Here is a 56,608-nt window from a genome sequence, read left to right as displayed (position 1 = left end):
CGTGAAGAACTACGTTTCTAGCCTGTTGGGGAAGCTTGACCTGAAGCGCCGCACCCAGGCTGCGGTGCTGGTCGCGCAGTTGCGCGCGAAGAACCAGATCTGACGTTCCTCGGGAGGATTGAACGCTCAGGAGGAAGGCGCATGAACGTGAATGGGCGTGGTACGGCCGTTACCGACAGGGCCGGCCTGGAAGTGCTTGCCCGGGAGGAGTGTCTCCAGTTGCTGGCGGAGGCTCCGATCGGCCGTATCGTCTTCACTGATCATGCGCTTCCAGCGGTTCAGCCCGTCAACTTCGCCATGTTGGGGACGGACATCATCATCCGCACGTCCCCGGAGTCGAAGCTCGCGCAGGCCATCCGGGACACGGTGGTCGCGTTCGAGGTGGACGACTACGACGTGGAGACTCGCACTGGCTGGTCGGTGGCGGTGGTCGGGATCGGCCGTGCGGTTGACGACCCCGAGGAGTTGGCGCTTCTTGAGTCGCTGCCGTTGCAGCCGTGGGCGCCGGGCCCTAAGCCGCATTTCATCCGCATCATGACGGACATTGTGAGCGGGCGCCGAATTCCGAAGAAGTCGTGACTTCCGCCGCGCTGGTTTCGCGTGTGGCCTTCCCCCGTGGGTTCCAGAAGCCAGCGCGGCGGTGTGACCTTCATCTCTTCCCTTTCGTGCTGTGAGCGGCGGGTGCCATGGTGGGCCGGCGGCCGGGGTGCCGTTGGCGAATTCGACGCCGGGGGCGAAGAGGTGTGTTTTCCGGCGAGTTGCGGAACGGGAAACGGGGGACGTGCCTTCCGTGGTCCTGGGGTACAACTATCGTGCCCGTTCATTACTTTCGCGCGACCTCTGCGCCCTTTTGACAGCCCGCTGACCACTGGCGTTCCAGGGGTGAATTCCAGGTGCAGTCAGGCATCGCCGCGGCTTTGCCGCCGGAGCCTTCACACAGCGGAAGGGAAGTCTATGGACCTGGTGTGCCGGATTGGCATGTCTCATACCTATGCCCGTGATTTGCGGTCGACCGTGCGCCACAAGTCTCCGCTGGCCCGGAAGATCGCGGGAGCGGTCATGGAGTCCTGCAAGATCTGCCGCTGGGACGGGGCTAGGCTCGCGGCTCGCGATATCGCCCCGGGCGGGTTGGCTGCCGAGCTGTATTCCGCGTGGGCGGAGCATGAGGCGTTGGCTGCCTTGGCCGAGGGGAAGCCGTTGGACAGGGTGGTGACGTTGGCGACGTTGATGGGGCGCCGCAAGGGCATGCTCTTTCCTCCCACGCCGGACACGTTCGAGCTGTGCACGATCACGGTGGACGGGGTTGACGTGTCCGTGGATGTGTCCCGGGTGTTGGAGCATTTGCGGGGGTTGACCTACCAGGAGCGGGTGTGGGTGATGGACGACGTGTTGAGCGGCATCGTGGGTGCCGAGTTCTATCCTCCGGCCCCTATCGAGAAGCTGTTGACGGGGGCGCGGTCGTGGGGGAAGGCCCGAGCAGTGCTTTGAGCGGGGAGGCGCGACAGGGCTGGTGCCCGGGGCCCGGCCATGGTTCTTGGACGGGGCGCCGGGCAGGCGGACAGCGTATTCCGTTTTCATTCCCCTGCTGTTCCGCGAACAGCGGTGAGACCACTCCTTTCCTTGTGGATTATCATGGTTTTTCCGTCTCGTTCAACAGAGACGGAATTTTTCTTTTCTGGGATTGAGCTAAGAAAATGCCGCATACCAGGACAATTCCGCCACTGTCCTCTTTTCTCGATTCATGATCGGGAATTTTCCCCCATCACACCGGAGAGGAATGTTTGAAAACTGCCTTGACCAGGCATGACACGGCTTCTCTGTGCCGTTGTCGCACGAGCAGAACCTGTGCGACCAGCGGGATTGCCGGGCTTCTCCCTGGCGGCAGCATTCCGTGGCCGGGGTGGACGCGCCGCGGAAGATAGGGCAAAGTAGACACACGGGAAACTTCTTCCCGAGACGGGAATCCGGGTTTCCCACCCCCGCTATTTCCTAGGGATTCCTAGGAATTCCGCTGAAATACTCCACTCCCCCACCCTGTACTCAACGATCCGGATATGCGAGCGGAGGAATCGTGGGCGTACTTCCTGTCACCGACGGCGAGACAGGTTTCACTGCCGAGCTGGGACGGCGGCACGCTGACCTTTTCGAAGCCTTCTACCAGCATCCGTTCCTCAAAGGCTTGCGGGAAGGCAGTCTCAGCCGGGAGCAGGTGCTGCACTATGTCGCGCAGGACTACCAGTACTTGACCGCGTACACCCGCTGCTACGGGCTGGGGATGGCGCTCTCCCCCGACCGGCGGTGGATGCGGTTCTTCCACGACAACGCTGCCGTGATCCTCTGCGCGGAAACCCACGCGCACGAGTCGCTGTGCGCGTACGTGGGGGTGTCCTACGAGGAGGCGCAGGCGGACCATCTGGCGCCCACTGCTCAGGCGTACATCAACCACATGATGGAGGCGGGCCGGGACACTCTCGGCGTGCTGCTGTCCGCTCTGCTGCCGTGCCCGTGGACCTACCTGTGGGCGGCGGCCCGGTTCACCAGCGAAACCCCGCTGGACCCCAGCCACCCCTTCTACGGCTGGTGGGACTTTTACGCGGGCCTGTACGAGTCCCAGAAGCTCACCCAAACCCGGGCCATGCTGGACGAGTTGGCTGCCGCGGCGGGTCCCGCTGAGCGGGAGCGCATGGAGCGGGCATTCGTCGCGAGCTGCCACTACGAGATCCGGTTCTGGGAGATGGCCTGGTCTTTGGAGGACTGGACTCCGCCGAACGGCTCCTGACCTTGGGGAGGGCGACCGTCCGCCACCGGTCGCCCTCCGCTGCCCGGTTACAGGGTCAAGCCCTCGCCCAGCAGGCCTTTGCCGAGGAGTCCTTCCGTGGATAGGCCCAGCGACTCGGCAGGGTCAGTGACGTCAGCGTTCTGTCCGGCGCGGGCCCTCTTGCTGCCGGAGGGGCGGGCGGACGTGGCGTAGTCAGCGGCAGGGCTCTGCCCGGCGCGGGCCTGGCCGCTGGCGCTGTGCTGTGCGCCCTCAGCGGCTCCGGCTCCGGGGCCGGAGAGGGCCGCGTTCTCCTGCTGGGGGACGAGGTGGTGGCTGCCTGCCTGGTGGAGCAGCGCGATGACCGTGTTCTCGTCGGGCAGGGCAGCCGTCCCCAGCGGGCGGGAGAGGGTCTCCTCATGGATCGTTGGCGCGGACAGGTCCGGGGTGTGCGCCCCGGCAAGGTCGATTTCCAACGCGTCCGTCGACACTGCGGGCAGGGCGACGCCGAGTCCGTCGAGTCCCGTGCTGCTGGGAAGGCCGGAGATGAGGCTGCTGCCGAGGGCGATGAGACCGGTTGCCCCTACGGAAAGCGCAGCGGTGCGGACGACGGCGCGGATGTTCGCGAGCATGCTTCTCCTTGCTGATTGTTGGGTCGGGAATGGGTTGTGTAGCGGGCCGGTCGGCGGGCAAGTGGTCGCGCCGCCACCGGCCGGTCAGCCGAGGGGTTGTGCGGGCCGCCCGGCTGGCCTGAACTCCACAGCAGGCGGGGTGCGCAGCTCAGGTCAGCTCCCAGAGCACGCTGGGATCACGAAACCGGTGGGGGAGAGAGCAGCGCCGGAAGCGGAGACGTCTTCAGGCGCGGGTCCGGTCGCAGGCCCGGTGAGGACTGCTCCTAGTCGGGTGAGAAGAAGGGGTCGGCAACGTAGTGCCGGGGCGGGAGCGCGACGGACAGATCGGTGAGCGCGGTGACGCTGTCGCGGCGGGCCACGGCAGGCGGGTCGGTGAGGTCGCCGACGATTCCCCCGGTCAGGGACGGCCCCTGCTGGGGGGCGTGCGAGTGTGCTGCGGGAGCGGGCGCGGCGGGTTCTGCGGGTTGTGGTCCGCTCTCGTCCTCGACGGTGTCGTCCGCGGCAGCTGGAACGTGGTTCGGGGCGGTGGCGTGGCCGCTGGCCTCGGCAGGCGCGGTGGGCTGGGGTTGCGGCGCCTCGGGGGCGGTGCCGGCTGCGGTTGCCGGACTGTCACCGGTTCCGGTGGGGGCGGGACGGGACTCCACCGGTGGGGGAAGGGGCGTGTCGGTGCGCTCTAGCTGGTCGACGTCCACGGCCAGGGCAGTGTCGACCGGAAGCTCGGTTTGCGGGAGGGGCAGCGGCGCGAGGCGGTCGGTGGTGAGCGCGGTGTCGACGAGTTCGGTGAGCTCTGCAGTGGTCTGCGCTACCGCGGTTTCCGGGTGCCGGATGGCGCCGGTGAGCGTGTCGAGGGTGTCGGCGAACGCCGGGGCGGCCGCACCGAGCACCCAGGCGACGAAGGTGAATCCGCTGAGGAGGAGAACACGGCGGATCCCGGGGAGCCGAGCGGCGTGGCTGGGCTCGGGGCAACGCGGTGCGTGTGCCATTCGCCTCCTCCACGCCTTGGGTCCTCTGCGAGTACCACCAAGCTGTGACGACGAGTTCCGCCTATGACACGTAAAGTGATCGCCTGGTGTCGCCAGTGACCGTAGCATGCCTCGGGCCTTGACGTCGGGAGTTACGCAAAACCCGTCGGAGCCGCAGACGTCTTAGGACTAAAGCCCCAGGTATGTGCGGTCTTTGTGCCGATGCTCTCTCCCCGCGCTGTGGGATTGACTAATGGTGGCGGTCGGGAGTGCGGTCCTCGACCGCCACCACAGGAAGCCCCGACGGGGCGGGCGCGAAGAACTCCTCTCACGGCTGTGCCGGGCAGACTCGCAGCCGTTGAGCGCCCTCGCGGGAGCGGCCGGGAGCGCGGACTCGGCCGCTCCCGCCGTCTTTTTCTGCCCTCCCCTGGTCCGGGTTTTCCTTAGCGCGGGGTGACCATGTCCTCCGTGCCCAGGCCCAGACCGTTGACGCAGGGGTCCGCGGTCGCGTCGCGGCCTTCGATCGCGTCCGGAGGCGCCGCGGACGGGGTCGGTTCCGGGTTCGTGGGCTTCGGGGACGGCTCCGCAGGATAGGACGGGGTGAGGCTGGTCGACGGGCTGGGCTCGGCCGTTGGCCGCCCGGTTTCCACGATCACGTCCTCGACCGGGGTGTCCTCTTTGATCGCGCGGAACAGCCGTTCTGCTTTCTCCTCGTTCCAGATCACCCGGTTCGGGTCCCAGGGGGCGGGCCAGGACGGCACCGTGTAGAAGGTGATGTTCCGCGGTTCGACGTCGGCCAGGGTGAACGCGATCGACAGCATCGTGTCCAAGGTGAGGTCCGCGTCGGTCGCCGTGTACTGGGTCACCGACTCCAGCAGGGCGTGCATGGTCGTGGGGTTGGCGAGCACCTTGCTGTCGAGCATCTGCGAAGCGAGCGCGCCCAGGAACATCTGCTGGCGGTCGATACGGCCCAGGTCGCCCCCGTCGCCGATCTCGTAGCGGGCGCGGACGAAAGCCAGCGCCTGCTCCCCGTCGAGCACCTGGGTGCCCGCTTCTATGTCGAGTTTGGACCGCTCGTCGTGGAGGGGGACGGGGATGCACATTTCGACGCCGCCGAGGGCGTCCACCATCTCCCGGAACCCTACGAAGCTCAGGTGCACGAAGTGGTCGATGCGGATCTGGGTGAGCGATTCGATCGTCTTCACCACGCAGGGCGGTCCACCGTGGAACAGGGCGGCGTTGATCATGCCGTAGTAGCCGTAGGTGCCTTCGGTCTCCCCGTACGGGTCGCAGGCCGGCAGGTCCACGAGCGAGTCGCGGGGAAAGCTCACCACGATGACCCTGTTCTCCGGGGAGATGTGCGCCAGCAGCAGGGAGTCGGAGCGTTCCCCGACGAAGTCCCGTCCGCCGTAGGCGGCGTTGCCTCCCTCGCGCCCGTCGGAGCCGATGAAGAGGATGTTGACGGCGTCGCCGATTTTAGGGGGCCGCTCTTCTTCGGGGAGCAGGGCGACGAGATCGTGCTGGACCATGTTGGCGCGCAGGGACCGGTAGTAGGCGTATGCCGTGCCGAGGCAGGCGATCAGGGCCGCGCTCAGAAGGATCGACGTCCACACCAGGACCCGGCGGAGGCTACGGCGGCGTGGTGGCGGGTCCTCGGGAGAGGGGGTGGACGGACGGGCGTCGTCGGACATGGAGACTTCCACTGGTGTGTGGGACTCGGCGGAGTCACGTGCCCGGGGGCGAGGCACAAAAGACACAAGGGGTGATAAGGGATGACCGAAAGCTGATCCTATGAGATTCCCCACCCGGAGTGCACGGGGCGGGTAGGCAGAGGTTGCTGATACCTCAGGTTACAGATCGGTACCGCACGAAAAACCCTGTTCCTCATGTGGTTTAGGGTGGTGGAGAATATTGGTGATCAGCTTTGTTTACCACTGGTCGCCCCGTGGACCCAGTGGGCCGACAACAACGGCGACTCAGCATGTGAAACCGGATTCTGGATGCCTGTCTCCCTCTTCTCTGCCCATGGTGAGCCCTTCAGGTTGCCGGCCGTCTCCCCAGACGAGCGGCAGCCCGACCTGGTCGAACGGATCGTTGACGGACTGCGGCACCATCCGCGCGTCATCTTGGATGCAGCCACCGAGCGGGACCAGCAGCGCACCATTGCCGCAGGCAAAGTCGCGGGCAAGTATCTGAAGCGCGCAACGAAGGCCGCGGTGACCAGCAGAGGCGTACTGATCGAGTTCGACGACGTCGACTTCGACGACTCTTACGCTCCGCTCTCCGATGAGCAGGAGCAGTGGGTGCCAGAACCCTCGGTGGAGTCCTCGGTGGAACGGAACGTCCAGGCCACGGCCCCTCTGGAACTGCCCGTGCACGACGACCTTCCGGACGGGCAGTTGCCTCGCCGGATTCCCGGGGCGGGTCCGCGGCCGGGCCCGCGCATTCCCCGGGGCATTGAGTGATGGAGGAACGGTCGCCTACGGCGCAGGACGTGCTGCCTGGACCGGTCCGCTGGGCCAGGATCCTGGTGTTCCTCCTGGCTGGGCTCAGCTTCGCCCACGGCCTGGTGCAGTTGCTGGGCATCGGCTCCGCTGCGGAAGCCACCGGCCCGCTGCTCGCTGCCGGCACCTCCGGCGGGGCACAGCTGATGCTGGGCCTGATGATGCGGCACCGTGGCCTGCCGGTCCTGGTGACGGTCCTGGCCGTCCAGGCGTTCACCATCGTTACCGTGCTGCTCACGGCCCACCAGGGGGCCATGCTCACCCACTTCGTGCTGCCGCTCGCAGTGGTAGTTCTGGCGCTGTCCCGCACCTCGCGCGAGTACTACCGGGGGTCCTGACTGCTGCCCGCGGGCAGGGAAACAACGGAGACGGGCGGCAGCTCCTCCCCCGGGAAAGCCACCGCCCGCTTGCCATCCCCCCAGCGTCCTCTCTGACCGGGGAGGGACGGCCCAAACCTGGGGTGGCGGATCTTCCGCGGTGCCGGCAGGTAAGGAAGGTGTGCCGCGGCCGTCCCGCTAGCGGTTCAACGATTTCACGAGGGCGACCGCTTCAAGCTGGGACCGCACGTTGAGTTTGGCCAGGATCGACCGAATCTGGGAGCGGACCGTGGCGATCGAGACGTACGACTCTTCAGCGATCACCTTGGCACGCTTCCCTGCCACGAGCGCGTCGAGGACCTGCCGTTCCCGTTTGGTCAACTGGGCGAGCTTCTGGTTGGTGGCGCGCTGCTGCGCTTGCAGGGCGCGGTATTCGGCGATCAGCTCCTGTCGTTCCTTGGCGTCCATCATCGGACGGCCCGCGAAACCGTCGAGAATGGTGTAGATCAGCTCGTCGAACGGCACCGATTTCGACAGCCAGGCGGCAGCGCCCGCGGCGAGCGCTTCAGCGATCCGCTCTCGTTCCGTGCTTCCCGTGACCAGCAGCACCTGCCAGCCGGACCGGGTCAAGTCCCGGGCGAGCGGAACCCCGTCTCTGGGGCGGCCCTCCGCGTCGCGTCCCAGGTCCAGGTCGAGGAGGATCAGCGACGGCTGGAGCTGGGTGGCCTGGTCGAGGACCGCTGAGGGTTCCAGGGAGTGAGCGCGCACCGCATGGATTCCTCGATTGCAGAGCGTCATCTCGACCGACGCGCTGAAAAGCTCGTGGTCGTCAACGATGAGTACCGACGGGGAAACCGCGCGGTCAGGATTCGACATTGCCGCTCCCGATACTTCGTGGCCCTGGTGGACGTAGTGGACGGGTCAGCGGTGCGACCCGTGCTTTCTGACGAGGGGACTGTGGGGTCTCACACTCCTGGGGTGGACGACTGCTGTGCCCGTGATCTGAGGGGCAGGTCGATGAGGACGGTGAATCCGGGCCGTTCCGGATCGGCGGGGGCGATCTGCAGGCGGCCTCCGTGGCGGGTCACGAGTTCCTGGCAGACGGCCAGGCCGATCCCTTCTCCCACCGAGCCGCTGCCTTTGACTCCGCGCCGTATCACCTCCTGCTCCTGGCCGGGCGGGATTCCGGGCCCGTCGTCGTGGATCCGCACCCGCACCATGGTGTCGCTGATCCGGTACGTTTCCACCCACACGTGCGCTCCGGGGGCGTGCCGTTCGCAGTTCGCGAGGATGTTGGTGATGACTTGGGCGACAGCGTCCTGGGGCATGGCGACGACGGGGTCGCCGTCCACGGTGAGGTCGATCGCGGTGCCGTTGCTGCGCCGGATCAGCACCAGCTGCTTCAACAGGGACCGCAGCCGGGTGGTGTCGTTGCGGGTGTGCTCTGACTGCGGGGACAGCATGGCCCGCATCCGGTTCAGCTCTGCGGACAGTGCGGCGCGCAGAGCGGCACGGTCCACTTTTCCTTCCGGGTCGTCCATGGCGAGCACTTGGGCCGCGCCGTCCAGTCCGGCCAGGGCGTTGCGGAGTTCGTGCGCTTGGGTGGAGAGCCGTTGGCGTGCCTCCACTGCTTCGGCTTCTGCTTTGGCGAGCCGCTCCTGGTCGAGGTGGAACCGCTGGTAGGTACGGTAGGCGACTTGGAGGACCGCGAGCAGGACCAGGGTGGTGCCTAGGACGCGCATGCCGGGGGCGAGCAGCGGCGAGTACAAGGGGGGTGCGTAGAACAGGGAGTCGCCGCTCCAGAATCGGGGGGCGTGCGCCAGGACGATGGCGAGCTGCCCGAAGCTGAGCCACACCAGCATGCGGTTGCGCCGCAGCACGCCGATGACCAGGCAGGTCAATGCGACGTTCAGCCACAGCAGGGCGGTGCAGGAGAACAGGATGGGCGAGCGGACCACCAGGTAGGCGGCTTCCGGGAAGGCCGCGGCGAGTCCTCCTGAGGCCAGGGAGCACACGGCTGCCACGAGCAGGCCGCGCAGGCCGGTTGCCGGGTTCCGGAACGGGCGGATCGGCCACGGGTGGGGCCGGTCGAAGGGGACTACGGCGAGCAGCAGCAGGGTGATGGTGAGCAGGGTGGCGGTGTGGCGGATCGCTATGACCACGATGGTGTCGAGGGTGGTTGCGGCGAGCCCTGAAGCGGTGGTGGGGACCACCACCATGCCGTAGAGCATCATCGCGGCCGCGATCCGGCGCAGAGAGGACTGTTCAGAGAGCCGGGCGACCATTTCCGCGGCGAACCCGGCAGCAACCGAGGTGGCTGCGGCGAGCATCGCCATGGTCGCGACTGCCCCGGACGCCAGCGAGAGCTGGGATTCGAGGGCGGAGAGGGTGAACGCGCTGGCGATGACGAGCGCCAGCAGCACGGCTGATTCCACAACGAGTCTGCGCACAGTGGACCGTCCTTCACCCCGCGGCAGTGGTCGTGACCCGGCTCATCAGTTCCCGTCCCCTCCTTCTCCGACGGGTTGGGGTGACTGCTGGGTGTTCTCCGCGGGAGGCTCGTCGTCGCTGAGCGCCACGCTGAGCAGCCAGATACCGAAGACGAAGAGCAGGCCCGCCAGCACGTAGAGGGCGGTGGGGCCTTGCACCATGGCCTGCTGGGCGTAGCCGAAGTAGGGGATGTGGTACCACACTTTTCCGCGGACGTCGGCGGCGGGAACCGGGGGTTCGTCGGGGACCGTGTTGGCGTCCCCCTGGGTGTGGAAGACGATGCCTTCCTCGGTGGTTTCGATGTCGATCACGCGGTGGGTGACCAGGGGAAGGGTGGTGGTGTTGGCGACTTCCGTCTGGGCCGGGTCAGCGTGGGTGAACGTGATGATGTCGCCTACGTCGATCTCGTGGGGCTCGACGGGTCCGGCGATCACCACCGAGCCCACGGGGAGGGCGGGCTCCATGCTGCCGCTGAGCACGATCAGGGCTTGGGCGCCGGTGATGCGGGGCAGGACTGAGACCGAGAAGACGATGACCAGCGAGCCGAGGACGAGGACCACCACGGTGATCCGAAAAAGTGCTGAGAGGATGCGCAGGAGCACGGAGCGTTTTCTATGTCGCGGTTCCGGTTGTTCTTCTTCTTGGATGTTTTGTGAGGATTCACCGAGTGGCGGGGTGTCGTCGTTGAGCGGGCCGAGACGGTTGTCCATCACCATTTCCCCTTCACGTTCGCGTGCCCCGCGGGCCTGGTCATCGCCGGAGACCGGATTTTCTTTGCGAGGTCGGAAAGCCCTTCCCGCGTGACGCGTCGAACGCATGGAAGGAGCGACACCGGTTCGTGCCGCACTCCAGCGATTTTACGAAAATTAGATATAGAGCGGGATTAGGTGTCATAAATTCCGAATTTCCCGGGGCGCTGATGTTGTGCCGGGGATTCACTGCTCGACGGGACGGTCTGCCGACCGCCGTCCCGCCTCGCTTCCCACCGTGACCACAAGCAGAGCGCCTCCCGCGAGCAGGACCACCGCGGCCCCGGCCAGCAGCATGACGTGGGCTCCGGTGAGCGCCAGCGCAGCAGGACCGGGGGTGCCTGCCGCAGCCGTCTGGAGCGGCACCTCGTCCTCGGATTCCCACTGCGACGTGCTCGGGATCGCTTCGGCCCGCCAGACGAGGACGAAGCTCACCGAATCGGTTTGCACTTCGTTGCCGGTAGTGGCCGGAAGTTTGAGGCCGATCACGACCTCGGCTGTGCCCCGGGCGGGAACGGTGACGATCTGGCCGCTTCCGGAGACCGCCTCGTTCAGCGGGGCACTGAACATGCGGAGGTTGCCCGGTGTCCCCAGCCGCAACTGCACGTGCTCCCCTAGTTCTCCCGGGCTGTCGCAGGTGTCGTCCACCCGGGTCTCAGGGACGCTGCACCCGTTGTCGGCGTTGTGGAGCTCGTCCACCCGCACCCCGAGGGTCACCGGCTCGTTGCGCTGGTTGATCACGGTGACCAGCCAGGCCTCCTCATAGCCGGGAGCGATGTCGGCGACGTCGAGCACCCGCAGTTCGCTCACGTCTAACTGCTGGTCGATGTGGATCACTCCCCCGGGCTGGGGGGTGGCTGCTGCGAAGGCGGGAGCGCGGCAGACCAGCAGGGTGGAACACAGCACCAGCGCGGCCGTCCCCACGGTGATCGACCGGAGGATGGAGCGCTCACTCCTACTCAAGGCCGACACCTCTCGGTTCGTGTGCATGCCTTTCCACCTGGGATGAGGACGGGTCGCTGTACGGGCTGTACGGGGCGTGGGGGGAACGGCCCCCTTCGTGGGAATGGTCCGAGGATCCGGGAGGCCCGGGGTGCAGGAAGTCCGGATCGGTGCCTTCCTCTCGCTGCGAGACGGGCGGGGATGAAGGAGTAGCGGAAGGCGTGGGCTCCGCGGCGGGCGTGGCCGGGCTTGGCGACGCCGACGGGGTCGGGGAAGCTGTGGGCGTGGGCGCGATCACTTCGATGGGGGGAGTGGTGGCGCGCACCGTGAACGAGGCACTCGCCTTTCCCAACTGCAGGAGCGACAGCGCGACCGCAGCCACCGCGGCAGCACCGATCACGGCCCAGGCCGCACGCTGGCCTGGAAGCGGCAGGCTGAGACGCCACGTCACCGCGTTGGTGCCGCGATCGGCGTGGTTCATGTTCATGCTGTCGTTCCTCGAACCGGGGCATCGTGGATGTTCACAACTTTCGTCCACGAGCACGGATAGTGCCACCCAGACTGCCCCGGAAGTGGTGCGGGCTCATCGCCAAAAAGTGGGAAACATACTTCGTTCACTTTGGGGATGACCAGAAACCGGAGAATCGGCAGAGTACTGGATGACAGAACCGGAAGAGTCGGTGGCGGAATGCGACCTCGCCGATGACGGCACTGTCGACCACCGGCGGGGAAGCAGCGGGAAGCTACGCCACATCCCCCTGACGGCCCCGCTGCGCTACCGCGGGAGGCCGCGGAGGCGGCAACGGGACTGTTCGGCGCGCACGCTTCCCTTTCCCGATGCACCCTCGGGACCACCATCTTCCGGTTCTGTCTGCGGTCTCCCCAACTCCCGCCGGCACGGCGTGAAAGGAAGGGCCTTTGTGGCCACCAGAATGAACAAAAGAAAAAGGCTTGTCGCAGGTTTAGGTGCCGCTGCGGTGATCGGCGCCGCAGTGGCGATCACCGGAGGCACCTACGCCTATTTCACGGACAGCGCGCAGACCACCGAGCAGGCAATCCAGGCAGGCGACCTGGAGGTCCGTATCGACCAGTCCGGCCAGGGAGTGTCGAACAAGCCGGTAAAGATCGCCAACGCCGCCCCCGGGCACGTCTACGTCGAAGACCTGGCTTTCCCGCACGCAGGGCACCGCTGGTACAGGATGCGGGTCACCAACACGGGAAGCATCGACGGGGAGATCAACTCCCTGGAAATCGTGGACCTGACCGGAAGCACCCCCAACCTGGCCGACCGGCTGCAGATCCGCGCCGTAGTCAAGCAGTTCGGTTTTGAGCCGGGCTCGTTCGGCAACCCCGGGTTCGAACCGCTGGACAACGGCAAGCTGGACAATCTTCCCGGAATCAAGCTTGTTCCGGCGGGCCAGTCCGTCTACATCTACTTCCAGATCGAGTGGCCCAACGGCAGCCCAGAAGAAGACAACCCGTACATGAACGCGACGACCTCCTTCAAGTTCCGGGTGAACCTGGACCAGGTCAACCAGGGGAACTAGGCGTGCCATCCCCGCACCGGCGCTGTGTCGGTGCGGGATTGGTCCATGGCCGTGGGCAGCCGGGGAGATTGAGACGCGAGCATGAGGAAAAAGACAGCACTGGTCCTGGGAGTGGCCACGGCCTGTGCCGCATTGCTGTTGACTCTCGGCGGTACGTACGCCTACTTCTCTGCGAGCGCAGTCTCCAAGCCCGGGCAGATCACCGCTGGAAACCTCTCGGTGGAAGTAGACGAACGTGATCCGAGCGGGGCCAGCGGTTTTGTCGGTCTTCGCGGCGCCGCTCCGGGAGGGCAGTGGCCGGCTTCCGACTCCGAGTCCTACACCCTGGTCATCACCAACACCGGTTCGCTTTCCGCGCTCATCGACTCCATCGACGTCGTCATCACTTCTAGCCGTCAGCCGGATCTCAGCGAAGCCCTGGAGATCCGGTACAGCTTTGCTGGGGGGCGTCACGGTCCGGACTGGTCCCAGGGCAGCGGCTGGGTGGATTTAGTTCCCGGACCTATCCTCGACCTCCTGCCCCGGCGTCCCGCCCCGATCCAGCCCGGCGAGTCCTGTGCGCTCCATTTCCAACTCCGCTGGCCTAACCGTGCTTCCGAGTACGACAATCTCTTCCAGGGTGCTGAGACCGAGTTCATGTTCGATGTCAGTCTCGGTCAGGCGTAGCGAGGGCTGGATGAAGAAGATGAGGCTGCGCAAGCCGGTGCTGGTGGCCGCTGCTGCCGCGGCCACGACGGCGGCGGTGTGGGGAGTCCTGATGACCACCCATGCCGCGTTCACTGCGCGGACTGCTACGGGACCCCTCGCAGTCGCCGCGGGCCGGCTCGACGTGGAGTTGACGACGTCGCGGACCGGTCAGAATCCGATCCGGGTGGACTTGTCGGAGGTGGGCCCGGACCGGATGTGGCCGCCGGACGGCGCGTTGACGGTGTCGCTGCGAAACACGGGGACCTTGGACGGGGTGATCAGCGCCCTGGAGACGGTGGAGGTTGTCGACGACAGCCCTGCCGGTTCCGCGGAGTTGAGCCAGGCATTGGAGATAGCGGTCAGCACCAACCCTGCGCAGAACTGGCATGATCCGGCGTTGACCTGGGAGCGTGTGGCAGGGGATGCCGCTCCTTCTGGTCGGGTTGTCGCTTCGGAGCTGGGGAGCCTTCCGGTCGGCGAGATGCGTGCCTTCCACGTCAAGCTGCGGTTCGTGGGTGAGGACGACGCAGCTTCCTATGCGGGAGCGACCACTTCGTTCCGTCTGGCGGCCACGGTGTCCCAGGCTTTGTGACTGGGGGACCCTGGGCGGGCAGGTCCCCCAGTGCTGGAGCGGCGGGCGGAGCGGCAGAGCACCGGTCACGGGCTGGCAGCCATTTGCAGTTCCGGGCGGAGCGCGAATTCCGCCCAGGTGATCATGGACCCGTGTCGGTGGTGGAAGGTGGGGGCGGCCGGGTGGACTTCCCCGTTGCTGGCTGGAAGACGCCCCCACGCGTAGGAGAGCGCTGAAGCGATGAACAAGCCCCGTCCGCTCTGTGCGTCCTCCGGCGGCAGCATGGCGCGTGCTACCTGTGCGGGCATGGGTTCGCGTCGGCCTTCGTCGGTGATTTCCAACCGCAGCAGGACGGGTGGGTCGCCTTCGGTCCGTACCGTGACCCGGACCGCTCCGCCTGGCTCCCCGGACGCCGTGTGTCTGATCGCGTTGGTGAAGAGCTCGCTGACCACCAGTTCCACCGAGTCGCGGATGCTCGGATATGCAAGGAGCAGAGAGCGGACCCAAGAACGCGCCCGGCCGCAGTTCTCGGCCGTTCCCGGAAAGGTCCGCGTCGCCTGGATTAGGCCTCGGGCGTCATCGCTCATGGGCATCACCATTCCTGGGCGTCGCACCGGATCATGGGGTGCGGCTACCCCGTAATCAGTTCACGACGCTCAGAAACGGCATTCCCGTCCTACTTTTTGTCTTTTGTCTACTGTGGGCTCACCCATGCCCCAAAAGAGCAACACAGGCCTGCCGGGTGGCAGCGGATCCGCGGGGCTGGTGCTTGCGTGGGACAGGGGTGCCCGCGCTGCGGTTCCTGATGGGGCGTCGCGGGGCAGCACGGCTGCCTCCTTGCGGCAATGGGCGCCTGCCCGGCCTGGGGATGCCCCCGCATGCGCCGCGGCTGCGGCGGACGCTGCCAGGACTGGGCGCTGTGGGAGGCCACGGCCCCGCTAGCTCCAGGTGTGGTGTCCGGTGCGAGCAGCAGCGGGGTCTTCCCACAGCAGCGGAGCCCGCAACCGGATGTGCGGGCTCGTGGAACGGTCGGGGGCAGGGTCCGGTTGTCAGGCGGGACTGTGCCCGCGGCGTCCGCCGCGTATCGCGGAGATGAGGTAGACGCCGATCGCTGCCAGCACCACCTGCACGATCAGGGTGAGCCAGAAGGACGTGGTGAAGCTCGCCATGATTGCGGTGCCGAGCAGTGCGGCGATGATGCCGATCACGATCGTCAACCAGATCGGCATGTCCTGTTTGCCGGGGACGATGAGGCGTCCCAGTGCCCCGATGATTAAACCGACCACTAAGGCACTGATGATCGTGCCGAAGAAACCGCCGCCGATTTCCATACTGACCTCCTGGATTTTCCGGATACCCCCTGACTGCCCGGCACGGGCAGAAAGATGCACGAGGAGGTCGACGAAGGAGGCGGGATGGGGCCATGCCGCGCCGGATAGCGCTGTGACGTGCCCTTATCCTGGCCGCCGTAGCCGAGGGAACGGGAAAAATCGTGCGGTTCGGGGGTGCTGCTCTGCCGCCCGCCACGTCGAGGCGGAGCCTTGTCGGCGGCCGAGGCCGTGCCCCTTCACCGCGGCGTTCTGTACGGCTTGCGGCGGAGCCGGGTCAGTCCAGGGGGTCGGCCTCGGCTGCCCGCCGGGTCGTGCGCGGTTTGGTGCGCACCTTACGCGAAGTGATCTTGGGGGCGGTTTCTGCCGGGGGTTCGTCGGCTCCGGACTCCGCACTCTCGGCGGAAGCCTCGGAGACACCGCCGGCGCGGATCTTCAACGCTTCCTCCTCGACACGGCGGATGTTGCGCACGGTCTCGGGCGGTTGCGGCAGCCGGTCGCCGCGGAGGTGTGCGCCTAGCACAGCCAGCCCGTAGTCGCACAGCAGCTGCCGGGCCTGCTGGGCGGGGACTCCGCTGAGCTGTTCCAGCTCCGGCATGGTGCATTCGCGGAGCAGCCGGATCACTTCCTGGACGGCTTCGCGGGGGCGGCGGGCCGTGATGGTCGCGGCGAGCAGTTCCGCCTCGGCCAGGGCGGCGGTGGACGGAGCCTCTTCCGCGGCGTCGCGTTGCGCGATGAGCAGTCTGGTCAACTGCCGGGTGGCGGTGTGCGAGGCCGCGCGGGTTTCAGCTTTGCGCGCGTAGCGCCCTTGCAGCCAGGTGACGGTGGCGCTCGTCACCAGGCTGACGGCGCCACCCGCGAGGACAAGCAGGAATTCGTTCACGACTACGCTCCGTGGAGGGGAGGAAACAGATGTTTGGTGAGCATTCGCTACTGGATGGTCACTTGTCAAGAATCATGCATAGCTGCTTTGCGGGGGAAGGGCCACTGTCCTGCCCGGTCAGCGTCGTCTGCGCGGTGGGACACCCCGGGTGAACCCCTCACCGGGGATACGGACCGAGCCTGAGGCAGACGGTTCGGCGGTGCCTTGGCCGTGCCTGCCGGTGGCGTCCGCTGCCCGGCCTACTCCACGAAGAGAAACGTGCAGTCCTCCGCAAAGGACGTTGCATCCCGCATAGAACGCCGGTGGGGGCGGTAGGGGACGTGGATGATGTCCACCGACCCGAGGGAAGCGGCATGACATCGACCGAATCAGTTCCCCGCCAGGCTCTCACCGTCACCGAACTCCAGGAGATCGACCGCTACTGGCGGGCCGCCAACTATCTGTCTGTCGGCCAGATCTATCTCCAGGACAATCCGCTGCTCCGCGAACCGCTCGTCCCCGAGCACATCAAACCGCGGCTGCTCGGCCACTGGGGCACCACGCCCGGCCTCAACTTCATCTACGCCCACCTCAACCACCAGATCCGCAGCCGCGGCACGGAGATGATGTGGATCGTCGGCCCGGGGCACGGCGGGCCTTCCCCCGTCGCCACAGCATGGTTGGACGGCGTCTATTCGCAGATCTATCCGGACGTCGGCCGAAACGCGGAAGGCATGCGCCGGCTGTTCCGCCAGTTCTCCTTCCCCGGCGGAGTGCCCAGCCACGCTGCCCCGGAGACCCCCGGCTCCATCCACGAAGGCGGCGAGCTCGGCTACGCGCTCGCCCACGCTTTCGGTGCAGCCTTCGACAACCCCGACCTGGTTGTCGCCGCGGTCGTCGGGGACGGTGAAGCCGAAACCGGCGCCCTGTCCGGAAGCTGGCAGTCGATCCGTTTCCTCAACCCGGCGCGCGACGGCGCAGTCCTGCCGATCCTGCACCTCAACGGCTACAAGATCGCCGGGCCGACCGTGCTGGCCCGCATCCCCGAGGAAGACCTGCTGGCCCAGATGCGCGGGCACGGCTACGAACCGCATGTGGTTGCGGGCGACGACCCGGACACGGTCCACCAGTTGATGGCCGGGACTCTCGCGAGCTGCCTGGAACGCATCGACACGATCCGGTTCCGTGCCCGGCAGGAGGACGGGGACATCGCGAACGTGCGCTGGCCCATGATCATCCTGCGCACCCCTAAAGGCTGGACTGGTCCCCGCGCCGTGGACGGAAAACCCGTGGAAGACACGTGGCGTTCCCACCAGGTGCCGCTTGCTGCCACGCGGGAGAACCCGGAGCACTTGCGCCTGTTGGAGGAGTGGCTGCGCAGCTACCGTCCGGAGGAGCTGTTCGACGAGCACGGCGCACCCCGCCCGGAGACCACGGCGGTGGTGCCCCCGCCGGACCGCCGGATCAGCAGCAGCCCGCACGCCAACGGGGGCCTGCTGCTGCGTGACCTCCTCCTGCCGGACTTCCGGGACTACGCCGTCGAGGTAGAACGCCCCGGTGTGGACATGGTGGAAGCCACCCGGGTACTGGGCGGGTTCCTCCGCGATGTGGTCGCCGCGAACCCGCACAACTTCCGGATCATGGGCCCTGATGAGACCCAGTCCAACCGGCTCGGCGCGGTCTTCGAGTCCACTGACCGGGCGTGGACCACGGAACGCCTCCCTGTCGACCAGCAGCTCTCCCCCGATGGGCGGGTGATGGAGGTCCTCAACGAGCAGCTCTGCCAAGGCTGGCTGGAGGGCTACCTGCTGACCGGGCGGCACGGCCTGTTCAACTCCTATGAGGCGTTCATCCACATCGTGGACTCGATGGTCAACCAGCACGCCAAATGGTTGAAGGTGAGCCGCGAGCTGCCGTGGCGGCGTCCCATCTCTTCGCTGAATTACCTGCTCAGCTCGCACGTGTGGCGCCAGGACCACAACGGGTTCAGCCACCAGGACCCCGGCTTCATCGACCACGTCGTCAACAAGAAACCCGAGATCATCCGGGTCTATCTCCCGCCGGACTGCAACACGCTCCTGTGCACCATGGACCACTGTCTGCGGTCGCGGAACTTCATCAATGTGGTCATCGCCGGCAAGCAGCCGCAGCTCACCTACCTGCCGATGGAAGCGGCGATCGCGCACTGTACGCGGGGCGCGGGGATCTGGGAGTGGGCGAGCTCGGACGAGGGTGCAGAGCCTGACGTGGTGCTGGCCTGTGCGGGGGACGTGCCCACCCTGGAGACGCTGGCCGCAGCGGACCTGCTCCGCCGCCACCTGCCTGAGCTGCGGGTGCGTGTGGTCAACGTGGTGGACCTGATGCGGCTCAGCAACGAAGGCGAGCATCCGCACGCTATGACCGACCGCGAATACGACACCTTGTTCACCCGGGACAAGCCGGTGATCTTCGCGTTCCACGGCTACCCGTGGCTGATCCACCGGCTGACCTACCGCCGCGCCGGGCATCCCAACCTGCATGTGCGCGGCTACAAGGAGGAAGGCACGACGACCACCCCGTTCGACATGGTGATGCTCAATGACTTGGACCGCTTCCACCTGGTGATGGACGTGATCGACCGGGTGCCCGGGCTGGGGGTGCGCGCAGCCGGGCTCCGCCAGCACATGCAGGACGAGCGGCTGCGCTGCCGCGCCTACACCCGCCAGTACGGGGAGGACGCCCCGGACATCCGCAACTGGGTGTGGGAGCCCTGATGCGGGTCCTCATCGTCAACACCGGGTCCACGAGCGTCAAACTCCGGCTCCTAGGCTCGGACGACGCGCTGCTGGGCCGGTGCGACTTCCCTGTCGTCGACGGCACGATCCCGGTGGACGCGATGACCGGGGCGTTGGAGCAGCTCGGTGCTTTCGACGCGGTGGGGCACCGGGTGGTGCACGGCGGGACGGTCTACCGGTCGGCGGTGCGGGTCGACGACACTGTGCTGCAGCAGCTCCAGGCGCTGGTGGAACTGGCTCCGCTGCACCAGCCGCAGGCGCTGGCCGCGATCGACCTGCTCCGCACGCTGCTCCCTGGCGTGCCGCAGGTGGCGTGCTTCGACACTACGTTCCACACCACCGTGCCGGAGGTGGCGGCCACTTATGCGCTGCCTGCCTCGTGGCGGGACCGGTTCCAGTTGCGCCGCTACGGGTTCCACGGCTTGTCGCACGCGTATGCGTCCCGGCGGGCCGCCGAACTGGTGGGGGGCGACCCGGGCCGGGTGGTGACCGCCCATCTGGGCGCTGGTGCGTCCTTGGCCGCGGTGCGCCACGGGCAGTGCGTGGACACCACTATGGGGTTCACCCCGTTGGAGGGCCTGGTGATGGCCACCCGTCCCGGGGACGTCGACCCGGGCCTGGTGCTGTGGCTGCTGCGGGACGGGCGGCTCAGTTTTGCTGAGGTGGACCGCGGGCTCACCTATTACAGCGGGCTGGCCGGGCTGGGGGGAGCCGCCGACATCCGGACGGTGGTGGCGCAGGCTGAGGCGGGTGACGCCGCGGCGCGCTTGGCGCTCGACGTCTACGTGTACCGGCTGCGCAGCAAGATCGCGGCGATGGCCGCGGCGTTGGGGGGCCTCGACACGCTGGTGTTCACCGGGGGTGTGGGCGAGAACCAGCCGCTGGTGCGCTCCGGGGCGGCGGCTGGGCTCGGTTTTCTCGGCGTGCGCGTGGATGAGGACGCCGATCGGGGCGCGGAACCGGACGCCGAGGTAACCGGGGACGGTTCCCGCGTCCGGGTCTTCGTGGTTGCGGCGCGAGAGGATCTTCAGATCGCCGCGGAGACCCGGAACGTTGTGGCGTGACGGGAAAATTTCGCCGCTGTCATCCGTGATTCGCCCGCTGTCGGGTAGCGGTGTTAACAACAGTGATCCCGAATCCGACAGGGGGAGAACCGTGAAGCACATGCTCATCATGCGCGCCACTGACCAGGCGATGGCGGAAGCCGCGAACCGGGACTTCGAAGAGATCCTCAACGAGATGGGCGCGTACAACGAGTCGATGATCGACGCCGGTGTGCTGGTCGCTGGTGAAGGGCTTGCCGAACCGGAGGAAGGCGCTGTGGTGGACTTCAGCACCGACAGCCCTCAGGTCACTGACGGCCCGTACGGCGACACCGAGAAGCTGTTCAACGGTTTCTGGATCATCCAGACGTCGAGCCGGGAGGAGGCCATTGAATGGGCGCGTCGTGCCCCGCTCGGCCCCGGCACCGAGCTGGAGGTGCGGCGCGTGCAGGAAGTGGAGGACTTCGCTGACTACGCCGACAACGAGTACCTCCAGAAGGAGGCGGAGTGGCGTCAGCGGCTCGGCACGGGGTGACCGCTGGCTGACGCCCTGGGACAGGGCTTGGCGGGCCGGTTCAGGGCCGCAGGATCAGCGGTGGGCTGGCCCGCCTCCTCACCCGAGGTAGGGGGTGGTGCGGTCTTCGAGGGCGTGGGTGATCCGCAGCCGCATGGATGGGTGGATCCGGTAGTGGTCGATCTGGTCCGGTGCCACCCAGCGCACGTGGGTGGATTCGCTGCTGGGGGTGGGGGCGCCCGCAACAGCCCGGGCGGCCAGCACGATAGAGAACTCTTGGCGGACCTCATTGTTGCTGGTGTAGTGGATGACGTGGCCCGGGTCGGTGTAGATCCCGACCAGCCCGGTGATTGCGCAGCGGATCCCGGTTTCTTCCAGGGTTTCGCGGACCCCGGCTTCGGTGAGGCGTTCCCCTACGTCTACGGCTCCGCCGGGAAGCGCCCAGTTGCCGTTGTCGCTGCGGCAGATCAGCAGCAGCCGTCCCGTGTCGTCCCGGACAGCGATGTTGACGGACGGCACGATGCTGTTGGCTTTCGGCGCATTCGGATCGTTGAGGTAGTCGATGCGGCGGGCCATAGGGTCTCCCTGTTCAGGGTGGCGGCAGGGTCCGGGCGCTGACGATTCCCCGGGGCTGGTCCCCGTACGGCGGGGTGATCGTTGCGCCCTGGTATCGCCTGTCGATATCTGCCGGGGATGGTCTCCCGGGCAGAACGGTTCAGGTTCGGTCGGCGAGGCTAGCCGGGTGTTCGAAGAATTCCGCTCCGCAGGCGGTGCACTGCCATTCTGTCGCTCTCTTGAAGCAGCCGCCCAGGATGATCTCGCCGGCGTCGACGGCCTGCTTGATCTCGTCGGTGGCGGGCACTCTCCCGTACACCACCCGTGCGATCTGTCCCTGCCCGCATTCGGGGCACACTGCGTGCTTCTGGTGTTTCATCAGGCCTTTCTCCTGGGGGTGCTGTGCCGCCGGGAGGTGTGTGGCGGTGGAGCTCTGCGCGACTGTTCGGCCGAGCAGCATCCTGGCGGTGGTATCGCGGTGTTTCAAGGGAGTTTCTGCCCGGGGAACCGGTTCACAGACCTTTCTGTCGTGGTGCAGGGCTCTGCGTTGTTCGCGGCCCGCCACGGGTCGGAAAAAGGGCCGTGTTCTCGAAGGGGTTTCCGCGGTCCGCATCACGTCGGGGAATAGGGAGTACGGACGGACTGGTCGACTGCCTCGGGGATCGCGGTTCGGCAGCGGACGCTTTCCCGCTGGTCGGCATTGACGCAGAAAACGGAGAGGCGGGAGGCACCGGAAAGCTGACGGAGCGGGCGGCAAGAGCTCCGCCGCGACATTCCCGTGGGATAAGCGGCGGGAATAGCCCTGTACACCGCTCTACGGTCCTTTTCTTTCGTCCACTCTCGCCGGACGGCGATCTGCTGCCCGACCTCGGGGATCGCTACTCATTCGGCGTTGACCTGCACAAACATGAGGGAACCGCGTCCGCGGCACCCCTTCCACGGCACCGGACACTCCGTTATCTATTTTTCGGACGCATCAATTCGCACTTAGGGGCAAAGCAGACAAACAGCACTCTTCAACCACATTTTCTCCCCGTATCGTGCAACAAAGACAATCACGGAAACGACCCCTATCGAGCATCACGAGAAAACTCCAGCGAAAAACTTCTGATTTCCCCACTTTTCACCATTCCATGGCTTATGATCCATTATTCGAATGACCGGAGCGCAGTAAGGAGTTCTTCACAAAGAGACCATCTCGCACCAATCGGCTTCCGTATCCCTGCCTACCGCGCAACAACGTCCCGCGGTATCCACGAGCACACCGACTTTCCCCATCACCCCTTCTATCCGCGCCGAGAAATAGTGCTATGACCCGCTCTCCCTCCCCACCCATCCGCCTCTACCAGGCTGCCGACCCCACCGCCCTGTGGCCCGCATTGCTCGCCGAATACGGGGAGATCGCGCCGGTCGAGCTCGAGCCGGGCATCAACGGCTGGCTCCTGCTGTCGTGGCGACTCAATCGGGAAGTGATGCGCGACGCCGAAACCTACGCGCGCGACCCCGACCGCTGGGCGGACATGGCCAACGGCCGGATCGGCCCACGCTCCCCGCTCCGCGTCCTCTACGGCAAATACCAGTCCGCCCTGTACTCCGACGGAGCCGACCACAAGCGCTACCGCGCCGCGCTCACCGCTGCTCTGGACTCGCTGAGCCTGCGCCAGGTCACCGGGCACATCACCGCGGCAGCAGACCAGCTCATCGACGCCTTCTGCCTCCACGGCAAAGCTGACCTGGTCACCCAGTACACCCGGCAGCTCACCGTCACCGTGCTCGCCCGTCTCTTCGGCCTGGGACCGGCCGAAACCATGCGCATCTGCCTCGAGATGCAGGCCATGTGGGACGAGGGCCCCAACGCTTTTCCCGCCCTCATGCGCATCGCGGAGATGCTCACCGAGCTGGCCCGGAAGCGGCGCCGCACCCCCGGCAAAGACCTGGCTTCAGTCCTCGTCGCCCAAGGACTCAGCGACGTCGAGGTCCGCGACAATCTGCTGCTGATCATCGCCGCAGCCGACGACCCGGTCACCCACCTCACCGGCAACACCATCCGGATGCTGCTCACCACCCCGGAGAGCCGCGCCGCACTCACCACCTCGCCAGGGCTGATCTCCGAGGCCGTCAACACGGCGCTGTGGACCACCCCGCCGCTGCAAACCCTCGTCGGCCGCTACCCCGTCCGGGACGTGGAACTGGCCGGGGTTCCCATCCGGGCGGGAGAGTGCCTCGTGCTGGGCTTCGCCGCGGCCAGCCTCGACCTGGCGCAGCACAGCGACGCGGACACGATGTCCACGAACCGCGCCCACCTGACCTGGGGGGTGGGCCCGCACAGTTGTCCCCTCCGCGGTCAAGACATGGCTCTGGCGATTGCCGAAACCGCCGTGGAACGGCTGCTCCGCCGGCTCCCTGACGTGGCCTTGGCTGTTCCGCCCGAGCAGTTGCGCTGGCGCCCTTCACTAGCCGTCCGTGGCCTGGAGTCGCTGCCTGTCCGCTTCACCCCTACCCCCGTCAGCAACCCAGGAGGAACTGAATGGGACAGTCCCGCCGACCCCACACCGTCTACCTCGATCCGGCCAAAGGAGTCGACATCCCCGCGCAGCGACGCGAACTCCTCGACAAAGGCCCGGTGGTACGCGTGGCTTTTCCCGGGAACCTGGAAGTCTGGGCTCTGACCCACGACGCCCCGCTCCGCAACGCCCTCGCTGACGAATCGGTCTTCGTCCGCGGCTGGCGGAACTGGCGCGCCCTGATGGCGGGCGAGGTCGACCCCACCCATCCGGTCGCCAACATGCTGCGCGTGGAATCCATGCTGGCCCGCTCCGGAGCGGACCACAAACGCATGCGCGGCCTGGTCCAAGCCGCTTTCACCCGCCGTCGCGTCGAAGCCCTCCGTCCGCGCATCGAGGAGATCACGAACGAGCTCCTCGACCGGATGGCCGAGAGCGACGGGGTGGTCGACCTCAAAGCCGCCTATTCTTTCCCGCTGCCGATCCGTGTCATCAGCGAACTGCTCGGCCTCAACGAGGAAGACCACCTCACGTTGCAGACGCTGGTGACGCGCACCCTCTCCGGCACGGACCCTGAGGCCAACGCCGACGCGTTCACCTTCGTCGCCTCGCTGATCGAGGCTAAACGGAAGAACTTGGACGACGGCCTGATCAGCGCGATGATCGAGGCGCGTGCGGAGGACGGCGACCGGCTGAGTGAAACCGAGCTGATCCACAACACGCTGCTGCTCATCATCGGCGGGTTCGAAACCACCATGGGCATGATCAGCAACTCGGTGCAGCTCCTGCTCACCCACCCCGACCAGCTGCACCTGCTCCGCACCGGTCAGGCGTCGTGGGAGAACGCCATCGAGGAGTGCCTGCGCTTCGAATCAGCGGTGGTCATGCTGCCGTTCCTGTACACCACGCGGGACGTGGAGATCGACGGCATCACGATCCCGGCTGGGGACGCCGTGCTCATCGGCTTCGGCCCGGCCAACCGGGACCCGCAGGCCTATGACGACCCCGACCGTTTCGACATCACCCGCCCCAGGCCCCGCCATTTGGCGTTCGGCCACGGCGCCCACCTCTGTCTCGGGGCGGCGCTTGCCCGCTTGGAGCTCTTGATCGCGCTCCCCGCGTTGTTTGAGCGCTTCCCCGACATCACCCTGGTCGGTGAGGCCCCGCCGACGCCGACCGTGTTCATGAACCATCCGCTGAGCCGACCGGTGCTCTTGCGCCCGAAACCCTGATCTGCACTGCGCACAGCACGAGGGCCGGGAAGCTTTCTGCAGCGGTTCGTCCGCCGCTGCCTCCCGGCCCTCACCGTGTCCTATCCGCGGGTGCGGTGCGGATCAGCCCTGCTGTGTCGCGAAGTATTCGTCTACGATCGCCTGAGGAATGCGGCCTCGGTCGCTGATCTGCTTTCCCGCAGCCTTGGCCCACGCCCGGATTTCGGCGCTGCGGTCCTTGGCCGAGGTGGTGCGCTGCTTTCCCCGGGCGGCGGGGCGCTTCGCGGGTGCCCGGCGGGCCACTTCGACGTACGGGGCGAGGGCCGCGCGGAGCTTTGCCGCGTTGTCGCTGCTGAGATCGATCTCGTAGGTGGAGCCGTCGAGTCCGAACGAGACCGTCTCCTCGGCCTCGCCACCATCGAGGTCGTCAATGAGAAGCACCTGAACCTTCTGTGCCATAGGGACGGTCTCCATCCATGGGTAAGAGAGACTTCGGGTAACCAGACAAGCTATCTGGATAACTCCAACAGAATGTCAGGTCTTTCCTGAAGAAGCGGCACCTCGTATTACGATCTTTATCTTTTCTATAAGATTTCGATAGAATCAGGAGCCGCTTTGGCCTCCGTTTAGAAAACCAGCTTCATTTTACCTAATGAAGCGAGGCAAGAAAACACACTGAGGCATCCGTTCACCGCAGAGCTGCCACCGCTAATCGCGGCGGAACGGCCAGTTTTCCGAGTTGTCCACAAATGCGAATAACGGGGCTTGTCGGCTAGCACTCGTTCCTGCTGGGGACGTCGCCGACCACTGTGCGGTCTCACCCTGACACTCAGAAGACAACGGCTGTCAATAATACATCCTTTCAGCCGGACTCCTTACGGAAAAACAGCTCCTTCCTGCCACTTCTTTCTGCCCGGGTCCCCTCTTCCCTGCCGCCGTCGCCCGCTTCCCAGGGCGGCCCTCCCGGGACAGCACTGCGTGCCGAGAAGGAATGCGCAGTCCTTCATATCTCCAACGGCCTGATCACCGCTATGCCGGACACCGCTTTTAGCTCTTCTGCGGCAGGCTGCGCCCAGAGCCACGCGGAAGCGACCGGCCGCGACGCCCCGCTGCGGGGTGGCTGGCTCTGCCGGCCTCGACCGAAACGCGCCCGTGGTGCCGCGTGAAGAGAACAGGAAACCCATCGCCAACCGTTCCCGCCCGCGCCGCTCAGATAGGAGGAGAAAAGCAGGCCACCACGCTCCGAAGAAGTGTTCCTCCCGCCCTCTCTCCCTTTGACCTGTGCTGATGTCACGCAAGCCTTCGGGTGCCCGCCGGGTTTCTGCGCAGGTATCTCGAAACCCTCCGGGGACATCCGCGGGTTTCCTCCGATGCCGATAGTGCTGCTGTTCTTCTGGCCCGCCGTGGCAAAGAGACAGCGTTTTCCCTGGTAGACCTTGCACTAGCTGCAAGAAAAACGCCCTCTCGATACCGGAGGGCGCGCGGCCGCGCCATTGCCGGGGATCCCGATCAAGAAACACCTTTCCCAACGGCCCCGGGGAATGTGCGGTCAGCGGGCCCCGGAGAACTGCGGCACCGCTCTTAGGTGAAGCACGGAATAGTAGGCCCGTTCATAGTTCCGCGCCATCGTCTCCCCACTGAAGTTGCGCTGCACGTGCTCCCGGCAGGCGTGGGGGTCCAACTGGGCGGCGTGATCCACTGCCGCGGCGAGTTCGGCCTCCCGGGAAACCAGCACGCCGGTGACCCCGCCGCGCACGGTTTCCTGAATCCCTCCGCGGCTGAATCCAACCACCGGGGTGCCGCACGCCATTGCTTCTACGGCCACCATGCCGAACGGTTCTTCCCAGCGGACCGGGAAGAGCAGGCAGCGGGCCCTAGCGAGCAGGGTCAGCTTCTCCTCTTGGGAGACCTCCCCCACGTATTCGGTGGTGGGCCCGAGCAGAGGGCGGATCACTTCGTCGAAGTAGGCCCGCTCGTCGGGCTGGCTGCGTTTGAGCGCGATCACCAGTCGGCGCCCCGCCTCCCGGGCCGCGCGGATCGCGATATCGATCCCTTTCTCCGGGGTGCTGCGGCCCAGCACCAGCGCATAGTCCTCTTTGTCTGCGCGGAACGGAAACCGGTAGGGGTTGATCCCGTTGTGCACGGTCGCGGCCCACGGCAGATCCGGCGCCAACCGCCGTTGGGTATCGGAGACCGCGACAAGCTGCACGCTCTCCCGCACCGCCCGGTAGTACCGGGCGAGGTCCGGGGTGACGATCGAGTGGACGGTCGCCACAGTGGGCGCCGGGCGGACCGCTGCCGTGAGCGCTCCGATCATCGTGTGGTCGTGCACGAGGTCCGGTTGCAGTTCCGCTATGACCTGCTGTGCTTCCGCGGCGTGCGCGATCTCAACGGTGCGGTCGCCGATCCGCTCGCCCTGCGGCTCGTCGTAGGTCGTCCGGAGCTTCGCCCGGGTCCTTTTCCTCCCTACTCCGACAATGGTCACGTCGTGGCCACGGGCGACCAGTTGCTCTGCGAGCTCCCCCATGACCTCTTCGACGCCTCCGTAGGCGACGGGCGGGATCTCGTACCAGGGCGGTGCCAGCAGGGCGAGCCGCAGCCGGGGGCGTTCGAGAGTGGTTGCTTGGTCCATGACCCGATCAACTCCCACACGGATATCGAGCCGGTCGTGGCGGCATCCCTCCCAGTCACTCCACCAAGGACAGGGAGTCCAGCTCACGCGGTTCTGAGACGAGCCGCAGCCCTTCCGGCAGGCCCTCCACTGAGACCTCGTCGCCGGTGACGTCAACGGTCAATTGGCTTCCCGCAATGGGGAGGCGTTCGATCCGCAGCCGGGTGTATCCCGGCGGCAGGCTGGGGGCGAGGCGCAGTTCCCCGCGCGGCACCCACGGGTCGAAGCGGAGCAGGGTCCGCAGCAGGTGGATCGGTGTTGCGGCCGCCCAAGCCTGCGGAGAGCAGGAAGTGGGATAGGGCACGGGTTTGGGATAGTCGGTGCGGTCGAAGCCGCAGAACAGTTCAGGGAGCCGGTATCCGAAGTGTTCGGCTGCTTCGAACAGGGCGGTGGCGACGCGCTGGGCGTGCTCGGTGAAGCCGTAGCGCATGAGCCCGGACGCGATGATCGCGTTGTCGTGCGGCCATACCGACCCGTTGTGGTAGCTCACCGGGTCGTAGGCGCCCATATCGGTGGCGAGGGTGCGGATCCCCCACCCGGAGAACATGGTCGGGCTGAGCAGCCGGTCGGCCACGTAAGGCGCTTTGTCCTCGTCGACGATGCCGCTCCACAGGCAGTGGCCCATGTTCGACGTGCACGCGTCGACCGGTTTCTTCTCGTGGTCCAACGCCACGGCGTAGTAGCCGAGCTCCGGCTGCCAGAACCGTTCGTTGAACGCTTTTTTGAGGTCGGCGGCCCGTTCCGTCCAGTACCGGGCACGTTGGTCGTCTCCTGTCTGGTGGGCCAGGTAGGCGCGGGCGAGGTAGGCAGCATAAACGTAGCCCTGCACCTCGCAGAGGGCGATCGGTGCTTCGGCGATCCGCCCGTCAGCGAAGTTGATACCGTCCCACGAGTCTTTCCACCCCTGGTTGACCAGCCCCTGGTCGGTGCGCCGCCGGTATTCCACGAACCCGTCCCCGTCGCGGTCGCCGTAGCGTTCGATCCATTCCAGGGCGCGGTCGGCGTGGGGGAGCAGTTTTTCGATCTCGGCTGGGTCTGCGCCCCACCGGGACAGTTCACCGAGGAGGATGACGAACAGCGGGGTCGCATCGGCGGTGCCGTAGTAGACGGTGCCGTCGCCCAGCCAGAGGCCGCTCTCCTTGCCCAACCGTGATTCGTGCAGGATACGGCCGGGTTCTTCCTCGGTCAGGATGTTCTCTTCAACTCCTTGCCGGTCGGCAAGAGTCTGCAGGGTGCCGAGCGCGAGTGACGGGTCGAGAGGCAGCGCCATGTAGGCGGTGAGCAGCGAGTCCCGTCCGAACAGGGCCATGAACCAGGGGGCTCCCGCGGCGACGATGGACCGCTGCGGGTGCCGGGAGTCGAAGATGCGGAGGGCGCCCACATCCTGCTGGCTGCGACGCAGGACCGCGAGCAGCGCGTCGTTGTCGGTGGAGACGACCGGGGTGTTGCTCTGCCATTCCCGGAGCCGGCGGGCCGGCTCGGACTCGTCCACCGGCTGCTCTTTCGGGAAGCGGGGTCTCAGGTCCTCCCCGTCGACGACGGGACGCACCAGGACGGTGGTCGACCATTGGCCGCGTTCGGGGACGACGGCGCGGAAGGTGATCCGGTCGTGGGCGACCGAGGTGGCGTCGTCTGCCTGGATGATGACGCCGCGCTGCATGCCGCGCCACCAGCGTTCCACGATGATGCGGGTGCCTTCGCTGCGGAAGACGTAGTGGCCGTCGTTCTGGGGTTCGCCTTTCTTCACCTCGAACAGGTCGGCGAAGTCCGCGTCGACGACGAGGGTTACCGTGCAGGCCGCGGGTTCCCGGCCCATGTTGCGCAGGGTGATGTCTTCGCGCATGCCGGTGCCTACCCGCCGTTCCCGTTCGACGAAGATGGTGTTGCTGGTTCTGCCGCCGCGTCGGGCGCGGGCGAGGAACACGGCCTGGTAGGGCTGGTCGTGGACGATGACGGTGAGCGGCTCAAGCGCCTGGTTGTCGACGGAGAACTCCCATTTCGACACGATACGGATGTCGTCGTAGAAGACTCCGTGCGGGTGGTCGGGGAGCATGCTGCCGTCGCCTGCCGAAATGGCGAAGGAGGTCCCCTCGACAATGGTGACCGCGCCGCTTCCTTCCCCGCTCGTACCAGTGCTGATATTCCAGACCTTCATGCGTGCGCCTCTTCCCCTTTTGTGCGGTTTCAGCCGTAGTAGTCGGGGCTATTGCCGAAGGTTTCCACCGAGCGCCCCGCAGCGCGGCCGCGGTTGTCGGCGCGCGGCAGCATGCTCGGCCTAGGGGTGTCACGCGGGATCGCGCGGCGCGGCCGCGGCGGGCATACCGCGGATTCCGCCCGCAGTCGCCCGCCGGTTTCCCGCAGGGGAGCAGACCGGCGGGCAGTCACGGACTGTGCGGTCGCGACGGTGGGGCTGCTGCCGGAGCGGTACTACTTCTTTTTCCGGGCTGCCGGCACTTTCCCATCCGTCATGGGGATGGTGAACCCTTCCGGGATGACCAGGTCGTTCGGGCTCAGTTCGCGGATCGACTTGTGGCCCAGCCCGATGAGGGCCTCGTCGATGCCGGAACGCAGGATCTCCAGCACCTGGCGGACCCCTTCCTCTCCGCCGGCGGCAAGCCCCCACAGCCATACGCGGCCCACAAGCACGGCTTTCGCGCCCATGGCCAGGGCTTTGACGACGTCGCTGCCGCGGCGGATCCCGCCGTCCATCAGCACTTCGACCTGGTCGCCCACGGCTTCGACTACGGCAGGCAGCGCACGCAGGGAGGCGGGGATACCGTCGAGGTTGTTGCCTCCGTGGTTGGAAACGGAGATCGCTGTGGCCCCGCAGTCGACGGCCCGCCGCGCGTCGTCGGGGTAGAAGACGCCTTTGACCATGAACTCGCCGCCCCACAGCTCCCGCAGCCATCGCACGTCGTCCCAGGTGGGCAGCGGGGTCTGCGTCCATTCCACGTACGCCTGTTTGAAGGTTGGGGTGCCTTTGGCCCGGGTCCGCAGGTTGGGGGCTTTGAGGTCGGGGATTCCGCCGAGCAGGAACCGCAGCGCCCATCCCGGCCGGGAAAGCCCCATGGGAAGGAACTCCACCAGGGTGGAGAGGGTCACCCGCTCCGGAATGGTCGGGCTTCCCCAGTCGCGGCGGCTGGCGAACGACCAGTCCAGGGTGAGGATGAGTCCTTTCGCCCCGGCCTGGCGGGCGTGTTCCACGCGTTCCGCGATGTCGTCTCGGGTTCCCACCCAGTACAGCTGGAAGAACGCTTTAGGGTTGGCCGCAGCCACGTCTTCGAACGGCATGCTCGCGAACGAGCTGAGCCCGATCGCGGTGCCCGCTGCTGCGGCGGCCCGTGCCACGGCCACTTCCCCGCCGGGGTCGACGGCCTGGGCTCCCGCTGGGGAGACGATGACGGGGAAGGAGATCTCCTGCCCCATGATGGTGGTGCTCATCTCCCGTTGAGGGGGCAGGTCCGCGGCGATACGCGGGATCAACCCGATCTCGTCGAACGCTTGGATGTTGTCGTGGAGTGTGAGGCCTTTCTCTGTCCCGGCGATGAGTGACGCGTAGACCGCCGTGGGCAGCCGTTTTTTGGCGCGCCGCTGTGCTTCGGCGACAGACTCCAGTGGAGCACTCGTAAACAGCACTGGGACACCCTCCTCGTTGGCTCGGCACGGCAGCCCACCGCCCTCCACATCCAGTCACCGATGGGCTGCCCACGATGTGTGCGTCCTTCTAACCGTGAGTGACTAGGGCAAACGCCGGATAAGCGGTGTCCTGTCGCTGGGCGCGCCTCCGGGATGCCGCCGTTCGGGTGTCGAATACTCGAGGCATGGCGACCCTACGACGCAGTGTTGAGGTGGCTGCTCCGGCCGCGGACGTCTGGACTCTTGTCGGTGACTTTTCCGCGATCCACCGCTGGCATCCGCAGGTCAGCGCGCCGACCCTGCGCGGCGCATCCCCGCACACCCCGGGGGCGGAGCGCGTCTTCGGTGCGGGTACCGAGGAGGAGCTGGTGGAGCGGCTGGTGGAGCGGGACGAGTCGGCGCGTCGTCTCGTGTACACGATGCCGGATCCGCCGTTTCCGATCACCAACCATCGAGCGGTGCTGGAGGTGGTGCCGCGCGACGACCGGCACTGCACGGTGGTGTGGACGGCGATGTTCGACTGTTCTCCGGAGACCGCGCGGGAGCTGGAGTCGGTGATAGGCGACGGCGTGTTCGCGGTAGGGCTCAACGCGCTCGCCGAGCGTTACGGCCGTGGAGCATCCGCATCAGGCTGAGGGAACGCAACACTCCGTCCTTTGCAAAGTCATTGCCTTGCTGCATGAACCTTTGTCCGCTTTCGGGGGAGTTGGCGAAGAGGGGCGGAACGACAGGGGAGGGACAGTCCCCCTCTGTTCGCCTCCGGCCTAGGACAAGCCCGTGACGGGAAAGGGAAGGCAATGAACCGGACACGTTCCCGCGGCTGGATGCTCTTCGCCGCGACCCTGTTGTTCCTGACAGGGGCGATCAACCTCATCCAGGGGGTCGCTGCCCTGTTCATGACCGACAACCTGTTCAGCTTCGGTGGGGAGGCCTTTTTCTTCAACTTGACGCCGTGGGGCATCCTGCTGGGCCTGTGGGGCCTGCTCCTCTTGGGGACGGGGTTCGCCCTCGTCACGCGTAAGGGGTGGGCACGTGCCCTCGGCGTGGTCCTGCTCGCGATCAACATCGTGGCGCAGTTGGCGTTCTTCGCCGCCAACCCGCTGTGGTCGCTGGTCGTCACCGGTGTCAACCTGCTCGCGATCTACGCGTTGACGGCGGGCTGGTCGTCTGCTGCCGCGGTGGAAGAGGAGCAGGAGGCGATCCAGGAGGCCGAGGAGTCCTACCAGTCGGGTTATGAAGCCGGACTCCGGGAGGCCCGGGAGACCCAGGAGGCCCGGAAGGTTTCCTCCTCAGGCGCGCACATCCCGCAGCCGACGCGCGGCGAGCACGCGCGCTGACTGTTCTCCAGCAGAACACCAACCGGAAATCGAGAACCCCACGGCGGTGGTCTCGTCCTCTGGCTCGCCCTTCGTGACAGGCGGGCCGAGGGCAGGGACACCGTCTTCTGCTGTGGTGGCGCCGTCCGGGTGCGGCGGCGGTTGCTGCAGGGCTGTGTCGGGGAAGGGAACGGCCCCGGCGGCAGCGCGGTCGGGGCCGTTCCCCGGTGCGGTGCTCAGCGGGGCCGCACGAGCAGCGGTTGGCTGACTTCCCCGAGGTAGCCGTCGGTGTCGCTCAGGGTGGCGTGGGAGACGCCGAGCCCGTCGGGGGACAGGTGGGAACGGCAGGCCATGTGCACCCATTCGGTGTCGGGGAAGCGGGCCAGGGTGACGGTGATGGACGGCGGGATGAACAGCCAGTGCTCCATCGGCAGGGCCGCGGAGACGCCGTTGGCGGAGTCCGCGACTACGAGGGTGCGGGCCAGTCCGGTGAGTTTTTCTCCCGCGATCAGGGGGATCCGGACCCGGGTCCAGACGTCTGCGGCACTGTCGGCGGTGCCGTAGCCGCCCCGGGTGTACCGCCATTCGATGGCTTCCCCGTAGCCCCACCCGGTGAGGTCGAGGGCCGGATCGGCGTCGGCGAGGGCGGGCGGGTGGAGCTGTTCCCCAGTGGCAGGCGGGGTCGGTCCGGTTTCGATGGCCCAAGCCCGGGCGACGACTGCTGGACGGTCGTCGAAGACCATCCGTGCTTCCAGGAGGGCGATCCGTCGGCCTGGCCGTATCTCGACGGTGTCGACGCGGAAGGGGCGGCGCGGGATGGCACCGAGAAAGTCTGCGGTGATGCGGGCCAAGCGTTTGTCGGGGCCGGCGGCGGTGTCGAGGAGGTGTCCGAGGAGCGCGGTGGGCGGGCCACCGTGCTGGGCTTGGGAGTCCCACGGGCTTTCGGTTGCGCGGGTCGGTTCGTATCGGTTGTCCCCGAGGGGGAGGTAGAAGGCTTCCGCGGGTTCACTCATGGTTTCGTCCTCGATGAGACGGCGCAGTTGAGAGCGGAGGTCACGACAACCGACACTACCGAATCGGATTCGGTTTTGCGGGAGGTGGATCCCGCCTTTAGAACGCCCGCCCCGCCCGCGGAGCGCCAGGGATGCGGTCCGTCTCCCGACGACTACTGCCAGAACCACCGAAAGCCCCGCCACACCATGTGCAGCCTGGGCTTTCAGGGCGAGTAGCGGGCGATCCCGACGGCCAGGGGCCGGGCGTAATCCGCTCCGCTGCCGGCGAAGTCCACAGCCAGTGGGGGTCAGGGAACCCTTGAGCCGAGGTTCTTCTGCGCCACATCCCACTCAGGGTGGGTGCACAAGCCGCAGTGGGGTCCGACGAACTGCTGGCGGGCATTCTGGTCGCCTTTGAGCTGCCACTTCAGCCATTGGACACCGACCCGGCCGTACTCGCCGCCGTTGGGCTGGCCGAAAGTGCCGTAGTGGCCGACGTCCAGGTGGCCCATGAAGGCCGGGAGTCCGGCGGGCAGGCGCCCCCAGTCGTCGACGGCGTTGGCGTAGGCAATGTCGCTGGGGCCGCCGGTGAAGTAGGCGATGGGGGCGTGCAGGTGGGTCAGCAGGTGGTTGTCACGGTCGCTGAGCAGGCCGCTGTTCCACAGGACGGTCGTGGTGATCCGCGGGTCGTCGGCGATCTCGTAGACTTCGAGGCCGCCGCAGGACTGCCCCATGGCCGCGATCTTGGTGGTGTCGAGTTTGCCGCGGTACGGGCTGAGCAGGCGGCTGTTCTCTTCGATCGCCCAGTCGATCGCCTCGGTCAGCATGGCGGCATCGGTCCGGCCGAAGCCGTTCGGGCGGCCGTTCGCGATGACGAGGAAGCCGTGGGAGGCGAACTCGAGGAGGATGTTCTCGAACATCGTGCCGTTGGCTAGGCAGGCGCCGTTCCCCCACACGACGATGGGCAGCTTCTCGTTGCTGGGCAAAGTGGCCGGCCGGAAGATGGTGTGGTTCCGCAGCCGCAGGGTGGTCACGTATTCCGCCGGGTAGGGGCCGGTGCCGGAGGCGGCAACGGCTGTGCTCGAAGTGACGGGTATCAGGAGGGCTGCCGCCAGCAGACCGGCGAGGAGGGTTGCTGCACGGCGCTCCAGGGCGCGCGCTCTCATCTCTCCACTCCAATAACCATTGCGGACTTTTCTGGATTTTCCGATCTGCGGTCAAATATTCGATTGGATTATTGGAGTGTCAACACCGGGCTAAGGAGACTGGTGATTCCACTGATCCCCAATCTGATCAATGGTTCCCAAAGTCAGACATATCAATAGATGGCGTATTTTTCACAGAATTCACCAGCCGGAAGGCCGTGTAGATGCCCGGACCTTCTGGGCAAACATCGAGACAATTCCCTTCTCTATTCCGAAATATGACGGGCCCTCCTGCCCCGTTGGACGGAACTACGGAGCAAGAGGGCCCTACCGTCATCGAAAGAGTGTGTGTCTGGGCGAACACCTCCTTTGTCTGGCTTTGCCGAGGGCACGCCGCACCGGGGAGTGAGCGGTGCGGACACCTGTATCGCCGATCAGTCCCGGGCCGGGACGCTGAGCCGCTTCCGTCGCACTACCAGGGCCAACGCCACGGTAAACACCGCGAACATCAGGGCTGCAGCGACGACGTACCACGTCAGATCGCTCCAGGCACGCAGGAGGGTGAGGCTGACGACGCTTCCCGGTTCTGGGAAGACCACCTCGGCGGCAGCCGTGCGCTCCACCTTGCCGCTTCGGAGGAGGAGTTCCGCGCGCCACGGTCCATCCGGCAGCTCTTCGGTGAGCGGCACGGCGACCTTCCCGGTCTCGCCGGGTTGCAGGGTGACGGCAGTCCCAGTCGGATACGGTCCCGCGCTCAACCCCCCGGGGCCTTCGGTGAGGCGAAGTTCGCCACGCAGGTCCAAAGCCCGACCACCCGTGTTGCGGACCTGAGCGATGATGCTGGGGCGGCCTTCATCGTCGCGTTGTGCGGTGAGATCGGTGATCTCGAAATCTGAGGGAGGCTCCCCGCCTGGCCCGACGCTCAGGTAGATCCGCACTCCCACTCGGTGGGTGTGCCCGACATTGTGCTTCTCGTCGGGCGGGACGCTGCTCTGCGCCCACACCACGGCGTAGCGTTCCCCTTCCGCCGCATCCTCGGGAACCGCGATGGTGACGGTCGCTTCGATGCTCTCGTGGGGGTCGAGGACCGGTTTCTCAGGAGCGACACTGGTCCATTCCGCCAGTTCGTTGGCGGTGCGGCCCGGGGCGAAAGTGAACGCGCCGTTCTTGATCTCCGCGGAGGCGGGGTAGAGCTCGAACTGGCGGCGCTCCCCAGTGTCGTTGCTGACCTTCACCCGCCGTTCGATGGTGGTTCCCGGTTTGACATGGTCGACGATGTAGAGGTGCGCCCTCGGGTCGTCCCTGCGGTTGACCGGGGCTTCCAGCAGCTGAATGCCGATGTTTCCCTGACCGTCCGCGGGGCGGGCCGGCGTGGCCGCCGCGCTGGCGTGGACAGGAACGAGCAGCGCAGCGGCCAGGCCGAGCAGTGCGGCGAGGACGGTCATCACACCGGCTCGCACGGGGCTACGCAACCGAGTGCACCACCGTGCCGGTGTAGGTGCCCGCAACAGCCCCGCTGGGGACTGCGATGGTCAGTGTCGGATTCCAGGACACCGAGTTGGCTCCCGAGCCGGTGGTGTGGCTCATCGCGGTGACAGGGGAGTCCAGGGTCCCCGGGCTTCCAGGAGTGAACTCCCCGGGCGGAGTGGGGTCGATCGCGGCCCCGGGATCGTAGGTGACGTTCGCCGCGGGGATCGTCTCCGGCGTTGTTCCCGTTCCGGTGGTGAACGGCGCGTCCAGGGTGGCAGTAGCGACCCAGCTCGCGTCGAGCGCGGCGCGGCCGTCAGTCACGCTGACCGTGCCCAGGGCACCGGAGGTGGAGCCTCCAGGGGTCGCGTCGGGCAGGGTCGCGGTCGTGGGAGCGGTGATGGCCAGCTCCGCAGCGGTCACCGCAAAGGTCGTCGTCGTGCTCGCCGTGGTGTCTGCGGCTGCCGGAACTGCCGCGGCGGCAACGAGGGCGGTGGTCGCTGCTGCGATGCCAGCCATTCTGGAAATGCGCATCGGTGCTCCTTGCAAGAGATCGGTGGTACCCCAGCGACCTCTTTATATCACTATCCGTAACTGATATTTCACTTACGGAAACCGTGTCGGTGACACTTCTTCTCGCAGCCGCAGAGGAAAACTGACCGACGGAAACACCGCGGGCCAGCAGCATGCGCCCAGCAGCCATTCGCGCCCACCTGTTCCGCGCTTCAGACTTTGAGGCAGTACTCGGCACTTTCCGCGCCCGCCTGGGCGCTGGTCTGCACCGCCCTGAAAAAGCCCTCATCCCGGACTTGTTGCGCAGTTGCCTCCCGGTGATTGAGCGCAAGAGCCACGGACAACGGTCAACGAGACCTGCACCTCAGCGGACCTGCCCGTAGGGGTTTCCCATAGCGGAACAACTGTGACCGGATGTGCTGCGGTGCACTCCACGCGCCGGCATGATCGACTGCTCCCCCACGCCAGCACCCTGGCGTCCCAGGGACGCCTACCGCACTGGAGAGCCGACACCGCCTGGAAGACCCCACGCACCAGCGGATTCCCCTGTGTCCCCCGAGGCTGCGCTGCTGTGCCTGCAGACCAAAGCCGTATCGGGAACATCACACCACTGAGGGTGATTTTTGCAGACATGCATCATTGCTCAGGTGTAAGATTGCATTCATGCAATTTTTTGTGAGTGACAAACTACCCCCATGAGTGAGGCAAAGACGGCACGGTCCAGCGGCGAAACCCTTCGAGCGCGCAAACAGCGGCAGACCAGGGAAGCGATCCACCGGGCAGCCCTCCGCCGCGCCCTGGAATACGGGATCGACAACGTCACCGTCGCGGAGGTCAGCGCCGAAGCCAACGTCTCCCCACGGACGTTCTTCAACTACTTCCCCACCAAGGAAGACGCGATCTTGGGCCTCCGGGACGTCCAGGACAGCGTCGCCGAGGACGCGGCAATGGAGTCCCTCATGGACCGCGAACCCACGGGCGACCTCCTCGCGGACGTGACCAACCTGGTCCGCTCGGTGTTCTCGGCGACGCTCAGCGGAAACACCCGCGACCAGATCCGGGAAGCCGTGATCCGCTACCCGCAGCTCCGGCGCCGCCAGCTTGAACGCTTCTCCCTCGTCGAACAGCGGCTAGGCCGCATCGTGGCCCGGCATTTGGAGTCGGACCCCCGGTTCAGCGACGGCTCCCTCGACATCGAAGACGCGGCCCGCATGATCGTCGCGATCTGCGCTGGCGCCATCCGCTTCGCCATCCACAAGTCCGCGGACCACCACGCCGCATCCCTCGAGGAAACCGAACACCACTTCGACCAGACGGTGGAATTACTGAGAAAGGTGATACAGAAGCTCCAATGACCGTGCCTGCCCGCTCGGACTCCTCCGAGACAAGCCCGGCCCCTATCACCCGGCGCAGCGTCGTCCTGATCTTCCTCGCCTTGATGCTGGCGATGCTGCTGGCCTCGCTCAACCAGACCGTGTTGAGTACCGCCCTGCCCACCATGGTCGGCGAGCTCAACGGTGTCGACCAGATGCTGTGGGTGATGACGGCCTTCATCTTGGCGTCGACCATCATGATGCCGATCTACGGCAAACTCGGCGACCTCATCGGCCGCAAAGGCCTTTTCCTCGCCGCCATCTCCCTCTTCATCGCGGGCTCGGTGATCGGCGGTCTGGCCCCCACCATGGACTGGCTGATCGCGGGCCGGGTCGTGCAAGGGCTCGGCGGCGGCGGTCTGATGATCATGTCCCAGGCCATCATCGCCGACATCGTCCCGGCCCGGCAGCGCGGCAGGTATGCGGGGTTCATCGGAGCGGTATTCGCGGTCTCCTCGGTTGCCGGTCCGCTCCTCGGCGGCTGGTTCACCGAAGGGATCGGCTGGCGTTGGGCGTTCTGGATCAACATTCCCCTCGGCCTGCTCGCCTTGGCCGCCGCAGCTTTTCTCCTGCGCCTGCCCCGGCCGCGTCCGGAACGGCTGCACGTGGATGCGTGGGGCATGGCGTTCCTGGCCGCTGCCACCACCTGCCTGATCCTGACCAGCACGTGGGGCGGCAGTCAGTACACCTGGAACTCCCCGGTGATCATCGGCCTCATCCTCGGCACCGTGGTCTCCTCCGCCCTGTTCATCCTGGCCGAGCACCGCGCCGCTGAACCCATCATCCCGCTCCACCTGTTCCGCGACCGCACCTTTGTCCTCACCACGGTTGCCGGGCTGCTCACCGGCCTCATGATGTTCGGCATCCTCGGCTACGTCCCGACCTATGTGCAGATGGCCACCGGGACCGAGGCCACCGTGGCGGGCCTGCTCATGACCCCCATGATGGGCGGCCTGCTGGTCACCTCGATCGGCACAGGACAGTTCGTCAGCCGCACCGGGCGCTACAAGTGGATCCCCGTGGGCGGGTCCTTGATCGTCACCGCAGGGCTCCTGCTCCTGTCGACCGTCACCCCCACCACGCCGATCTGGGCCATCTGCGGCTACCTTGTCGTCGTCGGCATCGGACTGGGGTCGAGCATGCAACTGCTCGTCCTGATGGTGCAGAACGCGTTCCCGCTCTCCCAGGTGGGGACGGCGACCGCCGCCAACAACTTCTTCCGCCAGATCGGGGCGTCCCTGGGCTCGGCGATCGTGGGCAGCCTCTTCACCGTGCGCCTCATGGACTTCCTGACGGAACGCCTTCCCGGGGGAGCCGCACTCCCCTCCGGGGGCACCACGTCGTCCCTCACCCCCGAGCTGGTGCACAGACTGCCCGATTCTCTCCGCCAGGTCGTCATCGACTCGTACAATGACGCTCTCATCCCCTTGTTCCTGGTGCTCTCCCCGCTGGGTCTCGTCGCGGCCGCCCTGTTGACCCTGGTCAAAGAGAAACCACTGGCCACGACCATCGAACGCGACTAGTCCCCCGCTGTCCGGCGCAGGCTCCCTCTGGTCCCACGGGCAGCGGGCACGTTTGCGTTCGACGCGGGCGGGGCAGCAGACACACAGCCGTTGCGGTGCGCCCGGCACGGCTGGTTGAACAACGGTGCAGTCCCAAACGGACTTTGAGAAGACAGGAGTCCGGATGGCGTCGTCGCAGCGGGCCCTGCGCCACCGGGCGCGTGGGGCCCTGGTCATAGTGGTGCTCGTCCTTTTCGCCGCAGGGCTGGTGGGGAGCGGCAAACCCCACATCGCGGCGAGTCTGCTCCTCGCGTCACTCTGGCTTTTCCTTGCCTTCCGGCACCGGCCCTATCGGCCGCTGCCGTCGCTTTCCCGCAAACCCGTGCTGCACGACGAAGCCGAAGAGCCCTAATTGCCGGGGTGCTCCCTCACGTTCGCTTTGCCCGTTCTTTACACCGCGAGCTACCGGCCATTAGCATTCACAGCGGGTATCGACACCTGCACTCACGGTGCTTTCCAATCCTGGAGGAGGGAGGGGAAGCGACCTTGAGGAGTCTTTCATGTCCCGTACCTGGGCACGTGCGGTCACCGGCGCGTGCAGCGCACTGGTGGTAGCAGCGGCCACGCTCGTCATCGGCGGCGCCCCGGCAGCCTCGGCAGCCGACGGCTGCTCTGCGGAATACACGGTTGCCAGCGACTGGGGAAGCGGTTTCGTCGGCAACGTCACCGTCACCAACACCAGCGGAACGCCCGCCACCGGGTGGACGGTCCAGTGGACCCTGCCGTCCGGTCACACCATCACCAACACGTGGAACGCCGAACTGTCCGTGAACGGCTCCACAGTGACCGCCACCAACGCCTCGTGGAACGGGTCGCTCCCCGTGGGCGGCAGCGCGTCCTTCGGTTTCCAGGGCACGGGGTCGGGCGCCTCCTCCCTCCCCACCGACATCGCGTGCTTCCTCGACGCCCCGGGCGGCGGCACCCCGGGCGGCCCTAACGAGCCCGGTGGCCCCGATGAGCCCGGCGGTCCTGGAACCCCGGGCGAACCGGTGCGGATCATGCCGCTGGGCGACTCGATCACCGGCTCCCCCGGCTGCTGGCGGGCCCTCCTGTGGCGTGACCTGACCGACGCCGGATACACCAACATCGACTTCGTCGGCTCCCGCGCCGGCGACGGCTGCGGCTTCCCCTACGACCACGAAAACGAAGGCCACGGGGGCATGCTGGTCACCAACCTGGCTCGCAGCGGACAACTGTCCACCTGGCTGTCCGCCACCAACCCCGACATCGTGCTCATGCACTTCGGCACCAACGACGTCTGGAGCTCTCTGCCCACCCAGACGATCCTCGACGCCTACAGCACGCTGGTCAGTCAGATGCGGGCCAACAACCCGAACATGACGATCCTCGTGGCCCAGATCATCCCTATGGACTCGGCGCGAAGCTGCGCCACCTGCGCCCAGGGCGTGCAAGCCCTCAACGCTGCGATCCCCGCGTGGGCGGCCAGCGAAAGCACCGCCCAGTCCCCCGTCATCGTCGTGGACCAGTGGACCGGATTCGACACTGACGCCGACACCTACGACGGGGTGCACCCCAACGCTTCCGGGGACGCCAAGATCGCGCAGAACTGGCTGGAGGCGCTGATCCCGCTGCTTGACTAACCGTCTCCGCCAGCCGGGGGTGCGGCCCAGTGCCGCGCCCCTTCTTTTTCCACTCGGGAAACGCCGCCCGCGGGAGTTGCGGCACGTCCGCTCCGCAACCGGTCTACTGGACGTGCTCCCGGGCCCGCTGGGCTTCCCGCTGAGCGGTGTCCCGGGCCGCCTGCCCGCCGTGCGCCGCGGACTCCTTCACCTGCTGGGCGGCCTGCCGCGTGGACTCCTGGGCTTCTTCCCCGACCCGCTGCGCGGACTCCGTCAGCGACTGCTTGACCGGTTCCACTGCGCCGCCCATCCGTTCCTTGATCCGGCGGGCCGCTTCGCGTTCCGTCTGGCTGTCGGAGATCACCGACGCCGCGAGCAGTCCGGCGCCGAACGCGATGAGTCCAGCGGTCAGCGGATACCCCTGGGTGCGTTCCACAGTCCGGCCCGGCATCGACTTCACCGCTTCCGACGCCTGGCCCGCCCCGCTGCGGACGCTCTCTTTAGCTGAGGCAGCGTACTCCTGGGCCCGCTGCCCGGCCTCCTGTGCTTCTGCCTGGTCCGGGGAGGTTCCCATCACCCGCTCCTTGAGAGTGCGGAATGCGCCGCGGAGCTGGTCGATGCGCCGCCGCACCATCCCCCGAGGGCTGGCACGCTGGGCGATCCGGTCCACGTCGTCGCGGAGCTCCGCGCGGGTCACTTCGATGTCGTTCCTTATCTCCTCGGGTGTTTGGCCCACTGCGCGTCCTCCTTCAGCGTCTCAATAGTCCGTTCCGGCTTCGGGGAGACGTCGCGCATCTTGGCGCGGCCCACGAAGGCCAGCGCTCCGGCGGCGATCCCCCACAGCACGGCCACGATCAGCGCCGCCCACCCGGCGTCCATCACATTCGCCAGCGCATACACCAGGGCAAGGCTGGCGAAGCCGAGGAAGAGCAGTGCTGCCACGCCTGCTCCGGCGAGCATCCCCGCGGCCTTTCCTGCTTTGACCCCTTCTTCCCGGAATTCGGCTTTGGCCAGGTTCAGTTCCTGGCGGAACAGGGTCTGCAGGTCGTTCATCACCTCACTGATCAACTCGCCCAGCGAGGCTTCGTCCCGCTGCTGCGGTGCGCTGACACGCGAGCCAGTGCTCTGTTGCGGAATCTGCGGTGAAGCCATGTCACGTCCTCTCTGCGTGCTCGCCTGTGTGCGGGGGAGCCCTACGGCTCCTCGGCAGAGGGTGCGGACTCCTCCTGGCGGGGCGGAGGGGTCCGCACCGGTCCAGGGCCGGAACTCTCGACGGCCGAAGGCTCCGCTGTTTCCTCCTGCGACTCCTTGGTGACCGCCTTGGCCAGCCGCCCCACCGCGAATCCGGCGAGGGCAGCCCCGGCGAGGAAGAGTCCCGGCCGTCGCCGTGCAAACCCCCGGATCTCATCGGCGACTCCGTAGAGGCCGCGCTGGTCCAGGAAGTCAGCGGTGCGGTGTCCCCGCTCGGCGACCTGCCGCACCACATCCCGTACCGGCGAGTCGACCTCGGTCTGGTCTGCCATCGCCGCCAGGTCGTCCGACCATTCACGCACCATCTCCGCGACCCGCTGGGCCTGGGTCCACGTCTCTTCGTCGAGCTGGTCGCGTATCCTCGTGGCTACGTGCCGGGCTTGGGTGCGCGACTCGCCAGCGACTTCACGGGCCTGCTCTTTGACCGTCGCGGCGACTTCTCCCGTGGACTGGCGGGCCTGGTCGGCAACCTCCCCTGCTTTCTCTTTCGCTCCGCTGGACCGTCCACCTGCCTCGGAAGGCGCGGTCTCATAGGCCATTGCCGCCCACCTCTTCGTCTCGGGTCTGTGCGGTTGCTGGTAGTCGCAGCTACCCACAGCTCCCCCGGCCATGCCCGCACCGCCGACGAATCACGGCAGCACCACCGCTCACCCCGGTGCGTCTCCGGTTGCGTCCACCCAGTACCAAGGAGCCATGGCTTTTTTCCTCCTGCGGAAGCGCGAAGGCAGCGATGTCCGGTCCCGTGGTCCGCTCGCTGACCGGGACTTCCTTCTCCTGCTGGCGGCGACCGTCGGTGTGTTCACCAACTACGCGCCCCTGCTGTCCGTGGTCCCGCTGTGGGCCGCGGTGGGCGGCTCGGACCACAGCGGGGTGGGCACCACGACCGCGGTGACCATGGCGACAACCGTCGGCATCCAGGTGTGTATGAGCCGCCTGCTGCGCTGGTGGGGGCCGTACCGGCTCTTCGTCGCCGGGGCGCTGCTGCTCGGCGTGCCGACGTTCGGTTACCCGCTCTCCGCGGACCTGGGGTGGATCTTGGCGGTGTGTGCGGTGCGGGGCCTCGGCTTCGGCATCGTCACCGTGGTGGGAAGCGCGCTCGTCGCCGAGCTCACCACTCCTGACCAGCGCGGCAGGGCTGTGGGGTGGCACGGGGTCGCCGTCGGCATCCCCCAGATCGGGTTTCTTCCGCTAGGAGTGTGGGCGGCGGACACGTTCGGTTTTCCCGCCGTCTTCCTGGTCACAGGGCTGTCTAGTTCCTTGGCTGCTCTCCTCGTCGGCGGGATGACCCGGCGGAGCACGGCCTACGGCAGCCGACCGGAAGCCGACCAGCCGAGTTCCCGCCGCGTTCCGCTCCGCCCGCTCACCGCGCCCTGCCTGGTCATGCTCGTCTCCGCGTGCGCCCTGGGCGGCGCCACCGCGTTCCTGCCGCTGGCAGTGGACACCGTGATCGTCTCGGCCTCCCTGTTCGCGCTCTCTGCCGCGATGACCACGGGACGGTGGTGCGCGGGGGCGTGGAGCGACCGCTACGGCGCGGGACGCCTCCTCGTTCCCGGCGCGATCCTGTGCGCCGCGGGAATGGCGGGCCTCGCGGTCGCGGTCGCCGCGTTCCCGGTCCTGGCTGTCGCCGCCGCGGCGCTCTACGGGTTCGGTTTCGGCACCGTGCAGAACGACGCCATGGTCGTGATGTTCCACCGCGCTGGCCCGCAGAACCACGGCACGGCCAGCGCGGCCTGGAACGTCTCCTTCGACGCGGGCACCGGGGCGGGGTCGGTCTCGGCCGGGCTCATCGCGCAGGCCGTGTCCATTCCCGGCGCCTACGGTGCTGCCGCGTTCCTCATCACCGCCGCGGTCCCCTTCGCGTGGCGTGATGCCGGACGCAGGCGCGGCAGCGCACCCGCCCGTTGACGGACGGTCACCACTGGGCGGGGATGCGTTCCGCTTCTGGGGGAGGTCCCGGCGGGGTGCCGTCCCCGAACGGGCGGCCGCCCAGTTCTTCCCGGCCGTGCGGGGTGAGCCAGCCGGACAGGTCCGGTCCCAACGGCACGATCCCCGACGGGTTGATGTCGCGGTGGACCACGTAGTAGTGCCGTTTGATGTGGTCGAAGTCCACGGTGTCGCCGATGCCCGGTGTCTGGAACAGGTCGCGGGCGTAGGCCCACAGCACCGGCATTTCCGTGAGTTTGTTCCGATTGCACTTGAAGTGGCCGTGGTAGACCGCGTCAAAGCGGACGAGGGTCACGAAAAGCGCGATGTCGGCGACGGTGATGCTGTCGCCGACCAAGTACCGCTGCCGCGACAGGCGCTCTGAGAGAGCGTCGAGCCGGGTGAACAGGGCGGTGAACGCCCGCTCGTAGGTCTGCTGTGTGCGGGCGAAACCGCACACGTAGACGCCGTTGTTCACGTCCCGGAAGATCACTTCGCTGATCTCGTCGATCTCGTCCCGCAGCGGCTCGGGGTACAGGTCGGGTGCGCCTTCACGGTGGAGGCTCCGCCACTCGGTGGCGAAATTCGCGGGGATATGCAGGTAGTCGTTGGTGACGAGTTTTCCGCTCGGAATGTCGACGATCGCGGGAACGCTGATCCCGCCGGTGTACTCGGGGTCGCGGGCGTAGTAGGCCTCGGCGAGGAAGCGGATGCCGAGCACCGGGTCGCGGCCGTCCGGGTCGAGGGTGAACCGCCAGCTGCGTTCGTCCTGGATAGGGTCGGCCACGGCGAGGGAGATCGCGGATTCCAACCCTAGGAGGCGGCGGGCGATCATCGCCCGGTTGGCCCACGGGCAGGCCCGGCTGACGATCAGCCGGTACCGTCCCGCCTCTACCGGCCACCCTTCGGAGCCGTCCGCGGTAATACGGTCGACGAAGTGGCTCGGCGACCGTTTGAACTCGGGTTTGTTTGACGTGTCGGCTCCCATATCCACCCTTTCCGTCTGCGCTGTCGGGAGCGCATCCGCCTCTGGTTGATGCCCAGAGAACCATTCCCCGCTCCTTCCGGGATTTTCCGCTATCCCGCTTTTCGGCTGGGTAGAGGGGGCCTGTCAGGAGGGAGAGGGATGAGGCTTGACACGAGTCGGGCGGTTGACCGCCGGCTTGACGCCGTCTACCGCTGGGGTGCTGTGGCGGTCGCCGTGCCGTTGATCATCACCGGTCTCCTCGGGGCAGCGGGCCACGGTGTCGGGTTCGCCGTCGACCACGAGGTGGTCCCGGGGGTCTCGGCTGCGGAAGCACTGGGGTTCCTCATGGTGGCTGTCGGGTCGTTTCTCGTCGGCGGAGCGATCGTCGGCGGCACGGTCGCTTCCACGGTCAACATCGCGGTGGGCGCGGTGCTCGTGCTGGGCGGGCTGGGCGCGCTGCTGGTACTGGACACCCCGCACAACCTGCTCGCTTTGCGCATCTCGGACGTGATCTGCGGCTTTGTGGCCGGAATGGTGCTGTTGACGTCCGGCATGTACGGGAGGTTCAGCGGCCGCCTGCCCTACGACAACCCGTACTGGAGGTCCCGGAACCCGCGGTGGGTGCCGGAACCGCCGCGGCGGGCGCGCCCGTTCTTTGTCGGCCGGGGATGAGCGGAACCGCGGGATGCTTCCCGGCCGCGGCCTGCCCGTGCCGCAGTGGAAAAGCGGGCCCGGACAGCGGTGTCCACCCGCGGTTCCCCCGAGTGGCAGGTGTTCCACGGTGGGTAGATTGGTCCGGCTGTGCCGGTAGTGCGGCCGCGCTGTCGGAGGAGGGGGACACGCGGCGGGCTGGCGAGACGGTGATCGTGACGGGGGGACAGCAAGGGCGTGTGCGGTCCTGACGCCGCAGCACACCCCGCCGACCAATGTGGCCCGTATCACGCGGGAGGGGATGTGGTGTGATGTCCCCCGCGTCCGGTCGCAGCCAGCGGCGGCATGCACCGGATCCCGCACTGGCATAGCCCTTGTTTTCCCGTTGGTGCTACATGTGAGGAGCCACCCTTGCCGCAACACACGAGCCGGTCGGCGGCTGGTGACACCCCGCCCGGGCCTGCTGCTTCCGGGCAGCGTTCACTGTTACGCCGCCGCGCCTGGTATGGCGCGGCAATTCTGCTCATCCTGGTCTGGTTGTTCGGCGCGGGCCCGCTAGGCGCCTTCATGGGTCGGCTCACCGAAGTGCAGACCAACGACGAATCCTCTTTCCTCCCGGTCAGCGCCGAGTCCACCGAGGTCAGCCGGATCCAAGAGGAGTTCGCCCAAGAGCAGCGGGTTCCAGCGATCATCGCCTACTCTGCTGACCGCACGCTGACCGACGAGCAGTTGGCTGCCATCGGCGAGCACGTCGCGGTGATCCAAGACCACCCGGAGATCTCCGACGGCGCGGCGATCGGCCCGATGGTGGGCACCGAAGACGACTCTGTCGCCCAGGTCGTCGTCCCGTTGCGCGAGGACGCGGACGTCGGGGACGCGGTCGAAGAGCTGCGGGAGCTCCTCGCCGAGCAGCCCATCGACGGGGTGGACGTCTACGTGGCCGGCCCCGCCGGGCTTGTCGCCGATCTGTCTGCTGCGTTCGGGGGGATCGACAGCACCCTGCTGTTCGTGGCGCTCGGCGCGGTGCTCATCATCCTCATCACCGTCTACCGGTCCCCGATCCTGCCGATCGTGGTCATCCTCACCGCGATGCTTGCCCTGGTGCTGGCCGCGGCGCTCGTCTACGTCGCTGCGGCAGAGGAGTGGGTGCAGCTCAACGGGCAGAGCCAAGGCATCCTGTTCATCCTGGTCGTAGGGGCGTGCACGGACTATGCGCTGCTGCTGGTCTCCCGCTACCGGGAAACCCTGCAGGAGAACGCCCGCCCGTTGGAGGCGATCCGCACGGCTGTGCGCGGGACGGTGGAACCGATCCTCGCCTCCGGCGGCACGGTCATCCTCGGGGTGCTGTGCCTGCTCGCCAGCGACTTGGCATCCAACCGTGGACTGGGACCGGTGGCTGCGATCGGGATCGCCGCCGCGCTGATCGCGGCGCTCACCTTCCTGCCGGCGGTGCTTCTCCTGCTGGGTCGGGTCGCGTTCTGGCCGTTCCGTCCCGTGTTCGAAGGGGAGGCGAGCGAAGACACGGAGCCTACGGAGACGGTGCTGCGTCGCCACCGGCTGTGGGGTGCGATCGCGACTTCGGTGTCGCGCCACCCTCGCCGCTACTGGGTGGCGACGGCGGTTGCTCTGCTGGCCGCGGCCGCGTTCGTGCCGCAGTTCCGTGCCGAAGGCACATCGGACTTCGACATCTTCCGCACCGAAGTGGATTCGGTGGTCGGGCAGGAAGTGCTGGAAGACGGGTTCGGGCACGCGGTGACCGCCCAGCCCGCGGTGATCATCGCAGACGCCGACCACATGGACGAGGTCATCAAAGCCGCGGAGGGCGTGGACGGGGTGACCGAGGTGACGCCGCTCACCGAAGCACCAGAGATGCCGGGCGGACCGCCCGCCGGGGAAGACGGTGCTCCGGGCGGGCCGCCTGCCGGTGAGGACGGGGCCCAGGGTGGGCCGCCCCCAGGAGTTGCAGGCGGTTCGGAGGGCGGCGCGGACGGTCCCCCGCCCGGGGTCGCAGGCGGGCAGGACACAGCAGCCGAGCCGAAGGTTGTGGACGGCCGGGTGCTGCTCGAAGCGTCGCTGAGCGAGCCTGCTGAATCCACTGAAGCCGTGGAGATCACCCGGGAGCTGCGGGACGCCGTGCACGCGGTGGACGGCGCCAACGCTCTCGTGGGCGGCCCGTCCGCGGAGTCCCTCGACACCTTGGACACGGCGACCCGGGACCTCTACGTCGTGGTGCCGCTGGTGCTGGCCGTCGTGCTGCTGGTGCTGATCGTGCTGCTGCGGTCGCTGGTCGCCCCGGTGCTCCTCATCATCACCACGGTGGTGTCGTTCGGCTCGGCCCTGGGGGTGGGCGCGCTCGTCTTCAACCACCTGCTGGACCTGCCGGGCGCCGACCCCGGGGTGCCGCTGTTCGCCTTCGTGTTCCTGGTGGCTTTGGGCATCGACTACAACATCTTCCTCGTCACCCGGGTGCGGGAAGAGGCGGTCAACTTCGGCCACCGGGAAGGGGTGTTGCGCGGTCTCACCGTCACCGGCGGGGTCATCACCTCGGCCGGTGTGGTGCTGGCCGCTACCTTCGCCGCGTTGACCGTGGTGCCGCTGCTCTTCCTGCTGCAGTTGGCGTTCCTGGTGGCGTTCGGCGTGCTCTTGGACGCGCTGATCGTACGGTCCCTCCTGGTGCCCGCGCTCAGCATCGACGTGGGCCGGGCGATGTGGTGGCCGAGCCGCCTGGCCCGCGGCGCGCACTAGCCGCCGCAGCGAGCGGAGTACCGGGCCCGTGGTCCGCACCACTGGTGGGGGCCACGGGTCACTCCCACGGCCAGACCACGTGTGCCTGGCTGCGCCACAGGCCCAGCACTGAGACGTCCCCCGCCACGGTGAGCCCGTGGGGGTCGCGCCGGTTCCACAGCAGGGCGTACAGGTCGCTGGCGTTACCGGTGACCGTGCAGTCGGCTGTGCCGTAGCCGCGCACGGTCGACACTCCTTCTGGTCCGATGGTGGCCAGCCATGCGTCCCCGGTGTCTACGGCGCGGACGGCGAGAGTCCGCGGCGGTTCCGCGGTGACGACCGGGTTGCGGGACGTGAAGAAGTTGCGGAGGATCTCGTCGATCCCGTCGGCAGCGAGCCCTGCGGAGACGGGGGTGGGGGCGCGGTTCGCTGTCTCAGCGTCGATGCGGTGGATGGTGGTTTCGTGGGCTTGGCGGCGCGCCCAGAACTCCACTGGGGAGGGTGCGGGGTGAAAAGTCCAGCACTGGGTGGCCGGGTCCGCGTTCTTCAGCACGTCGATGAGCCGCGCGTGCCCTTCCCGGAACCAGTCGAGGAGTTCGTCGTCGCTGTCCGGCCAGTTCCAGATCTGCGCCGCGTATTGTTCTCCCCGCGGGCGCTGGGGTAGTTGCTCGCTGACCACGAGCGCAGCGAAACGGTGGACTTTGCCCGTGTGCTGGAGGAGGTCGCGCACCCGCCAGTCAGGGCAGGTGGGGACCTTCGCGTCCATGCCCGCCGCCGCGGCAGCCTCCGCCATCCGTGCGCCTTCCACGCGAAGCCAGCGGATATGGTCATCCCGTCGTGTCCTCACCGTTGCTCACCTCCAGAGGGGAATCTTTTCCAGGCAACCACACGGCGGTCACGCGCACATCAGGGGATTGACCTATCGTGGACGGCCCCGTATCCGGGTGGCACGGCTGGGGCGGCTGCTGTCCCAGGGGTAGGAGCGGATGCCGGGTGGTGGCTGCGGCCGAGGGCGGTCCGGGCGGACAGCGGTCAGGCGATCCTGCGGACCAGGTGCTCGTAGTCGACGACGATCCCGTTGCGGTCCACGGTCAGGTCGAAGGTCCCGTAGCCGGAGTCGCGGTACTGGTAGCGGTCCAGGCCTTCCGCGGAGGGGAGGCGCGTGTAGCGCTGCCGCATGCGGATCACTTTCAACGTGGGCACGTCCACCCAGGCGACGTGGATGTCGCGGTGTTCTCCGGGGGCCAGGCCCAGGCGGCGGATGGGAAGCGTGTTGGTGAGCGGTGCGGCAGCCACGTCGACGTCGACGCAGCCGTCCAGTTCGGGGGCTGCCTCACCGTTGACCGTCCACTGTCCGGAGCGGTTCACCAGTTCGAGGACGCGTGCTCCTTGCGCGTCGATGACGTCTACCCGGGCGGTGCGCGTGTGCCATGCCAGGTCGGTGGAGACACTGAACCGGCACGAGTAGCGTTCCCGGGCGCCCGCGACGACTTCGCCGGCTTCCAGCCGGAATCCGCACCGTTCGGTGATCAGGGTGCCAACACAGAGCCCCTCGGCGACGTCAAGCCGGGACCAGACGACAGGGAGCGTGTTCGTGGGGCTCATATCGACCGTTCTACCGGTATTTCCCGCTTGACCGCCATACCCGGCGCCCCGTTCGCGGTGTTGCGAGAGGAATGCGGAGAGTGGTGCGGGCCAGGACGTGCGGAGGCTTGCCCCGTCCGTCCTGGCCCGCTTTCAACCGACCGCCACATCGGCATTCGCCGTGGAGTGGACGACCGCGGCATCGGGGAGGACCCGCGTAGTCCGACACCGCGGCTGCCATCACCGCAGGCAGACACCACTCACCGAGAGAAAAGTAATCTACGTCACATAGTGGTCGACTGCGGGCCCCCGATCAACCCCTGTCTCGCCCGCGTTTTCCTCGCTGACCGGGGAACCCGCACGGAAACGGTCACTCTCCGCGACGCGGAGTGATGTTGACCGCGCCTCCCTGCGGCACGGGCACCACTTCGATCTTCCCGTCCTTCAACGCCTCGTAGAGGATGTAGCCCTCGGGGCCGAGCACGTCGACGAGCTGCTTGATCGCTTCCAGCTCCATTTCGACCCGCTTGTTCTCCTCCTCTTGGGCAGCGGTCTCCTCAATCGCCGTCTGCGCCCGGGTAAGGGCTTGACGCACGTCTTCCGGCGGAATCGGCTGCTGGATCGTCAACTGCGGGGTGCCGCATTCCTGGTCTTCCGCCCCCGTGTAGTTGGGGGCGCAGAAGAAGTCACCGCCGCCGCTCTGCTCCGCGATGTAGACCGAGAGCAGCTCCCCGACCTTCTGCTCCCACTCGGCTTTCGCTTCCGCCGAGGTGTAGAGGTCGCGCCAGGAGTACTCTTTCGTGGCGTCGTCGAGGGCACGGTTGAGCGGCTGGCCGATGTAGGTGACCAGCATCTCCACCCACCCTTCCGGGGTGTCGGCCTCGTACTTCAGGCCGATGCGCTCATGCCATTCGCGCAGGACCTCGCAGGTCGGGTTGAGGGTGAAGGTGACCACTCCCTCGACCGTCAGCTCCAGGTCGTCGTTGGACACCACCACAGCCTGGGACATCTCCGCGTGCTCCGCAGAGCTGAAGGTGAGCGTGCGCTGGCCTCCCGGGTAGATGTAGACCAGGTCACCCGGCCCGTAGTACTCGCGCTGCCCCGGGCCGATGCAGTTGTCGAACGTGGTGGAGGAGAACGGACCGGCGTCGTACTCCAATCCGATCTGGTCCGGTCCGGTCGACACCGAGCAAGCGGTGAGTCCGAGGACGAGCAGGGCTGCGGCAGCAATGCGGGGGGTTTTCACGAACTGTCCATCTCCCTGGTGATCTCTTCCGACGGTGGTGCCCCACCGGGAAACATTGAGCACCGAGAGCAGCAATCTCACAGATAATCACAGATTGACTACAAACCGTGCGGGACAACCACCAACCAGTTGTACGGTTCCGTTCTTTGTGAGTCCTGGACCGCCGCTGTGGTTCCCTCATCACAAATTTTTTCTCTTTGTCCCCGTCCGCCACGCGGATAACCGACCGGAGTCTCCGGCAGCGGACGCAGCCGGAAAGCCCGACGCGGCCTGCAGTCCGCCAGGGGCTCGGACCGCCTCCTGACACGCCGCACGGTTCTGTCCCGCCATCCGGATCCTCCTGCCCCTCCTGTCCTCCTGCCGCCCGGGCCCAGCGGGCTCGACGGCCGGGCCTGGGCGGCGCGGTGTGAAGAACACGACGCCGCACTGCCAAGCGGGACCGCCCAGCCCTGCCAGGCGAGCGCACACACCGGCTCTGGTCAGCACGATCACCGGGAAACACCCCGGCCTGCCGAGGGCATTCTACGGCCGCCAACCCCACAACACACCATCATGTTGTGGCTAGAATGGACAACCACCACTAGATGATGTGGTGTAAAGTCATGCCCCGCCGACGGTTCGCCGCGGAAATCCATGGCCGCGGCAGCGGGGGAACGGTGTGTTTTGGGCTGCCAAAGTTGTGGGCAGAAAGCCCCTGCCAGGACCACGTCAGCACCACACCCCCACGCCCCGGGGAGCACTACGTCCCGGTCCGCCGTCGGTATGCGCCCACGCCCATCCAGGGGCGCGGAAACCGTCGCGCAGCAGCATCCCGACAGTCGCATGCCCTGCGTTCTGTTGGCGTGCGCGGTTTTCCCACCCCGACCGGTTGTCACCTAGCAGGTTGGAGCCGCCTTGACCATCGACACGGACGTCGATTCCGCCGCAATCCCGGCCAGCATCCCCATGGAGCGGATCAGAAAGGTGGTAGCCGAGGCGTGCCAAGGGCTGCCCGGCGCGTCAGCAGAGACGGTGATCGCGGAAGCCACGCGCGGGTTCTACCCGGGTATCACCCCCGCTGAGCTTGAACTCGCCCTGATCATGGCGGCGCGCACGTTCGTTGAAACCGACCCCGACTACTCCTATGTCAGCGCCCGGCTCCTGTTGGACAAGCTGCGCCGGGAAGCCCTGACGTTCCTCAGCGGACACCCGGATGAGGCCACCCACGCCGACATGGCTCGGCGCTACCCCGAATACCTGCGCGCCTTCATCACGCGCGGTATCGAACTGGAGCACCTCACGCCCGAGCTCGCCGACTTCGACCTGGACCGGCTCGGTGCCGCGCTCCGCCCCGAACGCGACCTGAACTTCACCTACCTGGGCCTGCAGACCCTCTACGACCGCTACTTCCTGCACCACGAAGGCACCCGCTACGAACTGCCGCAGGCGTTCCTCATGCGGGTCGCTATGGGCGTGGCGCTCCACGAAGACGACCGGAACGCGCGGGCCATCGAGTTCTATGAACTGCTGTCGTCGTTCGACTTCATGTGCTCCACGCCCACCCTGTTCAACGCAGGCACCCGGCGTCCGCAGCTCTCCTCCTGCTTCCTCACCACTGTCGGCGACGACCTCGCGGAGATCTTCCGCGCCATCAGCAACAACGCCCTGCTGTCCAAGTACTCGGGCGGTCTCGGCAACGACTGGACCCCGGTGCGCGGCCTAGGCGCCCACATCAAAGGCACCAACGGCAAAAGCCAGGGCGTCGTCCCGTTCCTCAAGATCGCCAACGACACAGCGGTGGCGGTGAACCAGGGCGGCAAACGCAAAGGAGCGGTCTGCGCCTACCTGGAGACCTGGCACATCGACATCGAGGAATTCCTCGACCTGCGGAAGAACACCGGTGACGAGCGCCGCCGCACCCACGACATGAACACCGCCAACTGGGTGCCCGACCTGTTCCTCGAACGGGTGGAGAGCGACGCCCAGTGGACCCTGTTCTCCCCCGACGAAGTGCCGGACCTGCACGACCGCTACGGCGAGGACTTCGCCCGCGCCTACGTCGCCTATGAGCGTGCCGCGGACCGAGGGGAGATCCGCGTGTTTCGCCGGGTGCGCGCCGTGGACTTGTGGCGGCGCATGCTCACCATGCTGTTCGAGACCGGGCACCCGTGGATCACCTTCAAAGACCCGTGCAACCTGCGGTCCCCGCAGCAGCACGCCGGGGTCGTCCACTCGTCCAACCTGTGCACCGAGATCACCCTCAACACCAGCCTCGACGAGGTCGCTGTCTGCAACTTGGGCTCGGTGAACCTGGCCAACCACGTCGGCCCCGACGGGTTGGACGCGGAACGGCTGCGCCGCACCGTGCGCACCGCGGTGCGCATGCTCGACAACGTCATCGACGTGAACCTGTACACCATCCCCGAGGCGGAACGCGCCAACATGCGGCACCGCCCGATCGGCCTGGGGCTGATGGGCTACCAGGACGCGCTGTTCACGCTGCGGCTGCCCGTCGCCTCCCCCGAGGCCGTGGAGTTCGCGGATGAGAGCATGGAGCTGCTCAGCTACTACGCCATCGAAGCGTCCGCGGACCTGGCGGCGGAACGCGGCAGCTACTCCTCGTTTGAAGGGTCGTTGTGGAGCAGAGGCATCCTGCCGATCGACTCGCTGGAGCTGCTCGCTGAGGCGCGCCGCGGCGACCTGGATGTGGACCGCACCCAGCGGCTGGACTGGGACACGCTGCGGGAGAAGGTGCGCACCACGGGGATGCGCAACTCCAACGTGATGGCGATCGCGCCCACCGCCACCATCGCCAACATCGTCGGAGTCAACCCGTCGATCGAGCCGCTCTACCGCAACCTCTACGTCAAAGCGAACATGTCCGGCGACTTCACCGTCGTCAACCCTTCCCTGGTGCGCGACCTGAAAGAGCGCGGCCTGTGGGACGAGGAGATGGTGACGGCGTTGAAGCTCCACGACGGCAGCCTCGGCCCGATCGACCGGGTGCCCGAGGACTTGAAGAACCTGTACGCCACCGCTTTCGAAATCGACCCGATCTGGCTGGTCGACGCCGCATCCCGGCGGCAGAAGTGGATCGACCAGGCGCAGTCGTTGAACCTCTACATGGCTGAGCCGAGCGGCCGCAAGCTCGACGAGCTGTACCGGCGGGCCTGGCGCAAAGGCTTGAAGACCACCTACTACCTGCGGTCGCAGGGGGCGACGCACGTGGAGAAGAGCACGCTGCGGGGCACGGACGGCAGGCTCAACGCGGTCACCCCGGTGGCGGTCTCCGCTCCCAGCCCTTCGCCGACCCCTGCCCCACGCCCGGCGGCTGCACCGCCGCGGTCCGCCGCCGGACCGGCTCCGGACCTCACCGCCGAGGCTGCCGCGTTCTGCGCGGTGGACGACCCCGAGTGCGAAGCCTGCCAGTAGCCGCCCTCTTTTCCGGTCGCGTCCGCGAGAGCGGGCGCGACCTCGCCCACCACACAGGGAAAGGAATTCATGACCACCGTCAACACCACCGGTCTTGGCGAAATCCAGAGCGGAGCTGCCCGCGTCGACGTCGAAGACAAGCGGATGATCAACTCTCGCGCCGACGTCAACCAGCTGCTGCCACTCAAATACCGCTGGGCGTGGGAAAAGTACTTGGCTGCCTGCAACAACCACTGGATGCCGACCGAGGTCAGCATGCAGGCCGACATCGCCCTGTGGAAGTCCAAGGACGGGCTCACCGAGGACGAGCGGCTGATGGTCAAACGCAACCTCGGTTTCTTCGCCACCGCGGAGTCTCTGGTAGCGAACAACATCGTGCTCGCGGTCTACCGGCACCTGACCAACCCGGAATGCCGGCAGTACCTGCTGCGGCAGGCGTTCGAGGAGGCCGTGCACACGCACACCTTCCAGTACATCTGCGAAAGCCTCGGCTTGGACGAGGGCGAGCTGTTCAACATGTACCGGGAGGTGCCGTCGATCACCGCGAAGGACGCGTGGGCGCTGCGCTACACCCGCAACCTGGAGAACCCGAACTTCACGACCGGCACCCCAGAAGCCGACCAGGCGTTCCTGCGGGACCTTGTCGCGTTCTACGTCGTGCTCGAAGGGATGTGGTTCTACACCGGGTTCGCGCAGATCCTGTCGCTGGGGCGGCGCAACAAGATGGTGGGGATCGCCGAGCAGTACCAGTACATCCTGCGCGACGAAAGCATCCACCTGAACTTCGGCATCGACGTCATCAACCAGATCAAGATCGAAAACCCGCACCTGTGGACCGAGGAGTTCCAAGACGAGGTGCGGACCATGCTCATCGAGGCGTGCGAGCTTGAAGCCGCTTACGGGCGCGAGACCATGCCGCGCGGCATCCTCGGCCTCAACGCCAAGCTCTGCGAACAGTACATGCGGTTCATCACCGACCGCCGCGCCGAGCAGCTCGGGCTGGCACCGATTTTCGGAGAGACGGAAAACCCCTTCCCCTGGATGTCGGAAATGATGGACCTGAAGAAGGAGAAGAACTTCTTCGAGACGCGGGTCATCGAATACCAGACGGGGAGCGGTCTTTCCTGGGACTGACGTAGCGCTTGGCAGGGATTCTCCCCTCGCGAGGGGAGAATCCCTGCGCTGCCGGGGCAGGCCGCGGCAGTCCCGCTGTCTTCGCGGAGGTCAGACTACGTGCTGCCATGAGGGGCCGTCGGGGGATTCGAGCCACACCACATGGCCCTGCGGTCCCACCGTCAGCCCGAACTCTGACACTTCCGGGCGGCCGCGCTGGACCCACCAGGCGTGGGCCTGCTCGAGTTCCTCCCACAGCCTGCGAGGGCCGCCCTGCTCGACGCGGTCTGGGTAGACGCGCGCCCAGGAGGGCGAATCCGTGGCTGACAGCCACATCACCAGGCCGTCCGCGCTGCTCCGCAAGCCGTAGTTCCAGTGCGGGACCATCAGTGTCAACGGCAGCATGACCGTGGTGTCGGCGAGCAGCTCCTGCCCACCGTCGACCATCCGGGTCTCCTCGGGGTCCGCTTCTAGATCGTGCGGCGGGCCCCCTGACCAGCGCTGGGAGCGCAGCCACATGAACGCCGCCTCTTGGA

The 56,608-nt window shown here is 67.0% G+C and carries 54 protein-coding genes and 1 pseudogene (1 of these 55 cut by a window edge); 25 read left to right on the top strand and 30 right to left on the bottom strand.

Annotated features, from left to right (window positions below; all coding sequences use genetic code 11):
• The 4 genes from TF1_RS12710 to tenA all read left to right on the top strand — a co-directional run.
• Positions 1-103, top strand: the end of a protein-coding gene (locus TF1_RS12710; RefSeq protein ID WP_011293367.1) for a response regulator. It extends 563 nt beyond the left edge of the window; only the last 103 of its 666 coding nucleotides appear in the window; the start codon falls outside the window, past its left edge; the stop codon is at positions 101-103.
• 38 nt (positions 104-141) lie between these two features.
• Entirely contained in the window at positions 142-579 is a 438-nt protein-coding gene (locus TF1_RS12705) for a pyridoxamine 5'-phosphate oxidase family protein (protein WP_011293368.1), read from the top strand.
• A gap of 399 nt (positions 580-978) precedes the next feature.
• The gene (locus TF1_RS12700) at positions 979-1,488 is read left to right on the top strand and encodes a hypothetical protein (RefSeq protein WP_227480944.1); all 510 of its coding nucleotides are present in this window, start codon (positions 979-981) and stop codon (positions 1,486-1,488) included.
• Positions 1,489-2,071: 583 nt separating this feature from the next.
• Positions 2,072-2,779 carry a thiaminase II gene (gene tenA, locus TF1_RS12695; RefSeq protein ID WP_011293370.1) on the top strand — a complete coding sequence of 236 codons (708 nt, stop codon included), beginning with the start codon at positions 2,072-2,074 and terminating at the stop codon, positions 2,777-2,779.
• Between the two features lie 47 nt (positions 2,780-2,826).
• Here tenA and TF1_RS12690 read toward each other — a convergent pair whose 3' ends face one another.
• The 3 genes from TF1_RS12690 to TF1_RS12680 all read right to left on the bottom strand — a co-directional run bounded on the left by TF1_RS12690 (position 2,827) and on the right by TF1_RS12680 (position 6,040).
• On the bottom strand, positions 2,827-3,387 hold the full coding sequence (locus TF1_RS12690) for a hypothetical protein (protein ID WP_011293371.1): 561 nt from the start codon (positions 3,385-3,387) through the stop codon (positions 2,827-2,829).
• 263 nt (positions 3,388-3,650) lie between these two features.
• Positions 3,651-4,370: a hypothetical protein gene (locus TF1_RS12685; RefSeq protein WP_011293372.1), complete on the bottom strand. Its 720-nt coding sequence runs from the start codon at positions 4,368-4,370 to the stop codon at positions 3,651-3,653.
• Positions 4,371-4,792: 422 nt separating this feature from the next.
• The gene (locus TF1_RS12680) at positions 4,793-6,040 is read right to left on the bottom strand and encodes an LCP family protein (RefSeq protein WP_016189385.1); all 1,248 of its coding nucleotides are present in this window, start codon (positions 6,038-6,040) and stop codon (positions 4,793-4,795) included.
• 351 nt (positions 6,041-6,391) lie between these two features.
• Between TF1_RS12680 and TF1_RS12675 the strand changes: the two genes are divergently transcribed.
• Positions 6,392-6,814, top strand: a complete 423-nt coding sequence (locus TF1_RS12675; protein ID WP_016189386.1) for a hypothetical protein — start codon at positions 6,392-6,394, stop codon at positions 6,812-6,814.
• Positions 6,814-7,191, top strand: a complete 378-nt coding sequence (locus TF1_RS12670) for a hypothetical protein (RefSeq protein WP_011293375.1) — start codon at positions 6,814-6,816, stop codon at positions 7,189-7,191. The genes TF1_RS12675 and TF1_RS12670 overlap by 1 nt, the downstream gene beginning before the upstream one ends.
• A 177-nt stretch (positions 7,192-7,368) precedes the next feature.
• Here the strand turns inward: TF1_RS12670 and TF1_RS12665 are convergent, their stop codons facing one another.
• The 5 genes from TF1_RS12665 to TF1_RS12645 form a co-directional block, all read right to left on the bottom strand.
• Positions 7,369-8,046 (bottom strand): response regulator transcription factor, encoded by a 678-nt coding sequence (locus TF1_RS12665; protein WP_011293376.1) that lies wholly within the window; start codon positions 8,044-8,046, stop codon positions 7,369-7,371.
• Between the two features lie 89 nt (positions 8,047-8,135).
• Positions 8,136-9,620, bottom strand: a complete 1,485-nt coding sequence (locus tag TF1_RS12660; RefSeq protein WP_011293377.1) for a sensor histidine kinase — start codon at positions 9,618-9,620, stop codon at positions 8,136-8,138.
• Positions 9,621-9,665: 45 nt separating this feature from the next.
• Positions 9,666-10,370: a signal peptidase I gene (locus TF1_RS12655; protein ID WP_169803323.1), complete on the bottom strand. Its 705-nt coding sequence runs from the start codon at positions 10,368-10,370 to the stop codon at positions 9,666-9,668.
• Between the two features lie 225 nt (positions 10,371-10,595).
• Positions 10,596-11,381 (bottom strand): hypothetical protein, encoded by a 786-nt coding sequence (locus tag TF1_RS12650; protein WP_255266185.1) that lies wholly within the window; start codon positions 11,379-11,381, stop codon positions 10,596-10,598.
• Entirely contained in the window at positions 11,365-11,838 is a 474-nt protein-coding gene (locus TF1_RS12645; RefSeq protein WP_227480945.1) for a hypothetical protein, read from the bottom strand. Before TF1_RS12645 ends, TF1_RS12650 begins: the two co-directional genes overlap by 17 nt.
• A gap of 445 nt (positions 11,839-12,283) precedes the next feature.
• On the opposite strand from TF1_RS12645, the gene TF1_RS16295 reads away from it, so the two are divergent.
• The 3 genes from TF1_RS16295 (at position 12,284) to TF1_RS12630 (ending at position 14,177) form a co-directional block, all read left to right on the top strand.
• Complete coding sequence (locus TF1_RS16295) at positions 12,284-12,898, top strand: SipW-dependent-type signal peptide-containing protein (RefSeq protein WP_227480946.1); 615 nt, start codon at positions 12,284-12,286, stop codon at positions 12,896-12,898.
• Positions 12,899-12,979: 81 nt separating this feature from the next.
• Entirely contained in the window at positions 12,980-13,564 is a 585-nt protein-coding gene (locus TF1_RS12635; RefSeq protein ID WP_061783917.1) for a TasA family protein, read from the top strand.
• 10 nt (positions 13,565-13,574) lie between these two features.
• Complete coding sequence (locus tag TF1_RS12630) at positions 13,575-14,177, top strand: hypothetical protein (protein ID WP_061783916.1); 603 nt, start codon at positions 13,575-13,577, stop codon at positions 14,175-14,177.
• Positions 14,178-14,242: 65 nt separating this feature from the next.
• Here the strand turns inward: TF1_RS12630 and TF1_RS12625 are convergent, their stop codons facing one another.
• From TF1_RS12625 to TF1_RS12615, 3 genes are all read right to left on the bottom strand, one after another.
• Complete coding sequence (locus TF1_RS12625) at positions 14,243-14,743, bottom strand: ATP-binding protein (protein WP_011293384.1); 501 nt, start codon at positions 14,741-14,743, stop codon at positions 14,243-14,245.
• Positions 14,744-15,205: 462 nt separating this feature from the next.
• Complete coding sequence (locus tag TF1_RS12620; protein ID WP_011293385.1) at positions 15,206-15,487, bottom strand: GlsB/YeaQ/YmgE family stress response membrane protein; 282 nt, start codon at positions 15,485-15,487, stop codon at positions 15,206-15,208.
• A gap of 274 nt (positions 15,488-15,761) precedes the next feature.
• Positions 15,762-16,367, bottom strand: coding sequence for a hypothetical protein (locus TF1_RS12615; protein WP_011293386.1), 606 nt, complete (start codon positions 16,365-16,367; stop codon positions 15,762-15,764).
• A 353-nt stretch (positions 16,368-16,720) separates the two neighbouring features.
• Between TF1_RS12615 and TF1_RS12610 the strand changes: the two genes are divergently transcribed.
• The 3 genes from TF1_RS12610 (at position 16,721) to TF1_RS12600 (ending at position 20,698) form a co-directional block, all read left to right on the top strand.
• Positions 16,721-19,099, top strand: coding sequence for a phosphoketolase family protein (locus tag TF1_RS12610; RefSeq protein WP_061783915.1), 2,379 nt, complete (start codon positions 16,721-16,723; stop codon positions 19,097-19,099).
• On the top strand, positions 19,099-20,184 hold the full coding sequence (locus TF1_RS12605; protein WP_011293388.1) for an acetate/propionate family kinase: 1,086 nt from the start codon (positions 19,099-19,101) through the stop codon (positions 20,182-20,184). The genes TF1_RS12610 and TF1_RS12605 overlap by 1 nt, the downstream gene beginning before the upstream one ends.
• 91 nt (positions 20,185-20,275) lie before the next feature.
• Complete coding sequence (locus tag TF1_RS12600) at positions 20,276-20,698, top strand: YciI family protein (RefSeq protein ID WP_011293389.1); 423 nt, start codon at positions 20,276-20,278, stop codon at positions 20,696-20,698.
• 78 nt (positions 20,699-20,776) lie between these two features.
• Here TF1_RS12600 and TF1_RS12595 read toward each other — a convergent pair whose 3' ends face one another.
• Together TF1_RS12595 and TF1_RS12590 are read right to left on the bottom strand one after the other, a co-directional pair.
• On the bottom strand, positions 20,777-21,253 hold the full coding sequence (locus tag TF1_RS12595) for an NUDIX domain-containing protein (protein WP_011293390.1): 477 nt from the start codon (positions 21,251-21,253) through the stop codon (positions 20,777-20,779).
• A 139-nt stretch (positions 21,254-21,392) separates the two neighbouring features.
• Positions 21,393-21,611, bottom strand: coding sequence for a hypothetical protein (locus tag TF1_RS12590; protein ID WP_146088097.1), 219 nt, complete (start codon positions 21,609-21,611; stop codon positions 21,393-21,395).
• A gap of 931 nt (positions 21,612-22,542) precedes the next feature.
• Here TF1_RS12590 and TF1_RS12585 point away from each other — a divergent pair.
• Together TF1_RS12585 and TF1_RS12580 are read left to right on the top strand one after the other, a co-directional pair.
• A complete protein-coding gene (locus TF1_RS12585) occupies positions 22,543-23,901 on the top strand; it encodes a cytochrome P450 (protein ID WP_011293392.1) in 1,359 nt (452 codons plus the stop codon).
• A complete protein-coding gene (locus tag TF1_RS12580; protein WP_011293393.1) occupies positions 23,865-24,968 on the top strand; it encodes a cytochrome P450 family protein in 1,104 nt (367 codons plus the stop codon). The genes TF1_RS12585 and TF1_RS12580 overlap by 37 nt, the downstream gene beginning before the upstream one ends.
• Positions 24,969-25,070: 102 nt before the next feature.
• Here the strand turns inward: TF1_RS12580 and TF1_RS12575 are convergent, their stop codons facing one another.
• The 5 genes from TF1_RS12575 to mftD form a co-directional block, all read right to left on the bottom strand.
• The gene (locus tag TF1_RS12575) at positions 25,071-25,406 is read right to left on the bottom strand and encodes a histone-like nucleoid-structuring protein Lsr2 (protein WP_011293394.1); all 336 of its coding nucleotides are present in this window, start codon (positions 25,404-25,406) and stop codon (positions 25,071-25,073) included.
• Positions 25,407-26,496: 1,090 nt separating this feature from the next.
• Positions 26,497-27,579 (bottom strand): glycosyltransferase family 4 protein, encoded by a 1,083-nt coding sequence (locus TF1_RS12570; protein ID WP_011293395.1) that lies wholly within the window; start codon positions 27,577-27,579, stop codon positions 26,497-26,499.
• A gap of 55 nt (positions 27,580-27,634) precedes the next feature.
• Complete coding sequence (locus TF1_RS12565; protein ID WP_011293396.1) at positions 27,635-29,773, bottom strand: amylo-alpha-1,6-glucosidase; 2,139 nt, start codon at positions 29,771-29,773, stop codon at positions 27,635-27,637.
• A 29-nt stretch (positions 29,774-29,802) separates the two neighbouring features.
• Positions 29,803-30,003: a hypothetical protein gene (locus TF1_RS16170; RefSeq protein WP_146088098.1), complete on the bottom strand. Its 201-nt coding sequence runs from the start codon at positions 30,001-30,003 to the stop codon at positions 29,803-29,805.
• A 42-nt stretch (positions 30,004-30,045) separates the two neighbouring features.
• The gene (gene mftD, locus TF1_RS12560; protein ID WP_061783913.1) at positions 30,046-31,254 is read right to left on the bottom strand and encodes a pre-mycofactocin synthase MftD; all 1,209 of its coding nucleotides are present in this window, start codon (positions 31,252-31,254) and stop codon (positions 30,046-30,048) included.
• Between the two features lie 185 nt (positions 31,255-31,439).
• On the opposite strand from mftD, the gene TF1_RS12555 reads away from it, so the two are divergent.
• Together TF1_RS12555 and TF1_RS12550 are read left to right on the top strand one after the other, a co-directional pair.
• Positions 31,440-31,889, top strand: coding sequence for an SRPBCC family protein (locus TF1_RS12555; RefSeq protein ID WP_011293398.1), 450 nt, complete (start codon positions 31,440-31,442; stop codon positions 31,887-31,889).
• A 162-nt stretch (positions 31,890-32,051) separates the two neighbouring features.
• Complete coding sequence (locus TF1_RS12550) at positions 32,052-32,591, top strand: DUF7144 family membrane protein (protein ID WP_016189400.1); 540 nt, start codon at positions 32,052-32,054, stop codon at positions 32,589-32,591.
• A gap of 215 nt (positions 32,592-32,806) precedes the next feature.
• Here the strand turns inward: TF1_RS12550 and TF1_RS12545 are convergent, their stop codons facing one another.
• The 4 genes from TF1_RS12545 to TF1_RS12530 all read right to left on the bottom strand — a co-directional run bounded on the left by TF1_RS12545 (position 32,807) and on the right by TF1_RS12530 (position 36,708).
• Entirely contained in the window at positions 32,807-33,583 is a 777-nt protein-coding gene (locus TF1_RS12545; protein WP_011293400.1) for a thioesterase family protein, read from the bottom strand.
• A gap of 287 nt (positions 33,584-33,870) precedes the next feature.
• A complete protein-coding gene (locus TF1_RS12540; RefSeq protein ID WP_011293401.1) occupies positions 33,871-34,728 on the bottom strand; it encodes an alpha/beta hydrolase in 858 nt (285 codons plus the stop codon).
• A gap of 413 nt (positions 34,729-35,141) precedes the next feature.
• On the bottom strand, positions 35,142-36,179 hold the full coding sequence (locus TF1_RS12535; RefSeq protein WP_234351640.1) for a DUF916 domain-containing protein: 1,038 nt from the start codon (positions 36,177-36,179) through the stop codon (positions 35,142-35,144).
• The gene (locus TF1_RS12530) at positions 36,172-36,708 is read right to left on the bottom strand and encodes a hypothetical protein (RefSeq protein WP_011293403.1); all 537 of its coding nucleotides are present in this window, start codon (positions 36,706-36,708) and stop codon (positions 36,172-36,174) included. The genes TF1_RS12535 and TF1_RS12530 overlap by 8 nt, the downstream gene beginning before the upstream one ends.
• Before the next feature lie 674 nt (positions 36,709-37,382).
• On the opposite strand from TF1_RS12530, the gene TF1_RS12525 reads away from it, so the two are divergent.
• From TF1_RS12525 to TF1_RS12510, 4 genes are all read left to right on the top strand, one after another.
• The gene (locus TF1_RS12525; RefSeq protein WP_011293404.1) at positions 37,383-38,042 is read left to right on the top strand and encodes a TetR/AcrR family transcriptional regulator; all 660 of its coding nucleotides are present in this window, start codon (positions 37,383-37,385) and stop codon (positions 38,040-38,042) included.
• Positions 38,039-39,583, top strand: a complete 1,545-nt coding sequence (locus TF1_RS12520; RefSeq protein WP_011293405.1) for an MDR family MFS transporter — start codon at positions 38,039-38,041, stop codon at positions 39,581-39,583. The genes TF1_RS12525 and TF1_RS12520 overlap by 4 nt, the downstream gene beginning before the upstream one ends.
• Before the next feature lie 163 nt (positions 39,584-39,746).
• A complete protein-coding gene (locus TF1_RS12515) occupies positions 39,747-39,974 on the top strand; it encodes a hypothetical protein (RefSeq protein WP_016189404.1) in 228 nt (75 codons plus the stop codon).
• A 148-nt stretch (positions 39,975-40,122) separates the two neighbouring features.
• Positions 40,123-41,223, top strand: a complete 1,101-nt coding sequence (locus TF1_RS12510) for a cellulose binding domain-containing protein (protein ID WP_011293407.1) — start codon at positions 40,123-40,125, stop codon at positions 41,221-41,223.
• A gap of 103 nt (positions 41,224-41,326) precedes the next feature.
• On the opposite strand, the gene TF1_RS12505 is transcribed toward TF1_RS12510, so the two are convergent.
• Genes TF1_RS12505 through TF1_RS12495 form a run of 3 tightly spaced genes read right to left on the bottom strand, consistent with a single transcriptional unit; the run spans position 41,327 to position 42,992 of the window.
• The gene (locus TF1_RS12505) at positions 41,327-41,938 is read right to left on the bottom strand and encodes a DUF3618 domain-containing protein (RefSeq protein WP_193742818.1); all 612 of its coding nucleotides are present in this window, start codon (positions 41,936-41,938) and stop codon (positions 41,327-41,329) included.
• Complete coding sequence (locus TF1_RS12500) at positions 41,914-42,354, bottom strand: phage holin family protein (RefSeq protein WP_011293409.1); 441 nt, start codon at positions 42,352-42,354, stop codon at positions 41,914-41,916. The genes TF1_RS12505 and TF1_RS12500 overlap by 25 nt, the downstream gene beginning before the upstream one ends.
• A 41-nt stretch (positions 42,355-42,395) precedes the next feature.
• A complete protein-coding gene (locus TF1_RS12495) occupies positions 42,396-42,992 on the bottom strand; it encodes a hypothetical protein (protein ID WP_011293410.1) in 597 nt (198 codons plus the stop codon).
• 154 nt (positions 42,993-43,146) lie between these two features.
• Between TF1_RS12495 and TF1_RS12490 the strand changes: the two genes are divergently transcribed.
• Positions 43,147-44,358, top strand: coding sequence for an MFS transporter (locus TF1_RS12490; protein WP_016189407.1), 1,212 nt, complete (start codon positions 43,147-43,149; stop codon positions 44,356-44,358).
• A 7-nt stretch (positions 44,359-44,365) separates the two neighbouring features.
• On the opposite strand, the gene TF1_RS12485 is transcribed toward TF1_RS12490, so the two are convergent.
• Entirely contained in the window at positions 44,366-45,364 is a 999-nt protein-coding gene (locus TF1_RS12485) for a glutathione S-transferase family protein (protein ID WP_011293412.1), read from the bottom strand.
• A gap of 138 nt (positions 45,365-45,502) precedes the next feature.
• Here TF1_RS12485 and TF1_RS12480 point away from each other — a divergent pair, with 138 nt between their 5' ends.
• Positions 45,503-46,015: a hypothetical protein gene (locus TF1_RS12480; protein ID WP_011293413.1), complete on the top strand. Its 513-nt coding sequence runs from the start codon at positions 45,503-45,505 to the stop codon at positions 46,013-46,015.
• Positions 46,016-46,405: 390 nt separating this feature from the next.
• Positions 46,406-48,739, top strand: a complete 2,334-nt coding sequence (locus TF1_RS12475) for an MMPL family transporter (protein WP_011293414.1) — start codon at positions 46,406-46,408, stop codon at positions 48,737-48,739.
• A 58-nt stretch (positions 48,740-48,797) separates the two neighbouring features.
• On the opposite strand, the gene TF1_RS12470 is transcribed toward TF1_RS12475, so the two are convergent.
• From TF1_RS12470 to TF1_RS12460, 3 genes are all read right to left on the bottom strand, one after another.
• Positions 48,798-49,565, bottom strand: a complete 768-nt coding sequence (locus TF1_RS12470; RefSeq protein WP_011293415.1) for a maleylpyruvate isomerase family mycothiol-dependent enzyme — start codon at positions 49,563-49,565, stop codon at positions 48,798-48,800.
• Positions 49,566-49,750: 185 nt separating this feature from the next.
• Positions 49,751-50,323, bottom strand: a complete 573-nt coding sequence (locus tag TF1_RS12465; protein ID WP_011293416.1) for a putative glycolipid-binding domain-containing protein — start codon at positions 50,321-50,323, stop codon at positions 49,751-49,753.
• Between the two features lie 349 nt (positions 50,324-50,672).
• On the bottom strand, positions 50,673-51,548 hold the full coding sequence (locus tag TF1_RS12460) for an SPFH domain-containing protein (protein WP_011293417.1): 876 nt from the start codon (positions 51,546-51,548) through the stop codon (positions 50,673-50,675).
• A 945-nt stretch (positions 51,549-52,493) separates the two neighbouring features.
• Here TF1_RS12460 and TF1_RS12455 point away from each other — a divergent pair.
• Positions 52,494-54,959, top strand: coding sequence for a ribonucleoside-diphosphate reductase subunit alpha (locus tag TF1_RS12455; RefSeq protein WP_011293418.1), 2,466 nt, complete (start codon positions 52,494-52,496; stop codon positions 54,957-54,959).
• A gap of 69 nt (positions 54,960-55,028) precedes the next feature.
• Positions 55,029-56,093 (top strand): ribonucleotide-diphosphate reductase subunit beta, encoded by a 1,065-nt coding sequence (locus tag TF1_RS12450; RefSeq protein ID WP_011293419.1) that lies wholly within the window; start codon positions 55,029-55,031, stop codon positions 56,091-56,093.
• A gap of 90 nt (positions 56,094-56,183) precedes the next feature.
• Here TF1_RS12450 and TF1_RS12445 read toward each other — a convergent pair.
• Positions 56,184-56,608, bottom strand: a pseudogene (locus TF1_RS12445) (methyltransferase domain-containing protein); the annotation flags it as partial.

The organism is Thermobifida fusca NBRC 14071 = JCM 3263 (assembly GCF_001592045.1).
Classification (GTDB): Bacteria; Actinomycetota; Actinomycetes; order Streptosporangiales; family Streptosporangiaceae; genus Thermobifida; species Thermobifida fusca.
Note: the sequence above shows the minus strand (reverse complement) of the source record. Positions and strands in the feature narration are given on the sequence as shown.

Bases quoted from the DNA above. Each gene is read 5' to 3' on its own strand.
- TF1_RS12565 (WP_011293396.1), bottom strand. From the start codon at position 29,773: ATGAAGGTCTGGAATATCAGCACTGGTACGAGCGGGGAAGGAAGCGGC.
- TF1_RS12480 (WP_011293413.1), top strand. From the start codon at position 45,503: ATGAGGCTTGACACGAGTCGGGCGGTTGACCGCCGGCTTGACGCCGTC.
- TF1_RS12610 (WP_061783915.1), top strand. From the start codon at position 16,721: ATGACATCGACCGAATCAGTTCCCCGCCAGGCTCTCACCGTCACCGAA.
- TF1_RS12575 (WP_011293394.1), bottom strand. From the start codon at position 25,406: ATGGCACAGAAGGTTCAGGTGCTTCTCATTGACGACCTCGATGGTGGC.
- TF1_RS12495 (WP_011293410.1), bottom strand. From the start codon at position 42,992: ATGGCCTATGAGACCGCGCCTTCCGAGGCAGGTGGACGGTCCAGCGGA.
- TF1_RS12620 (WP_011293385.1), bottom strand. From the start codon at position 15,487: ATGGAAATCGGCGGCGGTTTCTTCGGCACGATCATCAGTGCCTTAGTG.
- TF1_RS12595 (WP_011293390.1), bottom strand. From the start codon at position 21,253: ATGGCCCGCCGCATCGACTACCTCAACGATCCGAATGCGCCGAAAGCC.
- TF1_RS12525 (WP_011293404.1), top strand. From the start codon at position 37,383: ATGAGTGAGGCAAAGACGGCACGGTCCAGCGGCGAAACCCTTCGAGCG.
- TF1_RS12665 (WP_011293376.1), bottom strand. From the start codon at position 8,046: ATGTCGAATCCTGACCGCGCGGTTTCCCCGTCGGTACTCATCGTTGAC.
- TF1_RS12705 (WP_011293368.1), top strand. From the start codon at position 142: ATGAACGTGAATGGGCGTGGTACGGCCGTTACCGACAGGGCCGGCCTG.
- TF1_RS12625 (WP_011293384.1), bottom strand. From the start codon at position 14,743: ATGAGCGATGACGCCCGAGGCCTAATCCAGGCGACGCGGACCTTTCCG.
- TF1_RS12685 (WP_011293372.1), bottom strand. From the start codon at position 4,370: ATGGCACACGCACCGCGTTGCCCCGAGCCCAGCCACGCCGCTCGGCTC.
- TF1_RS12450 (WP_011293419.1), top strand. From the start codon at position 55,029: ATGACCACCGTCAACACCACCGGTCTTGGCGAAATCCAGAGCGGAGCT.
- TF1_RS12570 (WP_011293395.1), bottom strand. From the start codon at position 27,579: ATGGACCAAGCAACCACTCTCGAACGCCCCCGGCTGCGGCTCGCCCTG.
- TF1_RS12605 (WP_011293388.1), top strand. From the start codon at position 19,099: ATGCGGGTCCTCATCGTCAACACCGGGTCCACGAGCGTCAAACTCCGG.
- TF1_RS12485 (WP_011293412.1), bottom strand. From the start codon at position 45,364: ATGGGAGCCGACACGTCAAACAAACCCGAGTTCAAACGGTCGCCGAGC.
- TF1_RS12550 (WP_016189400.1), top strand. From the start codon at position 32,052: ATGAACCGGACACGTTCCCGCGGCTGGATGCTCTTCGCCGCGACCCTG.
- TF1_RS12590 (WP_146088097.1), bottom strand. From the start codon at position 21,611: ATGAAACACCAGAAGCACGCAGTGTGCCCCGAATGCGGGCAGGGACAG.
- TF1_RS12540 (WP_011293401.1), bottom strand. From the start codon at position 34,728: ATGAGAGCGCGCGCCCTGGAGCGCCGTGCAGCAACCCTCCTCGCCGGT.
- TF1_RS12555 (WP_011293398.1), top strand. From the start codon at position 31,440: ATGGCGACCCTACGACGCAGTGTTGAGGTGGCTGCTCCGGCCGCGGAC.
- TF1_RS12545 (WP_011293400.1), bottom strand. From the start codon at position 33,583: ATGAGTGAACCCGCGGAAGCCTTCTACCTCCCCCTCGGGGACAACCGA.
- TF1_RS12655 (WP_169803323.1), bottom strand. From the start codon at position 10,370: ATGGACAACCGTCTCGGCCCGCTCAACGACGACACCCCGCCACTCGGT.
- TF1_RS12510 (WP_011293407.1), top strand. From the start codon at position 40,123: ATGTCCCGTACCTGGGCACGTGCGGTCACCGGCGCGTGCAGCGCACTG.
- TF1_RS12635 (WP_061783917.1), top strand. From the start codon at position 12,980: ATGAGGAAAAAGACAGCACTGGTCCTGGGAGTGGCCACGGCCTGTGCC.
- TF1_RS16295 (WP_227480946.1), top strand. From the start codon at position 12,284: ATGAACAAAAGAAAAAGGCTTGTCGCAGGTTTAGGTGCCGCTGCGGTG.
- TF1_RS12515 (WP_016189404.1), top strand. From the start codon at position 39,747: ATGGCGTCGTCGCAGCGGGCCCTGCGCCACCGGGCGCGTGGGGCCCTG.
- TF1_RS12645 (WP_227480945.1), bottom strand. From the start codon at position 11,838: ATGAACATGAACCACGCCGATCGCGGCACCAACGCGGTGACGTGGCGT.
- TF1_RS12520 (WP_011293405.1), top strand. From the start codon at position 38,039: ATGACCGTGCCTGCCCGCTCGGACTCCTCCGAGACAAGCCCGGCCCCT.
- TF1_RS12670 (WP_011293375.1), top strand. From the start codon at position 6,814: ATGGAGGAACGGTCGCCTACGGCGCAGGACGTGCTGCCTGGACCGGTC.
- TF1_RS12700 (WP_227480944.1), top strand. From the start codon at position 979: ATGTCTCATACCTATGCCCGTGATTTGCGGTCGACCGTGCGCCACAAG.
- TF1_RS12530 (WP_011293403.1), bottom strand. From the start codon at position 36,708: ATGCGCATTTCCAGAATGGCTGGCATCGCAGCAGCGACCACCGCCCTC.
- TF1_RS12490 (WP_016189407.1), top strand. From the start codon at position 43,147: ATGGCTTTTTTCCTCCTGCGGAAGCGCGAAGGCAGCGATGTCCGGTCC.
- TF1_RS12680 (WP_016189385.1), bottom strand. From the start codon at position 6,040: ATGTCCGACGACGCCCGTCCGTCCACCCCCTCTCCCGAGGACCCGCCA.
- TF1_RS12630 (WP_061783916.1), top strand. From the start codon at position 13,575: ATGAAGAAGATGAGGCTGCGCAAGCCGGTGCTGGTGGCCGCTGCTGCC.
- TF1_RS12500 (WP_011293409.1), bottom strand. From the start codon at position 42,354: ATGGCTTCACCGCAGATTCCGCAACAGAGCACTGGCTCGCGTGTCAGC.
- TF1_RS12465 (WP_011293416.1), bottom strand. From the start codon at position 50,323: ATGAGCCCCACGAACACGCTCCCTGTCGTCTGGTCCCGGCTTGACGTC.
- TF1_RS12455 (WP_011293418.1), top strand. From the start codon at position 52,494: ATGGAGCGGATCAGAAAGGTGGTAGCCGAGGCGTGCCAAGGGCTGCCC.
- TF1_RS12690 (WP_011293371.1), bottom strand. From the start codon at position 3,387: ATGCTCGCGAACATCCGCGCCGTCGTCCGCACCGCTGCGCTTTCCGTA.
- TF1_RS12585 (WP_011293392.1), top strand. From the start codon at position 22,543: ATGACCCGCTCTCCCTCCCCACCCATCCGCCTCTACCAGGCTGCCGAC.